The sequence below is a fragment of the Pseudomonas sp. B6001 genome (assembly GCF_013386015.1).
Classification (GTDB): domain Bacteria; phylum Pseudomonadota; class Gammaproteobacteria; order Pseudomonadales; family Pseudomonadaceae; genus Aquipseudomonas.
This window is the reverse complement of the sequence record NZ_JACAOX010000002.1, coordinates 462,921-519,558: the sequence shown is the minus strand read 5'-3', so window position 1 is coordinate 519,558 and position 56,638 is coordinate 462,921. Positions and strand designations below refer to the sequence as shown.

Genomic DNA, 56,638 nt, shown 5'->3' with positions numbered 1-56,638 from the left:
GTTCGCCGGGTCTTTGCAGACCTGGGAAATCAGCTCGGTGCCGGCGTTGGTGGTCAGCAGGATCAAGGTGTTCTTGAAGTCGATCACCCGGCCTTCGCCGTCTTCCATCACGCCTTTGTCGAACACCTGGAAGAAGATTTCATGCACGTCCGGGTGGGCTTTTTCCACCTCGTCCAGCAGCACCACGCTGTAGGGTTTGCGCCGCACGGCTTCGGTCAGTACGCCGCCCTCGCCGTAGCCGATGTAGCCCGGTGGCGCCCCCTTGAGGGTGGACACGGTGTGGGCTTCCTGGAACTCGCTCATGTTGATGGTAATGACGTTCTGCTCGCCGCCGTACATGGCTTCGGCCAGGGCCAGGGCGGTTTCGGTCTTGCCCACACCGGAGGTGCCGGCGAGCATGAACACGCCAATCGGCTTGCTCGGGTTGTCGAGGCCGGCGCGGGAGGTCTGGATGCGCTTGGCGATCATCTGCAAGGCGTGGTCCTGGCCGATGATGCGTTTCTTCAGGTGCTGGTCGAGGTTGAGCACCGTCTCCAGTTCGTTGCGGGCCATGCGGCCCACCGGGATGCCGGTCCAGTCGGCGACCACCGAGGCCACCGCTTGGTAGTCCACGGTCGGCAGGATCAGCGGGGTTTCGCCTTGCAGGGTGCTGAGGCGTTGTTGCAGGTCTACCAATTGGGCCCGCAATTGATCATCGCCGCTGTCCACGACACCGGATTTTTCGCGCAACGTCGCACGGGTGGCGAGCAACTCATCCACCAGGGTTTTCTCTTCGGCCCAACGGCTTTCCAGGGTGGCCAGGCGCTCGCGTTCGGCGCTCAGCAGCGCTTCGCTGTTGGTCTGGCGCGCACCGATGGCGATGCCGATCGCGTGCTCGCGGGCGATGATTTGCAGCTCGGTTTCCAGTGCCTCGATACGGCGGCGGCTGTCGTCGACTTCTGCCGGCACCGCGTGCAGGCTGATGGCGACGCGGGCGCAGGCGGTGTCCAGCAGGCTCACGGATTTGTCCGGCAATTGACGCGCCGGAATGTAGCGGTGGGACAGCTTCACTGACGCTTCCAGCGCTTCGTCGAGGATCTGCACCTGATGGTGTTTTTCCATGGTCGAAGCCACGCCGCGCATCATCAGCAACGCCTTGTCTTCCGACGGCTCGGCCACTTGCACCACCTGGAAGCGACGGGTCAGGGCCGGGTCTTTTTCGATGTGCTTCTTGTACTCGGCCCAGGTGGTGGCGGCCACGGTACGCAAGGTGCCGCGGGCCAGGGCAGGCTTGAGCAGGTTGGCCGCGTCACCGGTCCCGGCGGCGCCACCGGCACCTACCAGGGTGTGGGCTTCGTCGATAAACAGGATGATTGGTTTCGGCGAGGCCTGGACGTCTTCGATGACCTGGCGCAGGCGCTGTTCGAACTCGCCTTTCATACTGGCGCCGGCTTGCAGCAGGCCGACATCGAGGCTGCGCAGTTCCACATCTTTCAGCGCGGGTGGTACGTCGCCGGCGACGATGCGCAGGGCGAAGCCTTCGACCACGGCGGTCTTGCCGACGCCGGCTTCACCGGTAAGGATCGGGTTGTTCTGGCGGCGACGCATGAGGATGTCCACCAGTTGGCGGATCTCTTCGTCACGCCCGACGATCGGGTCGAGCTTGCCGCTGCGGGCCTGTTCGGTCAGGTCGACGGTGAAGCGCTTGAGGGCTTCCTGCTTGCCCATCGCGCTCGGGGCCATGGCGCCGCTGGCCTCGCCCGGTACAGCACCGGCGTTGAAACCGTCGCTGGCACTCAGTGCATTTTCGGGCGAGTCGCCGACGTATTCATCAAAGCGTTCGCTCAGGGTTTCGGCCTTGATCTTGTCGAACTCACCGGACAAGCCCAACAGCGCATGGCGCAGGCTCGGCGTCTTGAGAATTCCCAGCACCAGGTAACCGGTGCGCACCTGGCTTTCGCCAAACATCAGGCTGCCGTAGACCCAGCCACGCTCGACCGCTTCTTCCACATGGGACGACAAGTCAGTGATCGACGTCGAGCCACGGGGCAGGCGGTCCAGGGCTTCGGTCAGGTCGCGGGCCAGACGCGCCGGCTCGACATTGAACTGTCGAATGATGCGGTGCAGGTCAGAGTCCTGCAGTTGCAGCAACTGGTGAAACCAGTGGGCCAGTTCCACGTACGGGTTGCCCCGCAGCTTGCAGAACACGGTGGCGGCTTCGATGGCCTTGTAGGCCACGCTGTTGAGTTTGCCGAACAGTGCGGCGCGACTGATTTCACCCATGCTCTGGATTCCTTGAGGTGTTGGCGTGTTCGGCGTAATGCCGGGCCAGGATTAGGTCGTTGGCGTCATGCTCGGGTTGGCCGAGCCAGGTGTTGAAGCCCAGGCGGAACTGGCCGTTGAGTTGCAGGGCCGGCACTTCCGGTTGGTGCAGAACCAGGTTCAGGTCCCAGTCCAGTTCGTGGCCCAGGTACTCGGCGACCCACGCCACCAGCTCGTTGAACGGCTGGCTGCCGGGCAGCATGCCCATGTAGTCATCGAGCTTCAGCGGGCCCAGGCGAATGCGGAATTTATGCTGGCGGTCCCATACGTGGCTGCCGAGGCAAAAGTCCACGCCCAGCTGGTTGGCGCTGACACTCACGCGGCTGCGTTCGGGCAGCTCCAGCCATTGGCCGACGTATTCTTCGATCTCCACCGGCAGGCCGAAGTACTCGCCGAGAATCGCTTTCAGGCCATCCGGGTAGCGGGTTTGCGCCGACAGGTGGCCGCTGTAATGCAGCTTCGCCGTGTCGGGGATCAGGCCCTGGTTGAGCAGGCTCGGGGTGCCGCGACCGCTCAATGCGGCGAGGCGCGCCGACCAGTAGTCATCGTCCGGGCGGTCATGGCTGACGGTCGGCCGTGCCTCGGCCCAGGCGCGATAAAACAGGGTCAGCAGGCGGTGGTGGAACACATCCAGGAAGCGCTTGCTGGTGCTGTCAGCGTTGTTGCGCTGGCGCTCACGCACGTACTCGGTGATGTGCAGCGGCAGCGGGCCGTTGGGGCCGCCGAGGCCGAAGAAGAACTGCTCCAGCCGTGCCGGCTGGCCTTCAGCCCCAGGTTCGACCGAGGCCAATGTGGCCGGCGCAAAGGTGCAATCGGCCTGCTGCCCGAGACGCAGCGGGTCATCCGCCAGGCGCAGGGAGTGCCCCAGGCGTGGCAGGTCCGGCGATTCGCACTCGATGCGCCGCAGCGCCTGGAAGAAGTCATATTCCCAGGGCTCCTGATGCATCGCATCCAGGGTACTCACAGGGTCGGACGGCGTCCGGGCTTGGCTTTCCATCGCATGATCTCGCCGCGTTCGGTGGTACGGATCACCGTCTCGGTAAAACTGTTGATCGACACGTAGCGTGCCAGGAACCGTTCAAACACCGCACCGAGCAGGAACACGCCGGTGCCGCGGAACGCGTTTTCATCAAATTCCAGAGTGATCTCAAGGCCGCGGCCAAACACGATCGGGCCGGGCATCGGCAGGCGCCGGGTCACCGCCTTGCTGCTGACTTCCCGCAGGCCTTCGATCTGCAATTGCAGGGCGGCGTCGTTGCTGTCGCCATACAGGCGCAGCAGTTCACGCAGCGCGGCGGCGCCCTGGCCTTGCTCGCTCAGCGACAGGTAGTTCAACGACAACTGGCTGATCAGACGCCAGGCCTTGGCGTCATGGGCATGGCTGGCGCGCGGGCGGCTTGGCCCGGCGACGCAGCGCACGGCCAAGACCGGCGCACTGTCGGCCAGGGTGAAGTCGGTCTTGCCGTTGCCCACGCTCATGAACAGCGGCAAGTCGCGGTTAGTGCACAGTGCGGTCACGCCCAGTTGGCGCAGGTCATGGCGGTACGGGGCTTGCTGGGTGTCCACCAGGCTGACGAAGGTTTCGCTGCCCACATAGGTGGAGCGCGGCCCGTTGCGGCGCTGGTCGCTGGACAACACGCGGGGTTCGCGACGCACTGTGTAGTAAGCCTGGTCACGGCCATAGCGCGATGGATCGCGTACTGCGTAGAACGGCAAAAACGGTTGCTCCGGTCCGGTGCCGTGGCCCGTGATGCCGCTCAAGGAGTGAATCTCGAAATCCATCGGTCGCGTGCGGTCGGCGATCACATGGTGTTCGTTGACCCGCTCGGACAAGTGAATCCGGTCCACACGCTTGGGAAACAGGTTGATTGCCGGGGTGCAGAACGGCACGAATTGCGCCTTGCCGACGCTGCCTTCCAGGCTCGGATCGTGGCGGTCGAACAGCACGATCAGTTCCAGCTCCTGGCCGTCACAGCGCTTGACGGCGCGGCTCAGCTCAGCGAATTCAACGAATAGAAAACGGTGGGGCAGGGCGAAGTATTCCTGGAGCAAGCGATAGCCCTGGAATGCCCGAGGCACCACCGGCATCGCCGCATCGGCGTCATCGAAACCCCGGGAGCGCAAGGCATCCGGCGGCAGGCGCTCAACCCAGTCACCGCCGGGCTTGCGCGCGAACACCGCGCAGGCATTGCCCAGCAGTTGTTCGTAGAGGCGGAACGGTTGTTCGTCGGCACCGCTGAGGTACAGCGGCAAATTATCCAGCGCGAGGCTGTTGAACGGCAGCTCGGCGCCGGTACGCAAGGTCAGGCGCAGGCCGGCCTTGGCCTTGGGTTCGCTGGCAGCCAAACGCCCGAGCACGGCGGACGGGTTGCCGAAGTACTCGGCCTGGGCGACCTGCAACGGCCACAGCGTCACCGGGTGCGCGGTGCGGTACTCGCAGCAGGTCTGGGTTTCGCGGCCCAAGGCGGCGCGCAGGACGGTGTCGCGGGGCAGTGGAAAACCACTGGCCAGGGAGCCTTCATCGGGATCGGCCTGCAACTGCACCACGGTCATCGACGGGGTCGGCGCCAGGTAGTGCGGGTAGGCGATCTCCAGCAGGTTGTTGGTGAAGGTCGGGTACTCGGCGTCGAGCTTGAGCTGGACCCGGGCCGTGAGATACGCAAAGCCTTCGAGCAAGCGTTCGACGTACGGGTCGGCGCAGTCCATGCCGGACAGGGTCAGCCGACTGGCGATCTTCGGGTATTCCTTGGCGAACTCGGCGGCGCTTTCGCGCACGTGGTGCAGTTCCTGGTTGTACAGCTCCAGCAGGCGCGGGTTCATGGGCGTCTCCGCTGGTCGGCATTGACCACACGCACATGGCCGGACTCCAGGTCCAGGTCGGTTTGCAGCAACAGGCGCAACGGCACCGGCTGCGCCCACAGGTCGCCTTCGATCTCGAAACTCAGGGCGTTGTGGTTCATCTCACCGTGGCCGACGCGTGCCTTGACCCGCAAGGTGTGGCGCAGGATGCGCGGCTCGAAGGTGGCGATGGCTTGTCGAATCAAGGCTTCCAGGGCGCTGATGTCGACACTGGAGACACTGTTGCCCGCCAGCGCCGGCAGCCCGTAATTGACCACCGACGTACCGGCCGGCGTGTGCAGCGTGGCATCGGCGTTGAGCAGTGAAGTGGTGTTGAGCAGCCACGTCAGGTCACGCAGCACCGAGGCTTTCAATTGGCTCAGGGACAGCACGCGTTTGTCGGCGCTTTCCTTGGGATTGGTCGGGTCATCGTCGGTCAACCGGTCCAGCAGGGACGGTTGCAGGCGATCGCGGGAAGCAATTTCAGTTACCACCAAAGCAGCTCCACGGACGGGTTGCGAGAGGAACAGGGGGCTTGCAGCCGCCACTTGGGGTGGCGGCTACAGGGGCAATCAGCGTTTGGTGTTGGAGCGAATGTTCCAGCCAAACTTGATCGCGCCGCCGTCTTTGGTGCCGTCGGCTTTCTGTGGCTGGTAGTCCACCATCACCTGGGCAAAGTTCAGGGTCACGTTTTCGGTCAGGCGGTCATCGCTGCCCGAACCGCCGGTGCTCAGGGAGGTGACCAGCACTTCTTCCAGGTTGATGATCATGTACTCGACCTGGCTTTCACCGCCGGCCTTGCGCACGGTCAGCGTGACCTTGTCGATGTGCTTGCCGCTCGCGCAGTGCATCATCAGGTTGGGCGAGGCCTTGTCGACGTACTTGGTCAGCGACAGGTCCTGGATGTTCACCTTGCCCGCACCGCCGCCACCGCCCACGTGCATGTTGCCGGACTGGGCCATGCCCCAGCTCCAGTTCAACACGTCGATTTCGTCCTTGTGGGCCTTGTCCATGGACTCGCCCTTGATGTCGCCGATCTTGATGAAAATATCAACAGCCATGTTTTCTCCCTGTGTGGTCTCAGCCACAGAATTTGTTAACGCTGATCGTTCCCACGCTCTGCGTGGTAACGCATCTTGTGACGCTCTGCGTCACTGGGACGCGGAGCGTCCCGGGCGGCATTCCCACGCGGAGCGTGGGAACGAGCGACGGTGTTACGCGCCTTTCGCCGAAGGCAGTTTCGATACCAGGCGCAGCGACACGGTCAGCCCTTCGAGCTGGTAGTGCGGGCGCAGGTAGAACCTGGAGTTGTAGTACCCCGGGTTGCCTTCGACGTCTTCCACGATCACTTCGGCGGCAGCCAATGGATGCTGGGCCTTGGTGGTTTCGGTGGAGTGCGCCGGGTCACCGTCGACGTAGTTGAGGATCCAGTCCTGCAACCAGCGCTGCATCTCGTCCTTCTCTTTGAAGGAACCGATCTTGTCGCGCACGATGCACTTCAAGTAGTGAGCGAAACGGCAGGTGGCGAACAGGTACGGCAGGCGCGCGGCCAGGTTGGCGTTGGCGGTGGCGTCCGGGTCATCGTATTCGGCCGGTTTCTGCAACGACTGGGCGCCGATGAAGGCGGCAAAGTCGGTGTTTTTCTTGTGCAGCAGCGGCATGAAACCGTTCTTCGCCAGTTCCGCTTCGCGGCGGTCGCTGATAGCGATTTCGGTCGGGCACTTCATGTCCACGCCACCGTCATCCGTCGGGAAGGTGTGGGCCGGCAGGTTCTCGACTTCACCGCCCGACTCCACGCCACGGATGCGCGAGCACCAGCCGAAGTGTTTGAACGAACGGTTGATGTTCACCGCCATCGCGTAAGCGGCGTTGGCCCAGGTGTACTTGGAGCTGTCGGCACCGTCGGTGTTTTCTTCGAAGGCGAAGGCTTCCACCGGATCGGTCTTGGCACCGTACGGCAGGCGCGCCAGGAAGCGCGGCATGGTCAGGCCGATGTAGCGCGAGTCTTCCGATTCACGCAGCGAGCGCCAGCCGGCGTATTCCGGGGTGGTGAAGATCTTGGTCAGGTCGCGCGGGTTCGACAGTTCCTGCCACGAGCCCATGCCCATCACGGTTGGCGAAGCGGCGGCAATGAACGGTGCGTGCATGGCGGCGCAGACTTTCGACAGCTCGCCCAGCAGCTCCACGTCGGGAGGCGACTGGTCGAAGTAGTAGTCGCCCACCAGGCAACCGTAGGGTTCGCCGCCGAACTGGCCGTATTCTTCTTCGTACATCTTCTTGAAGATCGGGCTCTGGTCCCACGCGGTGCCCTTGAATTTCTTCAGGGTCTTGTGCAGGTCCGGCTTGGAGATGTTGAGCACGCGAATCTTCAGCTGCTCATCGCTCTCGGTGTTGTTCACCAGGTAGTGCAGGCCACGCCAGGCGCTTTCCAGCTGCTGGAAATCCTGGTGATGGATGATCTGGTTGACCTGGGCGGTGAGCTTGGCGTCGATGGCGGCGATGATCGATTCGATCGACTTGATCGCGTCGTTGGACACCAGGTCGGTCTGGGCCAGAGCCTGCTCGGCCAGGGTGCGCACAGCGGTTTCCACGGCTTCGCGGGCACGCTCGGTCTTGGGTTTGAATTCTTGCAGCAGCAGGTTCGCGAACTCGCTGGCTTCTTCGGTGGTACCCAGGATCTGGGTGCCTTCGCGGGCGGTATTGTCAGTCATGATTACTGCTCCCCTGCAGGCTTGGGCGCGCTGGCAAGTGCCTGAAGCAGTGCCGGGTCCTTGATCGCCTTCATGATGATTTCTTCAGCGCCGGTCTTGCCGTCCATGTAGGTCAGCAGGTTGGCCAGCTGGGTGCGGGCTTCGAGCAGTTGCTTGAGCGAATCGACCTTGCGCGCCACAGCGGCGGGGCTGAAGTCGTCCATGCTTTCGAAGGTGATGTCCAGGCTCAGGTTGCCTTCGCCGGTCAGCTCGTTGGGCACGTGGAACGCGACGCGTGGCTGCATGGCCTTGAGGCGCGAGTCGAAGTTGTCGACGTCCACTTCAAGGAACTTGCGGTCGGCCACAGGCGCCAGAGGTTCGGCGGGCTTGCCGGCGAGATCGGCCATCACGCCCATGACGAAGGGCAGCTGGACCTTTTTCTCGGCGCCGTAGAGCTCGACGTCGTACTCGATCTGCACCCGAGGCGCACGGTTGCGCGCGATGAATTTCTGAGAACTTTGCTTCGCCACGTTGCTGCTCCTGGTCGCTTGAGCGACGGTGTTGTAACTGCGCGATCCGTACGCTTATTCGCTGTCCGGCCCGCGCAGATTTTCAAATTGGGACATGCCGTCGGGAATCAGGTTGCGCACGATGGCCGCAAAGTCGGCGTGCACCAGATTCTTCGCCCGGTTCAACAGCACCGGCAGCGGGCTCGAAGGCTCGTGCCGGGTGTAGTACGCAAGGATCTTGTCGAGGCTGCGCAGCACTTCATCGCGGCTTGCGATGTCGCCGGTCGGGCGTGCTGCAACGGGCGCGGCGGCGTATTCAACCGAGGGGGCATTGTCGTCACTGACAACCTCGGGCTCGCTGGCGGCGCCGCTGTGCGGGGCGTATTGGTTAAGTATCTGCACGGCCTGCTTGAGCAGTTGCTTCAAGGGGCCGAGGTCCACGCCCTGGGCGGAACCTACCTGGTCGCTGACGTATTGTTCGATGGCCTCACAGGCGTCGCGGGCGGCGTTCAGCGCGTCGCGGGTGGCTTGCAATTGCTCGGCATCGCTGTCGAGGAATGCGCCGTTAAGCTGTTCGGCACCGAGGTTTTCGCCGGGGAAACTCTGCAGCCCGCTGGCATTCAGCGCGGCGCGCAGGCTGACGGGCCCGAAGGTGCGCGAACGGGTGAGAATGGCCTCACGCAGCAGGCGGATGTTCGCGTCGCTGGCCACGCCGCTGAGGGCGTTGATGCGCACGGTGGGGTCGTTGTCGTCATCGGCATCCAGGCGCGGATGCAGGTCGGCCCAGTATTCGCGCAGCAGCGCGTTGATCAGTGCGAGTGCGTCGGCAAGCCCTGCAATGCCCTGGAGGGCGAGGGCGGCTTGCAACAGGAAATGGGTGATGCGCAGGTCTTTGCTGCGTTGCAGGAGGTCGAGACTTTGCTGCTGGATGCTGCGCCATTCCGGAGGTTCGGCAGGCAGGATCGAGTCGCCCATGCTGCGCTCGGGTTGACCCTGTGCGGCACGCTCAAGATGCAAGTAATCGGCGTCATATTCCAAGTCTTCGCCACAGGGCGAAGTCGCGGAAACGGCGGCGAGCAGCAGAGGCACATCCACTAAATTCGATCTCCCTATCAGCCCGTTAGATGACGGGCAACTCATGCATTAGTTGCGCGAGGAACTTTGCATGTTTTCTTGGTCTTATTTAGCGCTTTGACATCATGCTGATTTCAAAGTGCCATCATTGGTGTTCAAGAAGTTGTGCATTTTTGGTGTAGTACTTATGCCTTGTCAAGGTAAGCTATTCGCCCTCTATGACAGATGTGCGGTGCTTAACATCTTGTGCGACTGATCAGTCGAAGCAGGTGCCGAGGCAGGATTTTTGTCATACAGGCCGGTTAAGATCAGCAATTACGCGGGTTGAAGCAGGCTTTCAAGGTTTTGAAAGGATCTGTCGTGGATCTCTCGGAGCATTTCTCCCAGGGAACGGCCGCGCGCGAAGTATCAGCAAGGAGGCAAGATGTCGCTGTGCTTGACTATCACTAGTTATCACAAGATTACCCCTGGCCAGTGTTCTGAAAAGTCCCTGGATCAGGGAGTGATGGCTATTGGCCGCGGTTCCGAAAATGACTGGGTACTGCCTGATCCAGAACGTCTTGTTTCCACGCAACATTGCGTTATTCAGTACAAAGATGGTCGTTACTACTTAACTGATAACAGCACTAATGGAGTTGAGTTAGTGCATGCCGGTATTCGTTTGCGGCGGGGAAGCAGCGAGCCATTGCAGGACGGCGAACTGATCCGCATCGGCGATTACGAGATCCAGGCGCGTATCGATTTCAACCTGAAAGTGACAGATACCCCGTCTTTCACCGGTGACGCGTCCAACAGTTTCGAAGCCCTGATGGGCGCCGCCGTGAAGGCCCCGACGCCACCTCCGGTGATCGCGCCGCAGTTCCAGGGCGCCTCGTCGATGGACACCCTGCCGGACCTGTTCGACTTCCTCGCGCCCACCAGCGTACCGCCGGCCACCGTGCACGATCACGTGCCGGCCGAGCAGCACGACTTCCGCCCGCCGACACCGCTGCCCGTGGCTGAGCCGCCTGCGCCGGTGGTCTCGGGCTCAGTAATCCCCGAAGACTGGGATCTGTTCGGCGATGCCCCGGCACCCAGGCCTGTTGCACCGCCGCCGCCAACACCGCCACAGCCGCCGGTCATCGAGCCGCCCAAGGTCGAGCGCCCGCTCCCGGTGGCTGATGCCAGCCAGCCCGACCTGTTGCAAGCCTTCCTGCGTGGTGCGGGCCTCGATCAGTTGCGCCTGGACAAGGCCCAGGCCGAAGCCCAGATGGAAAGCATCGGCCGCAGTTACCGGCTGATGGTCGAAGGCCTGATCGACGTGTTGCGTGCCCGCAGCAGCCTCAAGGGCGAGTTCCGCATGCAGCAGACGGTAATTCAACCGGTGGAAAACAATCCGTTGAAATTCGCCCCGAATGCCGATGAAGCGCTACTGCTGCTCCTACGCCACAGCAATCAGGCGTTTATGGCGCCGGACTTGGCCGTGCGCGACAGTTTCGACGATCTGCGCGCCCACCAACTGGCCGTCATGGCCGGGGTCGAAGCCGCCATCAAGCACCTGCTGACGCGCTTTGAACCGGCGCAGCTCGAAGAGCGCATGGGCAAGCCCGGCGGGCTATCGAGCATTTTCAACGGCTCGCGCCAGGCCCAGTACTGGCAGCAGTTCACCGAGCTCTACAGCAATATTTCCCGCGAGGCCCAGGAAGATTTCCAGGACCTGTTCGGGCGTGAATTCAGCCGTGCCTACGAAGCGCACAGCAGCCGACAGCGTCACTAACAACGCAGTACATGGAACAACGGATAGCTAAGTACGTCATTGAGGACGCAGGATGATTCCCAGGTTTTTACTCGCAGTCGCCACCGCGCTTCTGCTGACGGCGTGTGCCAAGGATGCGGCCAAGCCCGAGGCCGCCGAAGCTGAGGCAGACACCGCCGCCGTCGAGCTGCATTTCCATGCCATCGCCGGGCTCAACCCCGGCGCCAATGGCCAGGCAGCCCCGGTACGGGTGCGGATTTTCGAACTGAAAAACGCCGCCACCTTCAGCCGTTCCGACTACTTCGCCCTGGCCGATCGCGCACAGTCGACCCTCGGCCTCGACCTGCTCGACCAGGACGAAGTGGTGATCCTGCCCGGCCAGCAATTGAGCATCCAGCGCGACCTCGACCCGTCCACCCGCCAGATCGGCCTGCTGGTGGGCTATCGCGAACTGGACCGCGCCGAGTGGCGCACGGTGCTCAACGTGCCGGCACGCCAATACACCGAATACCAGATCAGCCTCGATGTGCATGCCGTGCGTGCCGACGTCGTGGTTCCCCCATCCAGCCCTGCCCAATAAGAATCGGAGCCCCCATGTCCTGGAACAATCGCGTGGTCTGGTCGGAAGGCATGTTCATCGGAACGCAGCACTTCCAGCAGCATGACCGTTACCTGGAAAACCTGATCGATGCGCGCAGCCGCCCGTTGTCGGCGGGGGCCTGGGGCTTTTCCGAACTGTTGATCGACCAGGGCCTGCTGGCCCAGGGCAAGCTGGCGATCGTCTCGGCACGCGGCCTGTTACCGGATGGCACACCGTTCAATATCCCCCAGGACGACCTGGCGCCGAGCCCGCTGAATATCGACGACAACTTGCGCGATGGCCTGGTGTACCTGGCGTTGCCCCTCAAGCGTGCCGGCGCCCGCGACACCGTCGACGAAGGCGAGGCCCTGGAAGCCGCGCGCTATGTCAGCCAGGTGCGTGAAGTGCGCGACGACAACGCGCCCTTCGAAAACCGTGCGCCGGTGGCGGTCGGCTCCCGCGCCTTGCGCCTGTTGACCGCCCAGGATGGCATCAGCGATTACGCGGCTATCGGCCTGGTGCGCATCAAGGAAAAACGCGCCGACCGCGCCCTGGTGCTGGACGAGAGCTACATCCCGCCGGTCCTCGACGTGACGGCCAGCAAACCGCTGACCGCGTTTCGCAGCGAACTGCTGGGCCTGCTGCACCAGCGCGGCGAAGCGTTGGCCGGGCGCGTGGTGGCTTCGGGCGCCGGTGGTGCTTCGGAGATTGCCGACTTCATGCTGCTGCAACTGGTCAACCGCGCCCAGCCGCTGATCCAGCACCTGAGTCAGTTGAGCCCGCTGCACCCGGAGCGTTTCTTCAGTGAGCTGGTGAGCCTGGCCGGCGAGTTCTCGACCTTCTCCACCACGGGCCGCCGCCCCCACGAATACCCGCAATACCAGCATGACGACCTGGCCTTGAGCTTCACCCCGGTGATGCTGGCCCTGCGCGAGGCGCTGTCGATGCTGATCGACAGCAAGGCCACGCCGATCCCGATTGTCGAGAAAGCCTACGGCGTGCACGTGGCGATGCTGGCCGACAAAACCCTGATCGACAGTGCCAGTTTCATCCTGGTGGTGCGCGCCGATGTGCCGGGCGAAACCCTGCGCGCGCGCTTCGGCCAGCAAAGCAAAGTCGGCTCGGTGGAACACATCCGCGACCTGGTCAACCTGCAACTGCCGGGCATCGGCCTGCTGCCGCTGCCGGTGGCGCCACGGCAGATTCCGTACCACGCAGGCTCCACCTACTACGAGCTGGACCGGGGCAGCGAGCACTGGCAGCAACTGGGTAATTCCGGTGGCTTTGCGTTCCACATCGCCGGCCAGTTCCCGGGGTTGAACCTGGCTTTCTGGGCCATCCGAGGGTAATCCGCGATGCATCCGAATGACGATGACCGCACCCAGTTCATGCCGCGTCCCGGTGGCCGCGCGTCGGAGCCTGTTCGCGCAGAGCCGGCGCCGCTGTCGATGCCCGCTGCGCCGATCCTGACCGGCAAGGCCCAGGGCCTGAACCCGCTGGAAAGCGCTGCCGGCCCGTTGTTGTCGCTGCTGACGCGCCTGCGCAACACGATCTCGCACCCTGCGCCAGCGAGCCTGCGTGCGCAGTTGCTGGCTTACCTGCGCCAGTTCGAAGAACGTGCCGAGGCGGCCGGCGTGGCCCGCAACGATGTGCTGCTGGCGCGTTACGCGCTGTGCACCGCCCTCGATGAAGCCGTGCTGAGTACGCCGTGGGGCAGCGCCAGTGACTGGGGCAAGCAGAGCCTGCTGATCACCGTGCACAACGAGGCCTGGGGCGGCGAAAAGGTCTTCCAGCTGTTGGATCACTGCCTGCAAAGCCCGCGGGAACGCCTGTACCTGCTGGAGCTGTTGTACCTGTGCCTGTGCCTGGGTTTCGAAGGTCGCTACCGCGTGATGAACGATGGCCGCAGCCAGCTGGAAGCCTTGCGCGAGCGTACCGCTGCGGCGATTCGCAGTGCCCGTGGCGAGCATGAGCGCGAGCTGTCACCCCATTGGCGCGGCGTGACCGTGGCCCGTGATCGCCTGGCGCAGTTCATGCCGCCATGGATCGCCGTGGCCATCGGCCTGGCACTGCTGTTGGCATTGCTGTTCGGGTTGCGGATGAAACTGGCGTCGGATGCCGAGCCGGTGTTCAAGAATATTCATGCCCTGGGGGAGATCCCGGTGCAGGCCATCGACCGTCCGGTGGCCCAGCCGAAAATCATTGAGCGACCGCGTCTGGCAGGCTTCCTGGTGGAAGACATCAAGGCCGGTCGCGTAGCCGTGGAAGATGCCGTCGACCGCTCCGTGGTGACCATCCGTGGTGATGAACTGTTCGCCTCGGCCAGCTCCAGCATCGTCGATGACTTCCAGCCGCTGATGCTGCGTATTGCCGACGCCATCCGCAAGGTCAAGGGCCAGGTGCGGGTCACCGGCCACAGCGATAACCGTCCGATTGCGACCCTGCGCTTTCCGTCCAACTGGGCGCTGTCCGAGGCGCGGGCCAAGTCGGTGCTGGAGATTCTCGCGGCCAAGACCGGCCAGCCGGAACGCTTCAGCGCCGAAGGCCGCAGCGACACCGAGCCGGTGGCGACCAACGCCACAGCCGAAGGCCGTGCGCGCAATCGCCGGGTAGAAATCACCGTATTGGCGGAGGGCGTCGAGTGAAGGCGTTTTTCAGTTTTGTGATTCGCTGGGTGATCCCGCTGCTGGGCCTGATCGCCTTGAGCCTGATCATCTGGTTTGTGGGCCCGTTGCTCGATGTGCTGGTGCCGGAAGGGCGCCGCTGGGCGCTGATCATCCTGGTGTTCGCGGTGTGGATTGCCTACCGCGTATTCCGGATTATCCAGGCCCGGCGCCAGGCCGCCGAAGTGATGCGCAGCCTCGCGGCGGAAACCCCGCCAGACCCTGCCAGCGTCGCCACCGCCGAAGAGCTGGCGACCCTGCGCCAGCGCATGGACGAAGCCCTGGCCCTGTTGAAAAAGGCCAAGCTGGGCGGTGACGAGCGCCGCAACCTGTATGAGCTGCCGTGGTACGTGATCATCGGCCCGCCGGGCTCGGGCAAGACCACCGCGCTGGTCAATTCCGGGCTGCACTTTCCCTTGGCGGCGCAGTTGGGTGCCGGTGCGGTACGGGGCGTGGGCGGTACGCGCAATTGCGATTGGTGGTTTACCGACCAGGCCGTATTGCTCGACACCGCTGGCCGCTACACCACCCAGGACAGCAACTCCACGGTGGATAAAGCCGCCTGGCTGGGCTTTCTCGACCTACTGAAAAAGCAGCGTTCCCGGCGCCCGATTGATGGTGCGTTTATCGCCATCAGCCTCTCGGACCTGCTGCTGGGCAGCGACGCCGAGCGTGCCGCCCATGCCGCCGCGATCCGCCTGCGCATCCAGGAGCTGTACACCCAACTGGGCGTGCGCTTCCCGATCTACCTGATGCTCACCAAGCTCGACCTGGTGCCGGGCTTCATGGAGTTCTTCGACAACCTGAGCAAGGAAGAGCGCGCCCAGGTGTGGGGCATGACCTTCGCCCTGGACGACGGCAAGAACAGCGACAGCCCGCTGGCCCATCTGCAAGGCGAGTTCGCCGGCCTGGAACAGCGCCTCAACGAGCGCCTGGTGGAGCGCCTGCAACAGGAACGCGACCCGGCGCGGCGCGACCTGATCTACGGTTTCCCGCAGCAGTTCGGCGCGTTGAAGGATTGCCTGCAAGGCTTCCTCGAAGGCGTGTTCAAACCCAACGCCTTTGAAGAGCGCGTCTTGCTGCGCGGTGTGTACTTCACCAGCGGCACCCAGGAAGGCAGCCCGATTGACCGCTTGATCGGCGCCATGGCCCAGAGCATGAACCTGGACCGCCAGCACCTGGCGCGCCAGACCGGCACCGGGCGCAGTTACTTCATCGAAAAACTGTTCACCGCCGTGGCGTTTGCCGAGCGTGGCCTGGTGGGCGTCAACCCGAAGGTCGAGCGCCGTCGCAAGTGGATTGCCCGGGGTGTGCTGGCCGCAACCGTGGCGCTGGTACTGGTCGTCAGCACGTTGTGGTGGGTGAGTTATCGCGCCAACCAGGCCTACATCGCCCAGGTTGACCAGAAGGTCGCGCCGTTGGGCCAGACCGTGCAGAACCTCAGCCCGGCACAGCGCGAAGTACTCGCGGTGCTGCCCCTGCTTAACGCCGTGAAGAACCTCGCGGGCGACTCGCCGAGCTGGTCCGAAGGCTTGGGCCTGTATCAGGGCGACATGCTCGAAGCCGAATCCGCCAGCGTCTACCGCAAGCTGTTGATCGCCGTGTTCGCGCCCCGTTTGGTGACGCGCATCGAAGAGCAACTGCACGGCGGCGGCAATTCCGACTTCCTCTACGAAGGTTTGAAGGCCTACCTGATGCTCGCCGACAGCGAGCATTACGACCCGGACTTCATCAAGGCCTGGATCGCCCTCGACTGGGACCGCAACTTGCCGCGCGACCTGCCGGCGGACCAACGCCAGGCATTGATCGGGCACTTGCAGGCCCTGTTCGAGCGGCATCCGCCCAGCGCCCGTCTCGACCCGCGCTTGATCGACGACCTGCGTCGGCAACTGCAGCAACTGCCGGTGGCCCAGCGCGTCTACGACCGCATCAAGCGCCAGAAACTGCCGGAAGGCGTGCCGGACTTTCGCATCAACGAAGCGGCGGGCCGCGATGCCGCGCTGGTGTTCAGTCGCAAAAGTGGCAAGCCGTTGGGTGAGCCGTTGAGCGGCTTCTTCACCGCCAAGGGTTATCGCCAGGGCTTCCTGCTGGCCAGCCTGAACCAGACTGGCACCCTCGCTGAAGAGCAATGGGTGCTGGGCCGCGAGCAGGCCGATCAACAAAACGTCGTCAGCCTCGCCGCCGATGTGCGCCGCCTGTACTTCCAGGACTATCAACGCCAGTGGGATGCGTTGCTGGCGGATATCGACTTTGTGCCGATCACCAGCGTGGCCCAGGCGGCCGACGTTTTGCGGGTGATTTCCGGGCCGACCTCGCCGCTGAAGAAGCTGCTGGTGGCAGTCTCCAAGGAGACCGATCTGCAGGCGGAAGAACGCTTGCTGGCCGCCAAGGGCGCGCCGGTGGAAGGTGGCGTGGACAAGCTCAAGGAACGCCTCGGCAGCCTGCTTGGCCAGGACCAGCCGACCGCGGATGCACCGGCGGCCAGTGAAGACCCGGTGACGACGCACTTCGCCGAACTCAACAGCATCGTCAGCAAGAACGAAGGCGAACCGGCAGCCATCGATGGCCTGCTGGCGGACATGAACGCGCTGTATGTGCAGGTCAGCGCCATGGTCGGTGCCAGTGGCGATGCGTTGCTCGGCGAAGCGAAAAACCAGGCGGCGGCTGCGGCCACGCGGGTCAGCCTGAATGCCGAACGCCAGCCGCCGCTGGTGCAGGGCATGGTCAAGTCAGTGGTCAACTCCACCACCAACAGCATGATGGGCGGGGTGCGCAACCAGCTGAATGCGGCGTGGGTCAGCGAAGTGGTGAACGTGTATCGCCAGTCCCTGGCCGGGCGTTATCCGATGTCGCCCGGCAGTGCGCGGGACGCGACCCTGGATGACTTCGGCCAGTTCTTCGGGGTGGGCGGGGTGATGGACAATTACTTCCGCAAGTACCTGCAACCTTACGTCGACACCTCCACGCAAACCTGGCGCTGGCAGCCGGGCGCGGCGCAGAAGCTCGGCATCGCGCCGGGCGTGCTGCAAACCTTCCAGCGTGCGGCGACCATTCGGGATGCGTTTTTCCGTGCCGGTGGCACCCAGCCGATCGTGCGCTTTGAACTCAAACCGGTGGCGATGGACGCGACCATCACCCAGTTCCTGCTGGACCTGGACGGCCAGCAACTGAGCTACGACCACGGCCCGAGCCGCCCGGTCGCGATGCAGTGGCCGAATCCCGGCAGCATTGGCGTGGTGCGCATTTCCATCATGCCGCCGTCAGCCAGCGGGCGCTCCGGTGTAACGCTGGACGGCCCGTGGGCCTGGTTTCGCCTGCTGGAGCAATCGGACCTGACCGCCGGCAATTCGCCGGACCGCTTCAACCTGCGTCTGCGGGTCGACGGCGCGAGCATCTCCTACGAGTTGCGGGCCAACAGTGCCTTCAACCCGTTCAAGAGCCGCGTGCTTAACGGCTTCAGCCTGCCGGAGCGGCTATGACCACGCTGGGTTTCTACGGCAAGTTGGCGTGCCGCGGCGACTTTGTCAGCCGCGCGCTGCCCCAGAGTTTTATCGGCCCTTGGGACAGTTGGCTGGCGTCCGGATTGCTCGCCAGCCAGACCCGCCTCGGGGCTGACTGGCTGAATGCTTACCTGGTCAGCCCATTGTGGCGCTTCGTGTTGGCGCCGGGTGTGTGCGGGCCGGACGCGGCGGTGGGCGTGGTGATGCCGAGCATCGACCGGGTGGGGCGCTATTTCCCGCTGACGGTGGCTGCGCTGTTGGATCATGACACCGACCCGGCCTCCATCATCGGCGGGCCGGATGCCTGGTTTGAGCAGGTGGAAGAGCTGCTGTTGAGCACGCTGGACGCCGGCGCCAGCTTCGAAGGTTTCAGCGGCGGGATCGAATCCCTCGGCGCTCCAGCCTGCCAACCTCGCACCTTGGGTAGTCGCTTTGCGGGCTTGCAGCGTGTCAACGCCACAGACCCTCAAGCGCGGATGACTGCGCTTGCCGAACAGGCCTGCGAAGGCGCGAGCCTGTGGTGGGGCCGTGGTTCGCAACAGATTTCTCCCGGTTTAATGCGGTGTCAGGGCTTGCCTGCTGCCGACGATTTTGCGCAATTTTTGCTCGGCCAAGAAGGTGTTGTGTAGATGCGGTCCACGTTCAAATCCGCCAGCAAAAGCCACGTCGGCATGGTTCGCCAAGTCAATGAAGACGCTTGCCTCGACCTGCCGGAAAACGGCCTGTGGGTGGTGGCCGACGGCATGGGCGGGCACGCGGCGGGGGATTACGTCAGCAGCCTGATTGTCGACAGCCTGCGCAGCATTCCCGTGGGCCGTTCTCTTGAGGAATACACGGCGGCGTTGCGCAGCGACCTGCTGCGAGTCAACGGCGCGGTGCGCGAAGAAACCGCCCACCGTGGCGTAACCATGATGGGCAGCACCGTGGTGTTGCTCGCCACCCGAGGCTTGCGCGGCGTGTGCCTGTGGGCCGGCGACAGCCGCCTGTATCGCCTGCGCGACGGCCTGCTGGAAAGCATTTCCCGCGACCACAGCTACGTGCAGGACTTGCAGGACAGCGGCCTGCTCAGCGAAGCCGATGCGCGGGTGCATCCACGGGCGAATATCGTCACCCGCGCGATTGGCGTGGAAGCACAGTTGGCGTTGTCGTCGGTCGACCTGTTGATCGCCCCCGGCGACAGTTACCTGCTGTGCAGCGACGGCCTGAACAAGACCGTCGAAGACCACGAGATCCGCGAAGTACTGAGCCATGCCGAGCCGGACGAAATCGTCCGCAGCCTGGTGCACCTGGGGCTCAATCGCGGCGCGCCGGACAACATCACCGCCATCGTTGTGAAGGTGTCGACATGAACATCATCATTCCCGGCTACGACATCGAAGGCGAAATCGGCGTTGGCGCCATGGCCAGCGTGTACCTGGCGACCCAGCGTTCCCTGGAGCGCAAGGTGGCGCTGAAGATCATGGCGGCGGCGCTGGCGGCCGACCCGAGCTTCTGCGAGCGCTTCCTGCGCGAAGGCAAGACCCTGGCGCGCCTGTCCCACCCGCACACCGTGACCATCCATGACATCGGCAATGTCGGTGAGCTGTACTACATGGCCATGGAATACCTGCCCAATGGCACGCTCAAGGAGCGCATCGCCGCGGGCCTGACGCCGGAGCAAGGGCTGACGTATATCCGCCAGATCGCGTCGGCGCTGGGCTACGCCCACGCTCAGGGTCTGGTGCATCGCGATGTGAAGCCGGCGAACATTCTGTTCCGCGCGGATGGCACGGCGGTGTTGTCGGACTTTGGTATCGCCAAGTCCCTGGATGACCGCACGCAGTTCACCCAGGCCGGATTTGCCGTCGGCACGCCGAGCTACATGAGCCCGGAGCAGGCCCGGGGCCAGGAAATTGACGGGCGCGCCGACCTGTATGCGCTGGGCGTGGTGCTCTATGAAATCCTCGTGGGCAAGTTGCCTTACAACGGCACCGATGCGCTTTCCACAGCACTGGCACACCTGACTGAACCGCTGCCGGAATTGCCGGTGCACCACGGGCGCTATCAGGAGGTGCTGCGCAAGCTGCTGGCCAAGGACCCGGCGGAGCGCTTCCCGGATGCGGCGGCGTTGCTGCTGGCGCTGGATCAGTTGCCGAAGGAGGAGCAGGTAGAGGCGACGTTGATTCGGCCCCTGCCGATTCCGGTTGCGGTCTCCAATGACCTGGCCGGACTCACGCCGGTTTCCATCGAAATCCCGACCGAAAAGCCGCAGCCACAACCCGTGCGGCAACCGGTGGTGACGCCGACGCAACACTCGGCCGTGTCCGGACAAAACCGTGGGCCGGTGCTGGCGTTGGCGGCAGTTGCCGTGGCAGTCGCGCTGGCGATTGCGGGCGCAAGTTACTGGTGGTTGAAAGATGACGCGCCAGCCGCCGCGCCGCCGGTTGCCGAGGCGGCCAAGACCATCGCGCCGCCTGCCGCGCAACCGGTAGCGGCGCAGGTTGACGGCGGTCAACGCCCTTTGCTGATGGCCGGCAAGAAAACCCTGTTCCAGCGGGTACTGAGCAAGCCCGGCGCCAAGCTTTCCCACGAAGCGGGCGGGGCGCCTGGCGAAGGTTTGCCGGCGTTTTCCGTGCTCTATGTCTACCAACGCAAGGACGTCGACGGCAGCCCCTGGCTGCGGGTTGGCGCCGCCACCGACGGGCGCAGCGACGGTTGGCTGCCGGCGGCGCAAGCCAGCGACTGGAAGCAGAGCCTGGTGCTCAAGTTCACCGAGCGTTCGGGCCGGGCGCCGGTGATGTTCCTGCGTCAGTCCGCTGAAGTGGAGAGGCTTTTAGCCGATCCCGCAGCGGCGAAAAACCTGCTGCTCAAGGTGCAGAAAAACACCGAGGACAACCAGCAGGTGCTGGCCCTGGAGCCGACCGCAAGCGCCGTCCCGCAGAACCAGTTCTATTTGCTGCCGATCTTCGACTCCAAGGAGAGCTTCGACGAAAACGGCCAGCCGGTGCAGCTGCTCAACGTCGCCTCCATCGACCCTGGCAGCACACCTGATGTCATCGCCAAGGCTGTCGCTCGAACGCCGGTGACCGACGCCAGCGCCGATGCCTTCCGCACTGCGGTGGTGCTGGTGGTCGACACCACGGTGTCGATGCAGCCCTACATCGACCAGGTTCGCGACGTGGTCCACGAGCTGCAAACCCGCATCGCCGAGCGTGGCGAACTGGACAGCGTGAGCTTTGGCCTGGTGGGTTTTCGCAACAGCATCAAGAAAACCCCCGGCCTGGAGTATGTGGCCAAGACCCTGATCACCCTCGACCAAGGGCGCGACCCGCAGCGCTTCCTCGACATGGCGCGGCAGGTCAAAGCGTCGACGGTGTCCAGCCACTCGTTCAATGAAGACGCGTTCGCCGGTGTCATGCAGGCGGTGGAAGGCATGGACTGGTCCGGCTACGGCGGGCGCCTGATCCTGCTGGTGACCGACGCCGGTGCGTTGCGCAAGAACGACCCGTTCGCCACCACCCAGATGAACGAAGCCGAAGTGCGCCAGGCGGCGCTGGGCAAGCAGATCAAGATCTACGCCTTGCACCTGCGCACCGAAGCCGGGAAGAAAACCCACAGCGGCGCCGAAACCCAGTACCGGACCCTGACCGCCGATGCCAACCCGCAGATCGGCGACCTGTACACGCCGGTGCCCGGTGGCGATGTACGCAAGTTTGGCGAGCGGGTCGACGAGATCGGCACGGTGTTCGCCAACCTGGTGCATCAGGTGCGCAGCAACACGCCGCAGCCGGTGCCGCTGCTCAGTGCCGCGCCGACCCTGGCGGACAAATCCGCCGCCGTCGGTTACGCGATGCACATGGATTTCCTCGGCCGCAAAACCGCGAGCCACGCGCCGCAACTGGTGAGTGCCTGGACCGCCGACCGCGACCTGACCAACACCGCGCTGCCGGCCTTCCAGGTGTGCGTGATGTTGACCAAATTGCAGCTCAACGATTTGCAGCAATCCTTGAAACTGATCGTCGACGCGGCGCGCAAAACCCAGACCTCACCGAAGGATTTCTTCCAGGAAATCGCCAGCGCCTCGGCCTATATGAGCCGTGATCCACAGGCCTTGAAAAAGGGCGGCAACCTGGCGGACGGCGGCATCCTTGGCGAATACCTGGAAGGCCTGCCGTACCGCAGCAAGTCGCTGAACATGACCCAGGATTTGTGGCTGTCGTTGAGCGTGGCCGAGCAGGAAGACTTTATCGACGAGCTGGATTCGAAGATCCGCCTCTACGAAACCTTCCATAACGATGTGGCCAACTGGGTCCGTTTCGGCGATGCCGAGCCGGGTGATGCGTTGTACCGCGTGCCGCTGTCGACGCTGCCGTAATGCTGAACTTGAGCGCAGTGCACAAGAGCCGGGGCGTTGGTGCCCAGCGCTACAGCCTGGTGATACCGGGCTTGCAACTGCGTGCGGGTGAACAGTTGGCGGTGGTCGGGCCGAGTGGCTGTGGCAAGAGCACCTTGCTGGATTTGCTCGCGCTGGTGTTGGCGCCAGATCAGGTCGGGCAGTTCGATTTCAACCGCGTCGACATTGCCGGGCTTTGGCGTGGTAACCAGCAAAGCGCGCTGGCGGAGCTACGCAGTCGGCACCTGGGTTACGTGCTGCAAACCGGCGGCCTGCTGGGCTTTCTCGATGTGCGCGGCAACATTGCGTTGTCGCGGCAACTCCTGGGTTTGAAAGACGACGGCAGCGTGGCGCGGTTGGCCGAGCAGTTGGAAATCACTGATCAGTTGGACAAGAAGCCGGCGGCGTTGTCCGTCGGCCAGCGTCAGCGGGTCAGTTGCGCAAGAGCCCTGGCCCACGGTCCGCAGCTGTTGCTGGCGGATGAGCCCACCGCTGCGCTCGACCCGTTGAACGCCGAGCGGGTGATGCAGGCGCTGTTGGCCCAGGCCCGGAATAACGGCGCGTGCTGCGTGATCGCCACCCATGATGAACCCCTGGCCCGGGCCAGCGGCTTGCAGGTGCGGCGCATCAGTTGCCGTCGCGACGCCGACGGCGGCGTCACCGCCACCCTTGGGGAGGCGTGCTGATGCGTATCGCCCTGGTGGCTTCCCTGGCCTGGCAGGATTACCGCAACGATGCGTGGCTGTCGGTGTGTTCGGTGCTGGCGCTGGTGGCGGTGATCGCGCCGTTGCTGGTGTTGTTCGGCCTGAAATTTGGACTGGTTAGCAGTTTGACCGAACGTTTGGAGAACGACCCGGCCACTCGGGAAATTATTCCGTTGGGCGGTGGTCGATTCAGCAGTGAATTTGTCGAGCAGCTCCGCCAGCGCAGCGACGTGGCGTTCGCTTTGCCGCGCACCCGGCAGATTGCGGCGACGGCGCAGTTGGGGACGGTGACGTTGGAGATGCTGCCGACCGCCGCCAACGACCCATTGCTGGCCGGCCTGCTGATGCCCAAGGGCCTGGATCAGATCGTGCTGAGCCACACCGCTGCCGAAAAGCTCGGGGCAAAGGCCGGGGATTGGCTGGAGGCGAGTTTTGGGCGCCAGGTGGCGGGGCGCGTCGAGTCGCAACGCCTGCGGGTTCAAGTGCTGCAGGTAGCGCCGCTGGAAGCCTTCGCCCGGGATGGATTGTTTGCGCCCTTGGGCTTGCTGGAAGCGGCGGAAGATTATCGCGATGGCCGCGCGGTGCCGGCGTTTGGCTGGGACGGCGATGCGGTGGGCGTCAGCGAGCAACGGGTATACCCGGCGTTCCGTTTGTATGCGCGGCGCCTGGTGGATGTGGAGCCGCTGCGGGTGTATTTCGCCGGGCAGAATCTGTTGGTGTCGACTCAGGCCCAGACCATCACCCAGGTGCAGTCGTTGAGCCGCAACCTGTCGATCGTGTTCTGGATCATCGCCGGGCTGGCGTTGGCGGGCGCGTTTGCCGCGATCTTTGCCGGGGTGCTGGCGTCGGTTGCACGCAAGCGTCGGGAGCTGTCGGTATTGCGGCTGTTGGGGTTTTCCACCGCCGGGTTGTTGCTGTTTGTGGTGTTGCAGGCGCTCTACAGCGCGGGGTTTGCCGCTGTATTGAGTGGGCTTTTATATGGCTTGGCAGAGTCCGGCCTGAACCAATTATTCGTGCAGGTGCCGGGCGAATACGCCAGTCACCTGCTGGCGCGTCACTACGGCCTGGCCCTGGCAGCTGTCCTCGGCGTCAGCGCCGTGGCGGCGGCGTGTGGCGGTTGGCGTGTGGCGCGTATCCAGGCTTCTGAAGGAATCAGAGATGTATAAGTTACTGGGCGCCGCCATGGCGCTGACCCTGTCCTGCGTGGCCTGGGCCGATGAGGCGAGCGACAAGCTGGACAACCCCAAGCCGTTGCCGGATGACGTCAGCCTGCCGCTGCCCTGCGAAGGCAACATGGTGTTCCGCTATGCCTACGTGCTGGCCCAGGGCACCCTGGATGACCGCGAGATCAGCCTCGGCTACCCGTTCAGCGAAGGTGAAGCGGGCTACCAGCAGTCGTTCATTTCCGGTTATCGCCGCGACTTTATCAACGGCCAGTTCACCCTTAAGGACCTGCCCAAGGACTGGAACAAGGTCATTGCGCCGCTGATGCCGAAGACCGACGCCAAGACCCCGCTCAAGCCGATGCTGTACTTCATCGGCAAGTACGAAGTCACTGCGCGGCAATATGCGCAGGTCATGTCCCAGGCGCAATCCCTGGCCAGCGGCGAACCCGCCCCAGCGTGTGATGTGCCTACCGGGATGGCGGCGCGCTTGCCCAAGGTCAAGCTGTCGCGCTTTGAAGCCGAACGCTTCTCGGCGGTGTACAGCGCCTGGTTGATGAAATATCACCGCGAGCTGTTGCCGGTGAGTGGTCGCGGTGCTTCGGCAGATGACGGCGGGCTGGGCTTTGTGCGCCTGCCTACCGAAGTGGAGTGGGAGTTTGCCGCGCGCGGTGGCCAGGCGGTCAGCCGTCAGGACCTTGAAGGCCGACTGTTTCCACGGCGAACCGAGGGCAGCGAAAGCGATGGTCCCCTTGCCGATTACGCGGTGTTCAATCAGGTCGCGGGTGGCACCGGCCAGGCCGCACGGCTGATGCCCATTGGCACCAAGCTGCCCAACCCGATCGGCATGTTCGATGTGATCGGCAACGCAGCGGAAATGGTCCAGGAATCCTTCCAACTGGTGCACGCCGGGCGTCGCCAGGGCACCTACGGCGGGTTTGTGGTCAAGGGCGGCAACTACCTGGAAGGCGAGGGCACGCTGTTCACCGGCATGCGCCGCGAGTACCCGTTGTTCGCCGCCGATGGCACCGAACAAAGCAACGAGACCACCGGCTTTCGCGTAGCGATTGGCGCTTTGTCGGCACCGCGTTCGCGCTACAAGGAACTGTTTGCCCAGTGGCAGAAAGAAGGTCGCCTGGCCTCGCTGACCGATGCCATCGATGACGCCCAGGACCCGACCAAGCGCCTGGACAGCATCATCGCCGCCAGCGTCGACCCGCGCCTGCAAGCCGAGCTTGGGCTGGTCAACGAAGAGCTCAAGCGCAACGTCTCGCTGATCGCCCAGCAGCGCGAAGAAGCGGCCGGCAACCTGATTCAGTCTGCGGCCCTGGTGGCCGAGACCATCAACAACTACAACATCCGCCTGATCAATTTGCAGAAGAGTCGCCAGCAGGCCATCGACGCCAAGGACGAGGCCAGCGCGCAGCTGTTCGCCACGGCGATCACCAATGGGCGCAGTGCGCTGGACGGCGCGGTGGCGATCTACATCGACAACCTGGCCACCGGTACGCGCTACACCGATGCGGTGATCCAGGCGCAGTTTCAACGGATCAAGGAAGAGTTGGATCGCAAGCCGGTACTGGGCAAGAGCCTGGTGACGCGTGCGACGTTATTCGTTCGCCATGTGGGCAACTACCGCAAGCAACAGCGGGCCGACCCGGCGACGATTTTGAAGGAATTGCTCGCAGCGAGCGGTCAGCGGTCTTGACCGCTGGTTGTACGGCGAGCTTGGAAGGGACTCAGGCGGCGGTGGGCCGTGCTGGGCAAGTCAAACTTAAAAGAGAACACAACGATGATTTTTTCCCGTAAGGCAGTTTCCAAGCGTCATCTGCTGCTGATTGCCGCAGGCTTCAGCACGGTGCTGACCGGTTGCGCAACGTCGCCGACCAACAAGGTCGCCTCGACCACCAAGGTCGAGTACTACCCGAACTGCTACGAGCCGGTGCAGCACCTGCGTGCTACCGATTCGGACCTGACCAAGTCGGTGGTCACCGGTGCCGCCCTCGGTGCGGCCGGTGGTGCATTGCTGGGCGCCCTGACCGGCGACTCCGACAAGCGCGGCCGCAACGCTGCCATCGGTGCAGCGGGCGGCGCCCTGGCCGGTGGTGCTGCGGGTTACTACACCGAGCGCCAGAAGCAGATCACCGATGACAACCAGCGCATCGCCTCCTACGCCACCGACGTCAACAAGCGCGCTTCGGACATCGACCGCAGCACCGCGTACGCCAAGGCGTCCCAGCAGTGCTACCAGAGCGCGTTCACCAAGCTGGTGGCCGACCGCAAGGCCAAGACCGTCAACGACGTTGAAGGCCGCAAGCGCCTGGCAGAAATCGTCTCGGGCCTGAAAGAGTCCAACGACCTGATCGTCGCGGTGAACGGCAAGGCCAGCGAAGACCTGAACAACTACACCCAGGCGTACGAGCAGGATCTGCAACAAGTGGGCGTACAACGTGCTGACGTGGTCACTGTTGCGACTGCCGATACCACGCCGGTGGTGACGCCAGCCAAAGGCAAGAAGCCGGTAAAAGTCGCGAAAAAGCCGGTACTGCCAACCGTGCCGAAAGAAGCCGTAGCCACCGAGAAAACCATCCAGACCGCCCAGACCAAACAAGCTGAAAGCAAGCAGGTTGCCAGCGCCGGTAAAGCGCAGATCGAAGGTACTTGCCGTGATCCGAACCTGGCGGATTGGGCACCGGTTCCTTGCCCTAACGTCTGAGGAAAGTTGTTGCTATAAGCGTTAAACGCCAGCCGATCTCCTGCTAAAACGGGAGATCGGTAGCGTTATTTGCACAAATCGTTAAACTGCTGCGGCCACCCAATAATTACACTGAGGCCGTGTGCATGAAATTTCGTTTTCTTCTCTGGATGCTTGGCCTGTTGATGGGGAAAGCCAGCCGCACCAACCCTGCGTTCCAGCAGCAGTTGGGTGACAAGGACCTGGCGTTCCAGTTGCAGACCCTCGACGGCAAGGTTGCCCGTCACTTCATCGTCAAAGACCAGCGCATTACCAGCCGCTCGGGTGTTCATCCCGCGCCTGCGTTTGCCATCGCCTTCAAAGACGCCGCCTACGGCTTCGCCACGATGCAGGCGAAGAACAAGCAACTGGCGTTCATGACGGGGATTCAGGACAAGTCGATCCAGATCAAGGGCAACCCGGCGCTGGTGATCTGGTTCCAGGGGTTGACCAAGTATTTGAAGCCGAAGAAAAAGCCCAAAGGCTAGGGGCTTCTTCAGCAATACCGAGTCGCCTGCATTCGCGAGCAAGCCCGCTCCCACATTCGACCGAGTTCCAACTTTGGAATGGGATTGAATGTGGGAGCGGGCTTGCTCGCGAATACGGTGTAACAGGCGCCCGATTTATCCCTGGCTGAACTGCGACGCCAACTCGCGCAACAACGTTTCCGCGTCCAGCACCTTGCTCACCACATCCTCTGCCTTGTCCCGGGTCAGCCCCAGGCGCTCAAGCAGTTCGTCCGGGATGGATTCATCCGGCCCGGAGCCGATGCCGCGGCTGCGCAACAAGCGCACGGCCAGGCACACCAGGTTCGGGTATTCCGCATATTGGCCGTCGTAGGTCGGGTCGTGCTGGAAGCGCAGGGCGGTGGACAGTTCGTCCGGCATGTCCCAGTAGCGCATCAACCACGCACCAATCTGCTCGCGGCTGATGCCCAGCAGATGCTGCTCGATGTAGCTGTGGCACAGGTGCGGGTTGACCTCCAGGTGCCGGCAGATCAGTGAGAAGTGCGGCGGGAAGACGTGGGCCAGCAACAGGTAGCCGAAATTGTGCAGCAGGCCGGCGAGGTACGTCAGGCCGGCTTCCGGGCGCTGGGCGCGGGGCATGGCGCGCGTTAGGCCTTCGATGACGGCGGCGGTGTAGATCGACTGGTGCCAGTACGGCGTGGCCTGTTGCGGGTGGTCCTTGGGCAGGCTCAAGGTCTTGCCCAGGGCCAGGCCGAGTGCGAGGTTGATCACCAGGTCAAAGCCCAGCACGCGCACGATGGCGTCTTCCACCGAGCGGATCTTGCCCGGCGAGGCGTAGTAGGGCGACGCGGCCCAACTCACCACCTGGGCGGCCAGGGCCGGGTCGGTTTCGACCACGCCGGTGATGTCGTCGATGGTGGCGTTGGGGTCGACCCGCAGCTTGATGATCTTTTGCGCGGTATCGGCCAGCGGTGGAATTTCGATGGTCGCTTCCAGGCGTTGCTGGATACGGCGGGCGGTGAACGCCTGCATCGCCTGGGTGATTTCCTCGCGGTCGTCATTGGGGCGATCCAGGTTTGGCCGGATGTTGCTCAGCGGCTCGCCGAAATGCGCGGCGCTGGCCTTGGTCAGCATGCTCTTGAACGCGTCGCTGGAAATCTCCAGCAGCAGCCCGGCTTCGCCCGAGTGCACCAGCACGGTCGGCTCACGCAACAGGCTTTCTTCGTAGAGGCAGGGAGAGCTGGTCAGCGGCGGCAGGCCGGGCAGCAGGCTCAGGCTGTGCTTGCCGAGCATGCGCTCCAGGCGCTCCGGCGACACGGCCGTGAGGCGCCGACCGGTGAGCTCGGCGAGGCGATTAAGGTCCAGCAACTGGTTCTGTGGAAACAGCACCATGAGTGCACCCACGGCATCATCGAGCAGTACGGCTTGAACCTTCTGCGCCGGGTTCAGGCCGGGGCGTTCGGTAACTTCCGTGTAGCTGATGGCGAGCTTTGCAAGCAGCGTCCGAATCACCGAGGGTGCAGTCGGTGGGGCTGTGGCGAGGGCAACTTCTGACATGGCCTGAATCCAATTTCCTACAGTCATTGGAGTATAACCAGCTTGATACAAGTGAGGGTTGTCTAAGTGAGTCAGCCGTCACACTTGGCCGTATTGCTGCCCATGTCTCAGCCAGCGATCCAGCAGCGGGCTGACGTGTTCCGGCCAACGCTCCAGTAACGCCTGGGCCGCGTCGCGCACGGCGGGCAGCAAGTCGGCATCGCGCATCAGGTCGGCGACCTTGAATTGCAGCAGGCCGGTCTGGCGGGTGCCGAGCATCTCGCCGGGGCCGCGCAGTTCGAGGTCTTTTTCGGCGATCACGAAGCCGTCGTTGGTTTCGCGCATGATCCCCAGGCGCTGGCGACCGATCTGCGACAGCGGCGGGTGGTACAGCAGCACACAGTGGCTGGCGGCGCTGCCCCGGCCGACGCGGCCGCGCAATTGGTGCAGTTGCGCCAGGCCCAGGCGCTCGGGGTTCTCGATGATCATCAGGCTGGCGTTGGGGACGTCGACGCCGACTTCGATCACCGTGGTCGCCACCAGCAATTGCAGGTTGCCGGCCTTGAACTCGGCCATTACCGCGGCCTTTTCCACCGGCTTCATGCGACCGTGAATCAGCCCGACCTTGAGTTCACCCAAGGCGCTGGTGAGGTCTTCATAGGTGGTTTCGGCGGCCTGGCAGGTCAGCTCTTCGGATTCTTCGATCAGCGTGCACACCCAATACGCCTGACGGCCTTCGGCGCAGGCGCCGCGTACCCGTTCGATGACTTCGACGCGGCGGGTGTCGGTGACCAGCACGGTGTTGACCGGCGTTCGGCCCGGCGGCAGTTCGTCGAGGATCGAAGTGTCGAGGTCGGCGTAGGCGCTCATGGCCAGGGTGCGCGGGATCGGTGTGGCGGTCATGATCAACTGGTGCGGGCTCATGCGGCCGCCCACGCCTTTCTGGCGCAGGGCCAGGCGCTGCTGCACACCGAAGCGGTGCTGTTCGTCGATGATCACCAGCGCCAGATTCTTGAACTTCACTTCGTCCTGGAACAACGCGTGGGTGCCCACCACCATCGGGGCGCCGGCGGCGATCTGCTCCAGGGCGGCTACGCGGTTCTTGCCCTTGAGCTTGCCGGCCAGCCACGCGACTTCCAGGCCCAGCGGTTCGAGCCAGCGCTTGAAGGTGATGAAGTGCTGCTCGGCGAGAATCTCGGTGGGCGCCATCAGCGCCACCTGATAGCCGGCTTCGAGGGCCTGCAACGCGGCGAGGGCGGCGACCACGGTTTTACCCGCGCCCACGTCGCCCTGGATCAGCCGCAGCATCGGTTCTTTCTGGCTCAGGTCGTAGGCGATTTCATTGCCGACCCGTTGCTGGGCGCCCGTCGGTGCAAACCCCAGGTTGGCCAGGTATTGCGCAGGCAGGCGCTTGGCCTTGGGCATGGCCGGCGCGCGCAGCGAACGCATGCTCTCGCGCAGGCGCTGCTGGGACAGTTGATGGGTCAGCAGTTCTTCGAACGCCAGGCGATGCTGGGCCCAGTGATGACCGAGAGCCAACTCGTCGACGTCGGCGTCGGCGGGTGGGTGATGCAGGTAGCGGATCGCATCATCCAGCGGCGCCAGTTGATAGTCGCGCGCCAGTTCCTGGGGCAGCCAGTCGGGCAGGCTTTTTGGCCCGAGCATCGTCAGAGTCTGCATGCACAGTTGGCGCAAGCGCTGCTGGGTCAGGCCCTCGGTGAGCGGGTAAATTGGCGTGAGGGTGGTGTCTACCGGCGGCGGTTCGTCGCCGGTAATCGCGCGGTATTCCGGGTGATAGATTTCCAGCCCCGAAGCACCGGGCCGGGCTTCGCCGTAGCAGCGCACGCGGGTACCACGCTTGAGGCCTTCCTTCTGGGCGTTGCTGAAGTGGTAGAAGCGCAGGCTCAGGCCGCCGGTGCCGTCTTGCAGGCGCACGACCAAACTGCGGCGCTTGCCCATCACCACGTCGGCGCCGCTGACGGTGCCTTCAACCACGGCGTCCTGCCCAGGGCGCAAGTGGGCGATGGGCACCACGCGGGTGCGGTCCTGGTAACGCAGGGGCAGGTGGAACAGCACGTCCTGGAGATTTTCCAGCCCGACCTTGGCCAACTTCTCGGCCATGGCCTCCCCGACACCCTTGAGTGCCGTCACCGATACCTGCGACAGCTCAGTCATACCGTTACTTAGCTCGCAGCAGGCGGCTTGGCCACCGAACACAGGCGGATCGAGTCGGCGAGGATTTCAATCGCTTTCGGACGCGGGAAGCTCGCACGCCAGGCAATCGCCACGGTGCGGAACGGTACCGGCGGCGTCAGTGGGCGCACGGCGATCACGCCGGGGGCGTAGTGATGGCTGTCGACCGCCGACAGCGGCAGGATAGAGATACCCAGGCCGGAGGCAACCATGTGGCGAATGGTTTCCAGGGAGCTGGATTCCACGGTGGTGTGCTTGGCGCCGTCGTTGCCCTTGGTCAGGGTCGGGCAGGCTTCCAGCACCTGGTCGCGGAAGCAATGGCCTTCGCCCAGCAACAGCAGGCTCTTGTCGTTGAGCAGGCCCGCGTCGATGGTGTCTTTCTGCGTCCATGGGTGGGACGCCGGCATCAGCACGTAGAACGGCTCATCGTAGAGCGGCAGCGTCAGCACATCCGCCTCGTTGAACGGCAGGGCGATGATGATCGCGTCCAGCTCGCCGTTGCGCAGTTTGTCGCGCAGCACGTGGGTGAAGTTTTCTTCGATATACAGCGGCATCTGCGGCGCGACGCGGTGCAGTTGCGGAATCAAGTGCGGGAACAGGTACGGGCCGACGGTGTAGATGGCGCCGACTTTCAGCGGGGCGGTCAGTTGGTTCTTGCCGGCCTGGGCCAGCTCGCGAATGCTTTGGGCCTGTTCCAGAACCTTCTGGGCCTGGGCGACGATGCCTTCGCCGACGGGCGTCAGGCGCACGGCGCTTTTGCTGCGCTCGAAAATCAGCACACCGAGTTCGTCTTCAAGCTTCTTCACACCCACCGACAGCGTCGGCTGGCTGACGTGGCAACGCTCGGCCGCGTGGCCGAAGTGCTGCTCTTGGGCGAGGGTAACGATGTAGCGTAATTCTGTAAGAGTCATAGCGGGCGTCCATGAGGTTGCGGGCCAAGCATACCGGCTGCAATCGATAGACGCACGTTATCAGACAGCGTAGGGGCCGCAACACCGGTTAATCGGGTATCGCCGCCCCGTATTTCACTTTTGCGGGTACTTGAAGGTGAAGGTTTCGGTGAAGGGAGCCCACCATTCAGGCACGCCGGTTTCCTTGTCTACATGGTGGAAGAAGCCCTTGATCTGTGGGCTTTCATAGCGCAACACCACGGTGTAGGTGCCGGGGCCGTCCATTTTCACGTTGTTGGCGTAGTGGGCGCCGTCTTTGGCCACCATCGGCAACAGCGTGCCGATTTCCTTGTAGTCGGGCGAGCCCTCCTTGACCAGTGAGTAGCTGATGGTCAGGTAGGGCACCCACTCACCGTTGGACAGGCCGTATTTGTTGTCGGCGGTGGCGTGCACATCGGTTTCAAGGTGTACCGAGTCCTTGCTCATCACCATGCCTGGCGGCATGGGCGCCATTTCGATGCCCACCAAGTACGAGGAGGCGATCTCCATGTCATTGATCTGCACCGGTCCGCCAATCGGGTATTCGCGGGCTTGGGCGAGGGAGGAAGCGGCCACGGCGCTGACGAGCAGCAGTGCGGCGGCGAAGGGGTTGCGCAGGTGTTTCATGGTGGGGCTCCTGGGGCGGTTAATGTGATTGTGTCGGGCGTGAATGCAGTAAACGGTTACCCAGCACCAGGAGCGAGAGGGTGACGAGCCACGCCACCAATTGAACGCCCAGAGGTCGGTCGGTGTAGCCCACCAGCGCGGTCAATGCGCGGCCGGTGAGGCTGCCATCGGAGACCAGCCAGGAGGTGTCCCAGAGCTGGTAGCCCCAGGCGGGAATCAGGTCGATACCGGCGAGGATCGCGGCGGCCCGGCCAGCCATGCCGGCGGCAAGCAAGGCGATCATCCAGCCGGTAATCGAGAACAGGCGCTTGAGGCTGATGGCGACCAGGCCGCGGTACATCAGCCAGGACAGCGCGGCGCCGGCGACGATGCCGAGCACGCCGCCGGCCAGCATTGACAGTGGGTCTGTCTGGCTGGAGGCGGCGATGCCATAGAGGAACAGCACGATTTCCGAGCCTTCGCGCAGCACGGCCACGGTGATGACCACGGCCAGGGCCCAGAGTGATTTTTCACCCTTGAGTACTGAATTGCCGGCGCTGCGCAGTTGGGTCGCCAGCTCGCGACCATGACTGGCCATCCACAGGTTGTGCCAGCCCAGCATGACCACGGCGACCACCAGGATGGCCGCGTTGAAAATTTCCTGGCCGAAGCCTTGCAGCGCCTGGGTGATTGCGCCGGTAAACAGCGCCAAGATGCCGGCACCGAGCACGCCGGCTGCGATTCCGCCGCCAATGAACAGCCCACGTCTTGCCAGGCCCTGAGTGGCGGCCATCACGATGCCCACCACAATCCCGGCTTCCAGCACTTCTCGAAACACGATCAACAGACAGGCCAGCATGGCTTACTCCTTGGCCGCGACGGCGGTGACCGTGCCTTTGGCCTGGTCGGGGTGGTAGTCATCGAAGAAGGTGTAGGTGCCGGGATGCAGCGGGCCGGCAAACACCGTGATGGTGTTGCCGGGGACAATGATTTTTTCGAATTTCATGTCGTAGCTTTCGAACTCGTCGACGCTTTCATCATGGCTGGTGAGTTGAATGCGAAAGCGCTCACCGGCCGGCACCTCGAACGTCGAGGGGCTGAAGGTGTGGTTCTGAATGACCAGGGTGACCAGCTGATCCGCCTGTGCAGCGACGGGTAAAGCCAGTAGGAGGAGAGCCAGCCGGGCAAGGTTGGGCATGCCGAATGTCCGCTAATGAGAACTATTCGCGGATAATTAGCGTTGTCTTTAATTGTTACAAGTGAAGATCGAGTTAGGTGTCGATTCGTTCAAGCCTGGTTCAGGTTGCGGTGATGCGGGGGGAGGGAGCAACAGCCGTGGGCACCCGAGAGTGCCCACGGTGGGGGTTAGCGGCGACGTTTTTCGATGTTGTAAACGAATGGTGCAACGATCTCGATGCTCCCGCCTTTCAACATGTCGGCCGGTGGCTTGGGCAGCGGCTGGGCACGACGGATCATGTCGAGGGTGGCGCGGTCCAGGTCGGCGTTGCCGGAGCGGCCCACCAGTTCGTAGGACAGCACGTTGCCATCGGCATCCACCACGAAACGCAGGCGGTTCAGGCCTTCCTTGCCACGCGCCTGGGCGCCCGGCGGGTACTTCTTGTACTTCTGCAGGTGGCCCAGCAGGGTACTTTCCCAGGTGGCCTTGGCCGCGATCTGCTGCGGTGAAGGGCCCGGTTGTGGCTGGGCGGATTTTTCCGTAGGCGCGTTGTTCTGCGGAGTTTCGCTCGGCGGCTCTTCGGAAGGTTTTTCCTTGGGCGGATCGGGCTTTTTCTCCACAGGCTTGGGCGGCTGTGGTTTTGGCTTGGGCTTGACCGGCTTTGGCACCTGGATCGTCGGCTTAGGTGCCTCGGCCAGTTTCGGCAATGGCAGCTCTTCGACTGGCGCAGGCGGCTGTGGCGGCGTGATCACCTTCGGCGGGGCCGGAGGTGGCGGCGCCGGCATCGGTGCCAGGTCGATGACCATGGCGGCCGGAGGCAGCTGGACCATATGTGGCGCCGACCACTGGAGCGCGATGATGATCGCGACGGCGTGGACGCCCAGCACGACGGCAAGGCTGGTGCCATAACGCGTCAGTTTGTGGCGCGTCGTGATCATTTCTTGGCTGCCGTCTCAAGTCCGACCAGGCCTACCTTGAGGTAGCCGGCCGCCCGCAGGGCATCCATCACGCTCATCAGGTCGCCGTAGTCCACGCCCTTGTCGGCCTGGAAGAAGATGGTCGTGTCTTTCTTGCCCTGGGTCTTGGCGTCGAGCACCGCGCCCAGGGTGTCGGATTTGACTTCTTCTTCGCCCAGGAACAGACGCTGGTCCGCCTTCACGCTGAGGAATATCGGTTTCTCCGGCCGCGGCGCAGGTTTCGCGCTGGAAGCGGGAAGGTCGACCTTGATATCCACGGTGGCCAACGGTGCTGCCACCATGAAGATGATCAGCAGCACCAGCATCACGTCGATAAACGGCGTGACGTTGATTTCGTGGTTCTCGACGAGCTCGTCGTCGCCTTGATTCAAATGCAGGCCCATGGCCGATTACCCCACTTTCACCATATGCGGTTGCGAGCTGCGCTCGGAAGGCAGGTGATCGAGGTCACGGCTGACCAGCAACAGGACTTCTGCCGAAGCGTCCGACACCTGCGCCTTGTAGCCGGCGATCGAACGGGCGAAGACGTTGTAGATCACCACCGCAGGAATCGCGGCAACCAGGCCCAGTGCGGTTGCCAGCAGGGCTTCGGCGATGCCGGGCGCCACGACGGCGAGGTTGGTGGTCTGGGTTTTGGCGATGCCGATGAAGCTGTTCATGATGCCCCACACGGTACCGAACAGGCCGACGAAGGGCGCGGTGGAACCGATGGTGGCCAGCACGCCGGTGCCGTTGCTCATGTTGCGACCGCAGGCGGCAACCAGGCGCTCAAGACGGAAACTGACGCGTTCCTTGATGCCTTCCTTTTCACGGGTGTTGGCAGACAGGCGCATCTCTTCGAGTGCGTCGTGAACCAGCAGGTGCGCCAGGGTGCCCTTCTTCGCCGCGCTTTCGCTGGCTTCTTTCAGGGTGGTGGCTTTTTTCAGGTGGACGATTTCAGTGCGCAGGCGACGCTTGGCGCCCAGCAGTTCGAAGCCCTTGGCGATCCAGATGGTCCAGGTGATGATCGAAGCGATGGCCAGGCCGATCATCACGATCTTCACGATGATGTCAGCGTTCTGGTACATGCCCCAGGGCGACAGGTCGTGGGCCATGCCCAGGCTGTTGTCTTCTTCCAGCACGACGCCGGAATCGTCAGCCGGAGCACCTTCGGCGGCCAGGGCCGGGTCGGTCGCGGCCGGTGCGGCGGCTGGCGCAGGAGCGTTTTGCTCTGTAGCTGGCGCGCTCGCTGCAGGCGGTGCGGCCGGCGCGGTGTTGTCGGCGAACGCGGCGGTCGGTGCCAGCAGGACGCTGAACAGCACTGCAGCAATCGCACGCCAGGCGCGGGATGGGCTGTGAGGCTTGGTTGGCGAAGCGGGGGATGTATTGCGTGTCATGCTGGCCGGACCTGAGAGAAAAAATGAGTGAGCGTCCTTCCAGACCGTAACGGGTCGAGGACAAATGGGCGGTTATTATTGCAAGTAATTCTTGTTAACAGAAGTAATACAGTTACTTTATTTGTCGTTTTGCTGGCCGCTGGTCATCTGCGGGGGCTAACCTTGACCTTTAAGAACGGAGTTTTGTGATGTCTGCGCCTTCTGTGGTGATTGCCGGTTGCGGCGATGTCGGTAGCCGTCTGGCCACCCAATTGCTGGCCCAGGGCTGGGAGGTTCATGGCCTGCGGCGGGATATTTCGCGCCTTCCCAAGGGCGTTATCGGGATTGCCGGCGACCTGTTCAATGAAGACTGCCCCGATACCTGGCCGGTGGGCGGGGTGGATTACCTGGTGTATTGCGCGGCCGCCACCGATCACGACGAGGCGGGTTATCGTGCGGCATACGTGCAAGGGTTGCGGCATGTGCTGGAGTGGCTGAACGACTACGGCCAGGAGCCCAGGCACCTGCTGTTTGTGTCCAGCAGCAGTGTGTATGGGCAGCAGAACGGTGAGTGGGTCGACGAAAGCTCCGAGACCAAGGCAGGCGGTTATTCCGGCCAAGTCATGCTGGAAGCCGAGCAAGTGGCGTTGAATAGCGGCATTCCCGCGAGCGTGGTGCGCCTCACCGGTATCTATGGCCCGGGCCGGGAATGGCTGCTGAGCCAAGTGCGCCAGGGCTATCGCGTGGCGATTGATCCGCCTTTATATGGCAACCGGATTCACGCGGATGACGCGGCGGGTTTGCTGGCGTTTTTGCTGCAGCACGTGGAGCAGGGCGGTGTGCTGGATAAGTGCTACATCGGCGTCGACGACGCTCCGGCCCCGCTGGCCGAGGTGGTTGCCTGGTTGCGCGAGTACCTTGGCGTGACCGAATGGGCCGAGAACGCCAGCGTGCGACGCGCCGGTAGCAAGCAGTGCAGCAACGCCCGGGCCAAGGCGTTGGGCTGGGTGCCGCGTTATCCGAGTTATCGCGAAGGGTATGCGGCGATCCTGGAGGGTTGATCGCGGCGTGAAGAAAAAGGAGCCTGAGGGCTCCTTTTTTGCGTCACTGTTTTTCCAGCAACCACTGTCGTGGCCCGGGGGTAAACGAGGGTACCTCGTCGGCCTGGGCGGTGTTGATCGCCTGGAAGATCTCCAGTTGCTTGCCCTTGCGCGCAAAGATCCACGGGTTGCCCTGGCCGTTCAACTGTAGCCAGATACTGTCGTAGCCGCCGCTCATGGAGGCGCAATCGCCCGCCAGGCACAGCGAGTACTGATCGGCGCCGGGCAAGCCGGTCACCTGGCCATTGGCCTGGAACTGTACGGTGGCGCCTTCGCCAGTGCCGCTGCTGATTTTCCAGGTGCCGCCCATGTAGGCGGCGTACAGGGTGCGTTCGAAGTTGGCACCCAGTGGCGCGCCTTCGGGGGCTGGATCCTTGGCACGGGCGAACAGTTGCTCGGGCTCGTTATCATTGGCCCCTTGCAGCAGCAGCTTGCCTTTACGCTTGAGTTCAGTGGCGGAGCTGCCGTAGAAATCGACACTCCAGGCGCCGGATTTTTCACCCAGCAATTTGCCTTCAGCTACTTCAAAACCGTTGTAGTAGCGGGCCTGGGACGCTTTGGTGTTCACCTCCCATTCGAGGTTCGGACCATAGCTCTGCAGGGCTTCACGCAAAGGGCCGCCCTTGGCTGCCGCGTCGATGGCGGCCTGGTTGATCCAGGTGCCGCTCACATCCAGGTCGGCGGGATTGCTGGCGCAGCCGCCGAGCAACAGGGCGAGCAACGAAGAGGCAACGAGCGCTTTGCGCATTACGAAATCCTTCCAAGAACCAATTCGGCGCAGCCTTCCCGTGGAAGCGCTGCGCCGGATGTTTTACTCGATGACCAGAATGGCGTCCATCTCAACCTGCGCGCCCTTTGGCAGGGCGGCAACGCCGATGGCGGCGCGGGCTGGGTACGGCTGTTCGAAGTACTTGCCCATGATCTCGTTGACCTTGGCGAAGTGGCTCAGGTCGGTGAGGAAGATGTTCAGTTTGACGATGTCCTTGAACGAACCGCCCGCAGCTTCGGCAACCGACTTCAGGTTTTCGAAGACCTGGATGGTCTGGGCTTCAAAGCCTTCAACCAGCTCCATGGTTTTTGGGTCCAGTGGAATCTGGCCGGACATGTAGACGGTATTGCCCGCCTTGATCGCCTGGGAATAAGTACCGATTGCTGCTGGTGCCTTGTCGCTGGTGATAACAGTCTTGGTCATGAATGACTCCTTGTAATGGATGGGCTAGGCGCGCATGCGGGTGATGCGGATGACCCCGGTCAGGGCGCGCAGTTTCTTGATCACGCGGGCCAGGTGCACGCGATCGTGCACGCTGACCACCAGTTGGACCACGCTGATGCGGCCATCGCGTTCGTCCATGCTGATTTTCTCGATATTGCCGTCGGCCGCGTTCACGCTGCTGGCCAGCAGGGCGATCAGGCCGCGCTGGTGTTCCAGCTCGACCCGCAGCTCGACGTTGAATTCGCCAGTGACATCCTTGGCCCACGAAAGCTGGATGCATTTCTCGGGGTTGTGGCGGATTTCACTGATGTTGCGGCAGTTGTCCAGGTGCACCACCATGCCTTTGCCCGCAGACAGGTGGCCGACAATCGGGTCGCCCGGTATCGGCGTGCAGCACTTGGCGTAGCTGAGCACCAGGCCTTCGGTGCCGCGAATCGCCAGCGGGCCTTCGGGGCTTGGCAACTGTTCGCCTTCGCCCAGCAAGCGGCGCGCGACCACATAGGCCATGCGGTTGCCCAGGCCGATGTCTTCCAGCAAGTCTTCGATCAGTTCCTGGCGGTACTCGTGCAACATCGCCTGCACGCGTTCGGCCGGGATCTTGTCCAGTGAGCTGTCGAAGCCGTTGAGCACCTTGTTCAGCAGGCGTTCGCCCAGGCTGATGGACTCGGAACGGCGTTGCAGTTTCAGGGCATGACGGATGTGGGTGCGAGCCTTGCCGGTGACCACAAAGTTGAGCCAGGCCGGGTTCGGGCGCGCGCCCGGTGCGCTGACGATCTCCACCGTGGAACCGCTTTGCAGCGGTTCCGACAGCGGGGCCAGCCGACGATTGATCCGACAGGCTATGCAGCTGTTACCCACGTCGGTGTGCACCGCGTAGGCAAAGTCGACCGCCGTGGAGCCTTTGGGCAGCTCCATGATCCGGCCTTTGGGCGTGAACACGTAGACCTCGTCCGGGAACAGGTCGATCTTCACGCTTTCGATAAATTCCAGGGAGTTGCCGGCACGTTGCTGCATTTCCAGCACGCCCTTGACCCACTGACGGGCGCGGGCATGGGTGCCTTTTGGCTGCTCGTCGCCGGTGGATTTGTACAGCCAATGGGCGGCGATGCCGTTGTTGGCCATCTCTTCCATTTCGCGGGTGCGGATCTGGATCTCGATCGGCACCCCGTGCATACCGAACAGCGTGGTATGCAGCGACTGGTAGCCGTTGGCCTTGGGAATCGCGATGTAATCCTTGAAGCGTCCCGGCAGGGGCTTGTACAAATTATGTACAGCACCCAGCACGCGGTAGCAGGTATCGACCTTGTCGACGATGATCCGGAACGCGTACACGTCCATGATCTCGTTGAAGGCCCGGCGCTTGCCGCGCATCTTCTTGTAGATGCCGTAGATGTGTTTCTGCCGGCCGCTGACTTCGCCCTCGATCTCATCGATCGCCAGGCAATGGCTCAGGGATTCTTCGATCTTGTTGACGATTTCCTTGCGATTGCCCCGGGCGCGTTTCACTGCCTGGTAGATGCGCGCGGAACGCATCGGGTGCATGGCCTTGAAGCCGAGGTCTTCGAACTCGATACGAATGGCGTGCATGCCCAGCCGGTTGGCGATGGGCGCGTAGATTTCCAGGGTTTCCTTGGCGATGCGCCGGCGTTTTTCACCGGACAGCACTTCCAGCGTGCGCATGTTGTGCAGCCGGTCGGCCAGCTTGACCAGGATCACCCGGATGTCCCGGGCCATGGCCATGGCCATCTTCTGGAAGTTTTCCGCCTGGGCTTCGGCCTTGGTCTCGAAGTTCATTTGGGTCAGTTTGCTGACCCCGTCGACCAGTTCGGCCACGGTTTCGCCAAATTGCGCACTGAGCGCTTCCTTGGCAATGCCGGTGTCTTCGATCACGTCATGCAGCATCGCGGCCATCAGGCTCTGATGGTCCATGTGCATGTCGGCAAGAATATTGGCCACGGCAAGAGGATGCGTGACATACGCCTCGCCACTGCGGCGGCGTTGGCCGTCGTGGGCTTGTTCGGCGTAGAAATACGCTCGGCGGACCAGGTTGACCTGGTCTGGGCCGAGGTAGGTCGATAAGCGATCGGCGAGGGCGTCTATGCTCGGCAAAGTATTAACTCCTGCCGTTGGCTGTGACCCCGCGCCGTGCTACGTCGACCAGGCATAGGCTTAGACGGCCTCGTTGGACTCGTCCTCGAACGCTGCGAACAGCGGTTCGTCTTCAACGATTTCGGCGTTGGCGATGAACTCGTAGCTCATCAGGCCTTCAGCGATTTCACGCAGGGCTACAACGGTAGGCTTGTCGTTTTCCCACTGGACCAGGGGCTCTTTGCCGCCAGTCGCCAGTTGACGGGCACGCTTGGTAGAGAGCATGACCAGCTCAAAGCGGTTATCCACGTGTTCTAGGCAGTCTTCAACGGTTACGCGGGCCATGGTATTCCTCGGAGCGAATGCAATATGCGCGCTGCCCGGTTGGGCGAGCGGACTGAACAGTTTAAAAAATCACCAGCGTTTAGGGAAGCGCTGATTTTTCGCAGGCCATCGCAAACGCGCTACAAGTGCCAATGTAAAGCCCCTGCAGCGGTTTTGGGAAGAGCCAATCAGCCGAGCAGTTCGGCCAATAATTTGCCGAAACGCTGCTGCTGACGCTTTTGCTGGAGCTGATTGGCGCGGAAAATCGCTTTCAGATCGTCCAGCGCGTGAGCGAAATCGTCGTTGATGATCAGGTAGTCGTAGTCGACGTAGTGGCTCATTTCACTGACGGCTTCACGCATGCGACCTTCGATGATCTCGTCGCTGTCCTGGCCACGATTGGTCAGGCGCTGGTGCAACGCTTCCAGCGAAGGCGGCAGGATGAAGATCGAGCGAGCTTTGGGCATCAGCTGGCGCACTTGCTCGGCGCCCTGCCAGTCGATTTCCAGGATCAGGTCGTGGCCTTCGTCCAGGGTCTGCTGCAGGTGGCTTTGCGAGGTGCCGTAGAGGTTGCCGAAGACCTCGGCGCGCTCCAGGAAATCACCGTGCTCGATCATCTTGACGAACTCGGTGCGCTCGACGAAGTGGTAGTGCACGCCGTTCACTTCACCCGGGCGCATGGCGCGGGTGGTGTGGGATACCGAGATGCGGATCTGCTCGTCAGCGTCGGTCAGGGCCTTGACCAGGCTGCTTTTGCCCGCGCCCGATGGGGCGGAAATGATGTACAGGGTGCCGGTGCTGTGGGTCATGTCAGGGTGCCTTACTCGATATTCTGTACTTGTTCGCGCATTTGCTCGATCAACACTTTGAGGTTGACCGCCGCCTGGGTACTGCGCGGATCAAAGGCTTTGGAGCCCAGTGTATTGGCTTCGCGGTTGAGTTCCTGCATCAGGAAGTCCAGGCGCCGACCGGCGGCACCGGCAGACTTGAGCACGCGGCGCACTTCCAGGATGTGGGTGCTCAGGCGGTCGAGTTCTTCGGCCACGTCGCTTTTTTGCGCCAGCAGGACCATCTCTTGCTCCAGGCGCACCGGATCCAGTTCGGCCTGCATGTCGGCGAAGCGGTCCAGGACCTTCTGGCGCTGGGTGGCAAGCATCTGCGGCACCAGTTCGCGCAGGGTCACCACGTCTTCTTCAATGGAGGTCAGGCGGTCGCTGATCAGGCGGGCCAGTTCGGCCCCTTCACGCTCGCGGCCGGCCTTGAGTTCTTTCAAGCCTTGGTTGAACAGGGTCAGCGCCTCGGCGTTCAACGCCTGTGGGTCAGTGGCGTCGGCCACCAGCACGCCGGGCCAGGCCAGGACTTCCAGCGGGTTGATGGCGGCAGGCTGCTTGATCAGGCCGGCGATGGTTTCGGCGGCGGCGACCAATTGGGCGGCGCGCTCGCGATCCACCTGCAACGGCTTGCCGGTGGTTTCCTCGGTAAAGCGCAGGGTGCATTCCAGCTTGCCGCGGGAGATGCCCTGGCGCAGTGCCTCACGAACCGCGCCTTCGAGGTCGCGAAACGATTCCGGCAGGCGCAGGTGCGGCTCCAGGTAGCGGCTGTTGACCGAGCGCAATTCCCAGCTCAGGGTGCCTTGGACGCCGGCTTTTTCGACGCGGGCGAAGGCGGTCATGCTGTGCACCATGGAGGTACCTCGCGATGCAGTCCCGCAAACAGGCGGGCTGATGGGTAGATTGAAGCCGACAGGCTGCGAAGGCGCAGGATTGTAGCTCAAGGGGACGGGTGGCCCCAAACAGTGGCTTCGGTGCCCGGGTTTGTAACAGGATTTTTTAGCCGTGCCGATCAGGGCTGGCGGCTCTATAATGCTCGGCAGTTTTTCGTCCTCCGTACAGGTATCCCCTATGAAACGTCCAAGTGGTCGCGCTGCCGATCAGCTCCGCTCGATCCGCATCACCCGCAACTACACCAAACACGCCGAGGGATCTGTACTGGTCGAGTTTGGCGATACCAAGGTTATCTGCACCGTCAGCGTCGAAAACGGCGTGCCGCGTTTCCTCAAGGGCCAGGGCCAGGGTTGGTTGACCGCCGAATACGGCATGCTGCCGCGCGCCACCGGCGAGCGTAACCAGCGTGAAGCCAGCCGTGGCAAGCAAGGCGGCCGCACCCTGGAAATCCAGCGCCTGATCGGTCGCTCCCTGCGTGCAGCCCTGGACATGTCCAAGCTGGGCGACGTGACCCTGTACGTCGACTGCGACGTGATCCAGGCCGACGGTGGTACCCGTACCGCCTCCATCACCGGCGCCATGGTTGCCCTGGTCGACGCGCTCAAAGTCATCAAGAAACGTGGCGGCCTGAAAGGCGGCGATCCGCTCAAGCAGATGATCGCGGCTGTATCGGTCGGCATGTATCAGGGCGAGCCGGTGCTGGATCTGGACTATCTTGAAGATTCGGCTGCCGAGACCGACCTGAACGTGGTGATGACCAGCACCGGTGGTTTCATCGAAGTGCAGGGCACCGCCGAAGGCGCGCCATTCCAGCCGGCGGACCTGAATGCCATGCTGGCCCTGGCCCAGAAGGGCATGACCGAAATCTTCGAACTGCAGAACGCCGCATTGGCCGACTGATTCAATCCCAAGGAGCGACGCCATGAGTGACAGCCAACTTCCACTGCCGACACCGTCCAAGGAAGTTCGCCAGTGGGCGATGCTCTGTCATTTTGCGGCGTTCTTCGGGCTGATATTCCCGTTCGGCAGCCTGCTGGGGCCCTTGATTCTCTGGCAGGTGAAGAAGGATGCAGACCCGTTCATTGATGACCAGGGCAAGGAAGCGCTGAATTTCCAGATCACCGTGGGCATTGCCTGGGCGGTCTGCTTCCTGCTGGGTTTTATCGTGATCGGCTTCGTGTTGATGACCGTGCTGGTGATCGGCGCGGTGGTGATGACGATCATTGCGGGCATCAAGGCCAACAAGGGCGTGGCTTATCGTTATCCGTGGACATTGCGGTTGATCAAATAACCACCGCCCACAAAAAAACCGACAGCGATGTCGGTTTTTTTGTGCCTGGAAAAAGACCTTAGATGGTCAAGGTCCAGTCGTAGTCCACGATCAGCGGCGCGTGCTGCGAGAAGCGCGGCTGGCGTGGCAGACGTGCGCTGCGCACGAAGCGACGCAAGCCTGGCGTCAGCAGCTGGTAGTCAAAACGCCAGCCGAGGTTGAGCATCTCGGCCTGTTCGTTATCCGGCCACCAGCTGTACTGGTCGCCTTCGCGGCTGACTTCCCGCAGGGCATCGACATAGCCCATGTTGCCGACAATCTCGTCCATCCAGGCCCGTTCCGGCGCCAGGAAGCCCGGGGATTGCTGGCTGTCGCGCCAGTTCTTGATATCCAGCTTCTGTTGCGCCACGTACAGCGAGCCACAGTAAATGTACTCGCGACGTTTGCGCCGCTGTTTATCCAGATAACGGGCGAAGTCGTCCATTAGCTTGAACTTCTGGTTCAAGTCTTCATCGCCATTCTGCCCTGATGGAAGCAGCAAGGTCGCAATGCTGACCTTATCGAAATCGGCTTGCAGGTAGCGCCCGTAGCGGTCGGCTGTCTCGAAGCCGAGGCCGCTGATGACCGCCTTGGGTTGCAACCGCGAATACAAAGCCACGCCGCCTTGGGCGGGAACTTCGGCATCACAGGCATAAAGGAAGTAGCCATCCAGTTGGAAGGCTGGGTCGTCCAGTTCAAAGGCGGAGGCGCGGGTGTCCTGCAGGCAGATGACGTCGGCATTCTGGGCTTGCAGCCAACTGAGCAAACCACGCTCGACTGCAGCCTGAATACCATTGACGTTCACACTGATGATCCGCATAAATGGCCCCAAAAATCGCGTGCGTGTATGATACACGCCGTCTACCTAATTAGCTAAATCCGTGGTATCTGAGGCTTTTTTCATGCAGGCGTATCAACGCGATTTTATTCGTTTTGCCATCGATCGCGGCGTATTGCGCTTCGGTGAGTTCACTTTGAAGTCCGGGCGCACCAGCCCTTACTTCTTCAATGCCGGCCTTTTCAACTCGGGTTCTGCCCTGGCGCAGCTGGGTCGTTTCTATGCGGCCGCCATCGTTGAAAGCGGCATTTCCTTCGACGTGCTGTTCGGCCCTGCCTACAAAGGCATCCCCCTGGCGGCCGCGACCGCCGTGGCGTTGGCTGAACATCACGAGCTGGATCTGCCTTGGTGCTTCAACCGCAAGGAAGCCAAGGCCCACGGCGAAGGCGGCAGCCTGGTGGGTGCGCCGCTCAAGGGCGACGTGCTGATCATCGACGACGTGATCACTGCCGGTACGGCGATTCGCGAAGTGATGCAGATCATCGCTTCCCAGGACGGCGCCAAGGCGGCCGGCGTGTTGATCGCGCTGAACCGCCAGGAGCGCGGCAACGGTGAATTGTCGGCGATCCAGGAAGTGGAACGTGATTTCGCGATTCCGGTGGTGAGCATCGTGTCCCTGAACCAGGTGTTGCAGTTCCTGGAAGATGACCCGCAGCTCAAGCAGCATTTGCCGGCGGTCAAGGCTTATCGCGAGCAGTTCGGCGTTTAGAAGATCCATGTGGGAGCGGGCTTGCTCGCGAATACGGCTTGTCAGTTGATATATGTGTCGACTGACCCGCCGCTTTCGCGAGCAAGCCCGCTCCCACATTTTTAGACCGAGTACATAGAAAAGGCCCCGTTCAATCGAATTGAACGGGGCCTTTTTGTTTACCAGCGCTTAGGGGCGCTTGCGGTTGCTGATCAGGGTACCCACACCGGTATCGGTGAAGATTTCCAGCAGGATCGCATTCGGCACCCGGCCATCCAGGATCAACGAGCTGCCAACGCCGCCTTGCACCGCTTCCAGCGCGCAGCGGATCTTCGGCAGCATGCCGCCGTAGATGGTGCCGTCGGCGATCAGGTCGTCCACTTGCTGGGTCGTCAGGCCGGTCAAGACCTTGCCTTCCTTGTCCATCAAGCCGGCGATGTTGGTGAGCAGCATCAGCTTCTCGGCCTTCAGCGCCTCGGCCACCTTGCCGGCCACGAGGTCGGCGTTGATGTTGTAGGACTCACCGTTGGCACCGACACCGATCGGCGCGATCACCGGAATGAAATCGCCTTTCACCAGCAGGTTCAGCAGGTCGGTGTTGATGCCGATCACTTCGCCCACCTGGCCGATGTCGATGATTTCCGGCTGGGTCATCTCCGGGGTCTTGCGGGTCACGGTGAGCTTCTTCGCCCGGATCAGTTCGGCGTCCTTGCCGGTCAGGCCGATGGCGCTGCCGCCATGGCGGTTGATCAGGTTGACGATGTCTTTGTTCACCTGGCCGCCCAGGACCATCTCCACCACGTCCATGGTCTGGGCGTCGGTTACACGCATGCCGTCGATGAAGTGACTCTCGATGGACAGGCGCTTGAGCAGGTCACCGATTTGCGGGCCGCCACCGTGTACCACCACCGGGTTGATCCCGACGGCTTTCATCAACACGATGTCGCGGGCAAAGCCGGTTTTCAGCTCGTCGCTTTCCATGGCATTGCCGCCGTACTTGATCACCAGCGTCTTGCCGACGTAGCGTCGAATGTAAGGCAACGCTTCGGAAAGGACCTTGGCGGTATTGGCGGCGGCTTCGCGTTCGAGGGTCATTCAGGGCTCCGGTAAAAAATCAGAACGGTAATTGGAGATCAGGGGCAACACGTTTCAACTGGGCGTGGAACACGTCCTTGATGCGCTGCAACTCAGCCTCGGTATCCGCCTCGAAACGCAGCACCAGCACCGGTGTGGTGTTGGATGCGCGAACCAGGCCCCAGCCTTTGGCGTAATCGACTCGCACACCATCAATGCTGGTCAGGTCGGCGCCTTCGCCCCATTGCGCATCGTGCAGTGCGTCAATGATGCTGAATTTGCTCTCCTCGGTCACATGGATATTGATCTCTGGCGTAGAAATATCATTCGGGAAGGTCTGGAACAGCTCCTGCGCGGTCGATTTTTCCTTGCTGAGGATCTCCAGCAGACGAGCGGCGCTGTAAATGCCGTCGTCAAAGCCGAACCAGCGCTCCTTGAAGAACACATGGCCGCTCATTTCGCCGGCCAATAGCGCGCCGGTTTCTTTCATTTTCTTTTTGATCAACGAGTGGCCAGTCTTCCACATTAGCGGGCGACCGCCATATTCCTTGATCAGCGGTGTGAGGCGGCGGGTGCACTTCACGTCGAAGATAATTTCGGCACCTGGGTTGCGCGCAACCACGTCGCGGGCAAACAGCATCAGCAGGCGGTCCGCAAACACGTTTTCGCCGGTGTCCGTCACCACGCCAACGCGGTCGCCGTCACCGTCGAAGGCCAGGCCGACGTCAGCCCCTGTCTCCTTGACCTTGGCGATCAGGTCCACCAGGTTCTCGGGCTTGCCTGGATCCGGGTGATGGTTCGGGAAGTTGCCGTCTACGTCACAGAACAGCGGGATCACTTCGCAGTTCAGGGCTTCGAGCAGTTGCGGGGCGATCACGCCGGCCGCGCCATTGCCGCAGTCCACCACCACTTTGAGGCGGCGCGCGAGTTTGACGTCGCCGGTGATTTGGTCAGAGTAGCGCTGCAGGATGTCGACTTTGGTGACGCTGCCGTCGCCGCTGGTCAGGTCGTTGGTCTTCAGGCGGGTGTGCAGGGCCTGGATCTGTTCGTTGGCGAGGGTATCGCCAGCGATGACGATCTTGAAGCCGTTGTAGTCCGACGGGTTATGGCTGCCGGTGAGCATCACGCCCGACTTGCCGGCCAGTACGTTGGCTGCGTAGTACAGCGCAGGCGTCGGCACCAGGCCCACGTCGCTGACGTGGCAGCCGCTGTCGGCCAGGCCCTGGATCAGTTGCTCGACGAGTTCGGGGCCGGACAGGCGGCCATCACGGCCTACGGAAACGTTGGGCTCGCCCTGTGCCAGGCTCTGGGAGCCAATGGCGCGGCCGATCCAGTAGGCGGTCTCGGCGGTCAGGGTCTTGGGGACCACGCCACGAATGTCATAGGCGCGGAAAATGCTGTCGGGAAATGTCGGGGCGACTCGGGCTGGGTTGCTCATTGCGGGGGGGAACTCCATCGATAAGGGGCTGGGCTGGCCTCAAGGGTGCTGACCGGCAGGCTCAAACTGAAGGGTAAGACGGCGTTTTTGGCATAGAGTTCGTGGTGCAAAAGTGCCATCGGCGCCGAAGCTCCGCCCTTTTGCCCGCTTAATGCCCTGATTTCACTGGGGAAACCTTGCTGGTAAGTTCCGCGCATTCTTCATCCTGAAAGGCCATGCGTTGGCATCAGGCCGGGTGAGGCACCCGGCTTGTTCGGCTAAGTCAATTCAGCTTAGTCAGTGGCTGCCGGAATGCCCGAAGCCACCTGCGCCGCGTTGTGTTTCGTCGAACTCTTCGACCAGCTCGAAGTGCGCCTGCACCACCGGTACCAGCACGAGTTGGGCAATGCGCTCGCCGACGGCGATATTGAACGCGGTCTGGCCACGGTTCCAGCAGGACACCATCAACTCGCCCTGGTAGTCCGAGTCGATCAGCCCCACCAGGTTGCCGAGGACGATGCCGTGTTTGTGGCCCAGGCCGGAGCGCGGCAGGATCAGCGCCGCCAGGCCCGGGTCGCCCACGTAGATCGACAGGCCGGTCGGAATCAGAATGGTCTGGCCTGGTTCAAGCACGGTGTCCTGCTTGAGCATGGCACGCAGGTCGAGGCCGGCGGAGCCTGGTGTGGCGTAGGCCGGCAGCGGGAATTCGTTGCCGATGCGGGGGTCGAGGATCTTGGCTTGCAAAGCGTGCATGGAAATTAAACCTGGTTCAGCCGTTGGGCGATAAAAGAGATCAGTTGGCGGGCAATCTTGCCCTTGCTGGTCTGGGCGAAAACGGTAGCGTGCAACTCGCGGTCGATCACGCTGATGGCATTTTCCTCGCTGTTGAAGCCGATGCTCGGGTTGGCGACATCGTTGGCGACAATCAGGTCGAGGTTTTTGTCTTTCAATTTGCGTGCGGCATAGTCCAGCAAATGCTCGGTTTCGGCAGCAAAACCGACGCTGAACGGGCGGTCCTCACGGGTGGCGATGGTCGCCAGGATGTCCGGGTTACGGACCATTTGCAGGAGCAGGCCGTCGCCGCTTGTAGGGTCTTTCTTGAGTTTCTGCGGCGCAACCACCTCGGGGCGGTAGTCCGCTACCGCAGCCGAAGCGATGAACAGGTCGCAGGGAATCGCCGCTTCACAGGCCGCCAGCATGTCGCGGGCGCTGACTACGTCGATTCGGGTGACGCGATCCGGGGTCGGCAGATGCACCGGGCCGGTGATCAACGTCACACGGGCGCCTGCCTCGACCGCCGCTTCCGCCAGGGCAAAGCCCATTTTTCCTGAGCTATGGTTGGTGATGTAGCGCACCGGGTCGATGTTTTCCTGGGTCGGGCCGGCGGTGATCAGCACGTGCTTGCCGGTCAGGGCCAGGTGCTGGAAGCAGTCGGCGGCGCAGTGGGCCAGGTCGGTGGCTTCGAGCATGCGGCCCATGCCCACGTCGCCGCAGGCCTGGCTGCCGGAGGCCGGGCCGAAAACCTTGAGGCCGCGGCTTTGCAGGAGTTGGGTGTTGGCCTGGGTGGCCGGGTCGCGCCACATGGCCTGGTTCATGGCCGGGGCGATCGCGACGGTGGCGTCGGTGGCCAGTACCAGGGTGGTCAGCAGGTCGTCGGCAATGCCTTGGGCCAGGCGGGCGATCAGGTCGGCGGTGGCCGGGGCGATCAGCACCAGGTCGGCCCACTTGGCCAGCTCGATGTGGCCCATGGCGGCTTCGGCCGCAGGGTCCAGCAGGTCGAGGTGAACCGGGTGGCCGGACAAGGCCTGCATGGTCAACGGGGTGATGAATTCACTGCCGCCACGGGTCATGACCACGCGCACTTCGGCGCCTTGGTCGAGAAGCCTGCGAACCAGCTCTGCGCTCTTGTAGGCGGCAATGCCGCCGCCGACGCCGAGAACGATGCGTTTCCGATACAGACGCTGCATTGGCTTGCCTTTCCAGTTCAGTGATGGCGTTGCGATGCCCCCTCCCCAGGTGAAATCGCACGCAAAAAGATGGCCTAAGATACCACAGCGTCCGCCATGCAACAGCGGCGCACATGCACACGGAGGTGCCATGAGTATTCGCGATTGGCCTGCGGCAGAGCGTCCGCGGGAGAAGCTGTTGGAGCTGGGAGCGGAGAACCTTTCCGACGCGGAATTGCTGGCGATTTTCCTGCGCACCGGGGTGTCAGGCAAAAGTGCCGTGGACCTGGCGCGCCATCTGCTGGCGCAATTTGGCAGCCTTCGGGCGCTGATGGAGGCGAGGCAGCCGGTGTTCAGCCAGCATTTGGGGTTGGGGCCGGCGAAGTTCGCCCAGCTTCAAGCCGTACTGGAGATGGCGCGCCGTCATTTGGCTGAACGCCTGCGCAACGATTCGGTGCTGGAAAGCCCGGAGGCCGTGCGCGACTACCTCAAGGCACTGCTGCGCCACGAGCCTCACGAGATATTCGGCTGCCTGTTTCTCGACGCCAAGCATCGAGTGCTGGGTTTCGAAAAGCTGTTTCAAGGCACCATCGACAACGCCATCGTCTACCCGCGGCAAGTGGTGAAGCGCGCGCTGGACTACAACGCCGCGGCGCTGATCCTGTGCCACAACCATCCTTCCGGCAGCCCCGAGCCCAGCATCGCTGATCGAAAATTGACCAAGGTGCTGCAAAAGGCGCTGGAGATGGTGGACGTGCGTGTGCTGGACCACATCATTGTGGGGGAGGGTGACCCGCTGTCGATGGCGGAATTTGGGTGGATGTAGGGGCTGGCATGCCAGCCCCTGGCGGGGGTCAGGGCTTGACGCTGACCTTGGAGTAATCCTGGCGCCCGAACGGGCTCACCTGATACCCCTCGACATTCTTGCGGGTCAGCGCAAACGCGGTCGGGTGCGCCAGTGGCAGCCAGAGCGCCTGTTGCTGGATCTGCGCCTGGGCCTGCTGGTACAGCTTGCTGCGCACGCCTTGTTCGCTGGTGGTCTTGCCGGCGCTGATCAGCTTGTCCAGCGCCGGGTCGCAGTAGCGGGCGAAGTTGGTGCCGGACTTCACGGCCGCGCAGGAGAACTGCGGCGTCAGGAAGTTATCCGGGTCGCCGTTGTCACCGGCCCAGCCCATGAACAGCAAGTCGTGCTCGCCGGCCTTGGCGCGGCGGATCAGTTCGCCCCACTCGATCACACGGATTTCAGCCTGGATGCCGACCTTGGCCAGGTCCGCCTGCAGCAGTTGTGCGCCCAGGCTGGGGTTGGGGTTCAGCAGGCTGCCCGACGGCCGGGTCCAGATCGTGGTCTTGAAGCCATCCTTGAGCCCGGCGCGATCCAGCAGTTGCTTGGCCTTGGCAACGTCCTGCGGATAGCCCGGCAGGTCCTTGGCATAGCTCCAGGTATTGGGCGGGTAAGGGCCGTTGGCGGCTTCGGCAGTGCCTTCGAATACGGCCTTCAGATAGCTGGCCTTGTCGAAGGCCAGGTTGATTGCCTGGCGAACTTCCGGTTTGTCCAGCGGCGGATGCTGGCTGTTGATGGCGACAAACGCGGTCATGAAGGCCGCGGTTTTCTCGACCTTCAGGTCGGCGTCTTTCTGGGCGGCATCAATATCCAGGGGCTTGGGCGACAAGGCGATCTGGCACTCGTCGCGACGCAGTCTCTGCAGGCGCACGTTGGCGTCCGGGGTGATCGCAAAGATCAGGTTATCCACCGCAGGCTTGCCGGCGAAGTAATCCGGGTTGGCCTTGTAGCGAATCGTCGCGTCCTTCTGGAAGCGCCCGAAAATGAACGGCCCGGTGCCGATAGGCTGGCTGTTGAGTTTCTCCGGGGTGCCGGCCTTGAGCAGTTTGTCGGCATATTCCGCCGGGTAGATCGAGGCAAAGCCCATGCTCAAGGCGGCGAGGAAGGTCGAATCGGCGTGGTCCAGGGTGAAGCGCACGGTCAGCGGGTCGAGGGCGTCGATCTTCTTGATCAGCGTGGGCAACTGCAGCGACTGGGCGTGGGGGAAGCCGCTCTGGGCGATCTTGTGCCAGGGGTTGGCCGGGTCGAGCATGCGCTCGAAGCTGAAGCGCACGTCTTCGGCGGTCAGGCTGCGGCTTGGCGTGAAGTAGTCAGTGCGGTGGAATTTAACGTCCGGGTGCAGCTTGAAGGTGTAGGTGAGGCCGTCCGGCGACACTTCCCAGCTGTCCGCGAGGCTCGGGACCAGCTTGCCGCTGGTGGCGTCGAAGTCCACCAGGCGGTTCATCAATACGTCTGCCGAAGCGTTGGTGGTAGTCAGCGAGTTGTATTGCACCACGTCGAAGCCTTCGGGGCTGGCTTCGGTGCAGACGCTCAGGGTAGTGGCCGCCTGGGCGTGTGCAGCAATAAAAAGAGGGGCTAGCAATAGCGGTAGGGCAGCGAGGCGCATATTCGGTTTCCTTTGCAGATCGAAGGCCCATCTGCGAGTGCAGTCTGGAAAAGTCCTACCGTAGTGGGCTGATTGACAAATGACTAGCCCATTTTTGCCTGTGCTTTTGCCGCAAATACTGTTTTGATGGCGCCTCAGGTCGTTTTGCCGAGCACTTTGCAGTGCGCGCGGGCGCTGTAAATCATTCTGTGCGACGAGCGGTTAGCTTCTATAGCGGCCCACCCTGGCAACGGTTCAGGCGTCCATGGCCTGGATTTACGCGTATAAAAGTACACGGCCTGTTGTTGCACTGGGGTCTTTCTGGTATAAAGCAGCGCTCTTTTCTAGGGGCCCGGTTCCTTCGCTAGTAGGTGTAGCCGGTAAGACCCTAAAGAAACGCGGCGCCTGGCGCCAAATGACTGAGAGATTAAGCGGCCAACCCATGCCGGGTTGGGCATGTGGTTTTAGAGGGCTGAGGCATGTCGAGAGTCTGTCAAGTTACCGGTAAGGGTCCGGTGACTGGGAATAACATTTCCCACGCAAACAACAAAACCCGTCGTCGTTTCCTGCCAAACCTGCAGCATCACCGCTTTTGGGTTGAAGAAGAGAAACGTTTTGTTCGTCTGCGCGTATCTGCCAAAGGCATGCGTGTTATCGACAAGCGCGGCATCACTGTCGTGCTGGCCGAACTGCGCCGCGACGGCAAAATCTAAGGAGCTAAATCATGCGTGAATTGATTCGAATGATCTCTAGCGCCGGTACTGGTCACTTCTACACTACCGACAAGAACAAGCGTACTACCCCGGACAAGCTCGAAAAGAAAATGTTCGACCCGCGCGTTCGCAAGCACGTGATCTACAAAGAAGGCAAAATCAAGTAATTGGTTTTCTTTCTTGTGAAAAAAAGCCCGTATCTCACGATGCGGGCTTTTTTTTGTACCTGATAAATGATCAGGCCTTTTCTTCGAACACCACGTAGATCTTGCGGCAGGGTTCCAGCACTTCCCAGGTGCCGCTGAAGCCGGCCGGAATGACGAAGCGATCACCGGCCCGCAAGGTCTTGGCGTTGCCGTCGGCATCGCGCAACACCGAAACACCCTGCACGATCTCGCAATACTCATGCTCGGTGTAGTTGACCTTCCACTGTCCGACTTCACCTTCCCAGACCCCGGCGCTCATCTGGCCGCACGGACTGTTGTAGTGGTTGTAGACGGTTTGCTCCGGGTCGCCCTTGAGGATTTTCTCCGCAGCCGGACGGTAGCGATCAGGCTCGGTCCTGGCCTGGCTGAAGTCGACGATATTCTGGATGTTCATGGGCGTGTCCCGTCTGGCCTGCGGTTGGAGAGCTCAAAGTCTATGTTTATTAAAATGAACATCGCAAGGGCGTTTGCTGCCGTTATGTCAAATATATTGAAACATCCATCGCCGCTGGTTTAGGGTGGCAGCTGCCTTGAGCCGAACAGCTGGCTGGCCGGGCAAGAATTCTTCGAAGGTGCCTGGGTACATCGCCCGGCCCTTGTATTCAATAAGAGGAGGACACTCGCATGACCACCCTGACCCGTGCCGACTGGGAACAACGCGCCAAGGATCTGAAGATCGAAGGCCGCGCCTACATCAATGGCGAATACACCGCCGCCGTTTCCGGCGACACGTTCGAATGCCTGAGCCCAGTCGATGGCCGCCTGCTGGCAACCGTTGCCAGCTGTGACGTCGCCGACGCCCAGCGTGCCGTAGAAAACGCCCGTGCCACGTTCAATTCCGGTGCCTGGTCGCGCCTGGCGCCAGCCAAGCGCAAAGCCACCATGATCCGTTTCGCCGGCCTGCTCAAGGCCAACGCCGAAGAGCTGGCACTGCTTGAAACCCTGGACATGGGCAAGCCGATCAGCGACTCCCTGAACATCGACGTCCCAGGCGCGGCGCAAGCGCTGAGCTGGAGCGGCGAGGCCATCGACAAGATCTACGATGAAGTCGCAGCCACCCCTCACGACCAGCTGGGCCTGGTGACCCGTGAGCCCGTCGGCGTTGTCGCGGCCATCGTGCCGTGGAACTTCCCGCTGATGATGGCCTGCTGGAAACTCGGGCCGGCGTTGTCCACCGGTAACTCGGTGATCCTCAAGCCATCTGAAAAATCACCGCTGACTGCCATCCGCATCGCTGCCCTCGCGGTTGAAGCCGGCATCCCGAAAGGCGTGTTCAACGTGCTGCCGGGTTATGGCCACACCGTGGGCAACGCCCTGGCGCTGCACATGGACGTCGACACCCTGGTGTTCACCGGTTCCACCAAGATCGCCAAGCAACTGCTGATTCGCTCCGGCGAGTCGAACATGAAGCGCGTCTGGCTGGAAGCTGGCGGCAAGAGCCCGAACATCGTGTTTGCCGATGCCCCGGACCTGCAAGCCGCCGCCGAATCCGCGGCTGGCGCCATCGCCTTCAACCAGGGCGAAGTGTGCACCGCCGGTTCGCGCCTGCTGGTGGAGCGTTCGATCAAGGATAAATTCCTGCCGCTGGTGATCGAGGCCCTCAAGGCCTGGAAGCCGGGCAACCCGCTCGACCCGGCCACCACGGTCGGTGCGCTGGTGGATACCCAGCAGATGAACACCGTGCTGTCGTACATCGAAGCCGGGCATGCCGATGGCGCCAAGCTGGTGGCCGGCGGCAAGCGCACGCTGCAGGAAAGCGGTGGCACCTATGTCGAGCCGACGATTTTCGACGGCGTGACCAACGCCATGAAGATCGCCCAGGAAGAAATCTTCGGCCCGGTGCTGTCGGTGATTGCCTTCGACAGCGTGGAAGAAGCCATTGCGATCGCCAACGACACCCAATACGGCCTGGCCGCTGCGGTGTGGACGTCGAACATCTCCAAGGCGCACCTGACCGCCAAGGCACTGCGTGCCGGCAGCGTGTGGGTCAACCAGTACGATGGCGGCGACATGACCGCACCGTTCGGTGGTTTCAAGCAGTCGGGTAACGGCCGCGACAAGTCGCTGCACGCATTCGACAAGTACACCGAGCTGAAGGCGACCTGGATCAAGTTGTAAGCCTCCAGGAACACCGCTGTAAAAAATGTGGGAGCGGGCTTGCTCGCGAATGAGGTATCACAGTCGCTGATGTATTGACTGGTACACCGCATTCGCGAGCAAGCCCGCTCCCACACTGTTTTGTATGATCTCCAAGTAATCCACAGGAGCGTGGAAATGCGTTGGGCGACCTATTTCGCCGTGTTGGCGTCGGTCTTGAGCGTGGGCCTGGCCTTGGGCGTGAGCATGCCGCTGGTGTCCCTGCGCCTGGAAAGCTGGGGCTATGGCAGCTTCGCCATCGGAGTCATGGCGGCGATGCCGGCCTTCGGTGTGCTACTGGGTGCCAAGGTCTCCAGCGGCCTGGCCTCGCGCCTGGGCACGGCGAACCTGATGCGCCTGTGCCTGTGGGCGGGGGCGATTTCCATCGGCTTGCTGGCGATATTGCCCAGCTACCCGGTATGGCTGGTGTTGCGGCTGATGATCGGGGTGATCCTGACCATCGTGTTTATCCTCGGCGAAAGCTGGATCAACCAACTGGTGATCGAACGCTGGCGCGGCCGTCTGGTGGCGCTGTATGGCTGCAGCTATGCCTTGAGCCAGCTGTCGGGCCCGTTGCTGCTGGGCGCGCTGGGTACGGACAACGACATTGGCTTCTGGGTGGGTGTCGGTCTGCTGACGTGCTCGCCGATCCTGCTGCTGGGCCGTTCCGGTGCGCCGACTGCCGAGTCTTTCAGCGTGACCTTTGGCGACCTGCTGCGCTTCTGCCAGGGCTTGCCGGCGATTGCCTGGGCGGTGGCGTTGTTCGCCGCATTCGAGGCGATGATTCTTACGTTGTTGCCGGTGTATTGCCTGCAACAGGGTTTCACCGCCGAGATTGCTCTGGCGATGGTCAGCACGGTGGTGGTCGGTGATGCGTTGCTGCAACTGCCGATTGGCGCGCTGGCGGACTACCTGCCTCGGCGCACGCTGTTTCTCGGCTGCGCGCTGATGCTGCTGGTGACGAGCCTGGCGATTCCGCTGTTGCTCGATACGCTGATGATCTGGCCGGTGTGGGTGCTGTTCGGGGCCAGCGCCGGCGGGTTGTTCACCCTGTCGCTGATCCTGATTGGCGAGCGCTACCGCGACGACGCGCTGGTGCGCGCCAATGCGCATATCGCGCAGCTGTGGGGCATTGGCTGCCTGATCGGCCCGCTGGTGGCCGGTGCCGGCAGCCAGTGGATCAGCGGGCATGCGTTGCCGTTGTTGATGGCGGCGGGGGCGTTGGGGTTGGTGATCCTGTTGCTGCGCCAAGGTGCGTTCGGCGCCGCACAACCCGCCTGAACTTGAAATGCGATCACCTGTGGGAGCCGGGCTTGCCCGCGATGGCGGAGTG

The 56,638-nt window shown here is 62.7% G+C and carries 51 protein-coding genes and 1 pseudogene (1 of these 52 running past the window's edge); 22 read left to right on the top strand and 30 right to left on the bottom strand.

Features of this window, described 5'->3' with window-relative positions; genetic code table 11:
- The 8 genes from tssH to tssA all read right to left on the bottom strand — a co-directional run.
- Positions 1-2,262, bottom strand: the 5' portion of a protein-coding gene (tssH, locus tag HX821_RS04750; protein ID WP_177035350.1) for a type VI secretion system ATPase TssH. The gene continues 396 nt to the left of window position 1, outside the view; 2,262 of the gene's 2,658 nt are visible here — the first part of the coding sequence; its start codon is at positions 2,260-2,262; the stop codon falls past the left edge of the window.
- A complete protein-coding gene (gene tssG, locus HX821_RS04745) occupies positions 2,255-3,298 on the bottom strand; it encodes a type VI secretion system baseplate subunit TssG (RefSeq protein WP_134327536.1) in 1,044 nt (347 codons plus the stop codon). Before tssG ends, tssH begins: the two co-directional genes overlap by 8 nt.
- Positions 3,262-5,121 (bottom strand): type VI secretion system baseplate subunit TssF, encoded by a 1,860-nt coding sequence (tssF, locus tag HX821_RS04740; RefSeq protein WP_063033828.1) that lies wholly within the window; start codon positions 5,119-5,121, stop codon positions 3,262-3,264. The genes tssG and tssF overlap by 37 nt, the downstream gene beginning before the upstream one ends.
- A complete protein-coding gene (tssE, locus tag HX821_RS04735; protein WP_003213348.1) occupies positions 5,118-5,633 on the bottom strand; it encodes a type VI secretion system baseplate subunit TssE in 516 nt (171 codons plus the stop codon). Before tssE ends, tssF begins: the two co-directional genes overlap by 4 nt.
- 78 nt (positions 5,634-5,711) lie before the next feature.
- Positions 5,712-6,200 carry a type VI secretion system tube protein Hcp gene (locus HX821_RS04730; protein ID WP_003213345.1) on the bottom strand — a complete coding sequence of 163 codons (489 nt, stop codon included), beginning with the start codon at positions 6,198-6,200 and terminating at the stop codon, positions 5,712-5,714.
- Positions 6,201-6,353: 153 nt separating this feature from the next.
- Complete coding sequence (gene tssC, locus HX821_RS04725) at positions 6,354-7,850, bottom strand: type VI secretion system contractile sheath large subunit (protein ID WP_003213343.1); 1,497 nt, start codon at positions 7,848-7,850, stop codon at positions 6,354-6,356.
- A gap of 2 nt (positions 7,851-7,852) precedes the next feature.
- A complete protein-coding gene (gene tssB, locus HX821_RS04720; protein ID WP_003213340.1) occupies positions 7,853-8,359 on the bottom strand; it encodes a type VI secretion system contractile sheath small subunit in 507 nt (168 codons plus the stop codon).
- Between the two features lie 54 nt (positions 8,360-8,413).
- On the bottom strand, positions 8,414-9,433 hold the full coding sequence (gene tssA / locus HX821_RS04715; RefSeq protein ID WP_087693721.1) for a type VI secretion system protein TssA: 1,020 nt from the start codon (positions 9,431-9,433) through the stop codon (positions 8,414-8,416).
- A gap of 403 nt (positions 9,434-9,836) precedes the next feature.
- Here tssA and tagH point away from each other — a divergent pair, with 403 nt between their 5' ends.
- The 13 genes from tagH to HX821_RS04650 all read left to right on the top strand — a co-directional run bounded on the left by tagH (position 9,837) and on the right by HX821_RS04650 (position 27,351).
- The gene (gene tagH, locus HX821_RS04710) at positions 9,837-11,168 is read left to right on the top strand and encodes a type VI secretion system-associated FHA domain protein TagH (protein ID WP_023659289.1); all 1,332 of its coding nucleotides are present in this window, start codon (positions 9,837-9,839) and stop codon (positions 11,166-11,168) included.
- A 52-nt stretch (positions 11,169-11,220) separates the two neighbouring features.
- Positions 11,221-11,727, top strand: coding sequence for a type VI secretion system lipoprotein TssJ (gene tssJ, locus HX821_RS04705; protein ID WP_003213332.1), 507 nt, complete (start codon positions 11,221-11,223; stop codon positions 11,725-11,727).
- Positions 11,728-11,741: 14 nt separating this feature from the next.
- A complete protein-coding gene (gene tssK / locus HX821_RS04700; RefSeq protein WP_177035349.1) occupies positions 11,742-13,076 on the top strand; it encodes a type VI secretion system baseplate subunit TssK in 1,335 nt (444 codons plus the stop codon).
- 6 nt (positions 13,077-13,082) lie between these two features.
- A complete protein-coding gene (locus HX821_RS04695) occupies positions 13,083-14,372 on the top strand; it encodes a DotU family type VI secretion system protein (RefSeq protein WP_177035348.1) in 1,290 nt (429 codons plus the stop codon).
- A complete protein-coding gene (gene tssM, locus HX821_RS04690) occupies positions 14,369-17,869 on the top strand; it encodes a type VI secretion system membrane subunit TssM (protein WP_177035347.1) in 3,501 nt (1,166 codons plus the stop codon). Before HX821_RS04695 ends, tssM begins: the two co-directional genes overlap by 4 nt.
- Complete coding sequence (gene tagF, locus HX821_RS04685) at positions 17,866-18,519, top strand: type VI secretion system-associated protein TagF (protein WP_003213323.1); 654 nt, start codon at positions 17,866-17,868, stop codon at positions 18,517-18,519. The genes tssM and tagF overlap by 4 nt, the downstream gene beginning before the upstream one ends.
- Positions 18,520-19,239: a PP2C family serine/threonine-protein phosphatase gene (locus tag HX821_RS04680; RefSeq protein WP_003213320.1), complete on the top strand. Its 720-nt coding sequence runs from the start codon at positions 18,520-18,522 to the stop codon at positions 19,237-19,239.
- A complete protein-coding gene (locus HX821_RS04675) occupies positions 19,236-22,244 on the top strand; it encodes a serine/threonine-protein kinase (protein WP_177035346.1) in 3,009 nt (1,002 codons plus the stop codon). The genes HX821_RS04680 and HX821_RS04675 overlap by 4 nt, the downstream gene beginning before the upstream one ends.
- Complete coding sequence (locus HX821_RS04670; protein WP_177035345.1) at positions 22,244-22,948, top strand: ABC transporter ATP-binding protein; 705 nt, start codon at positions 22,244-22,246, stop codon at positions 22,946-22,948. Before HX821_RS04675 ends, HX821_RS04670 begins: the two co-directional genes overlap by 1 nt.
- Positions 22,948-24,132 (top strand): ABC transporter permease, encoded by a 1,185-nt coding sequence (locus HX821_RS04665; protein ID WP_177035344.1) that lies wholly within the window; start codon positions 22,948-22,950, stop codon positions 24,130-24,132. Before HX821_RS04670 ends, HX821_RS04665 begins: the two co-directional genes overlap by 1 nt.
- Entirely contained in the window at positions 24,125-25,837 is a 1,713-nt protein-coding gene (locus HX821_RS04660) for an SUMF1/EgtB/PvdO family nonheme iron enzyme (protein ID WP_003213313.1), read from the top strand. Before HX821_RS04665 ends, HX821_RS04660 begins: the two co-directional genes overlap by 8 nt.
- Positions 25,838-25,921: 84 nt before the next feature.
- Positions 25,922-26,845, top strand: a complete 924-nt coding sequence (gene tagQ / locus HX821_RS04655; RefSeq protein WP_003213311.1) for a type VI secretion system-associated lipoprotein TagQ — start codon at positions 25,922-25,924, stop codon at positions 26,843-26,845.
- Positions 26,846-26,970: 125 nt separating this feature from the next.
- Positions 26,971-27,351, top strand: coding sequence for a hypothetical protein (locus HX821_RS04650; RefSeq protein WP_008439448.1), 381 nt, complete (start codon positions 26,971-26,973; stop codon positions 27,349-27,351).
- A gap of 135 nt (positions 27,352-27,486) precedes the next feature.
- On the opposite strand, the gene HX821_RS04645 is transcribed toward HX821_RS04650, so the two are convergent.
- The 9 genes from HX821_RS04645 to exbB form a co-directional block, all read right to left on the bottom strand.
- Positions 27,487-28,887 (bottom strand): aminoacyl-tRNA deacylase and HDOD domain-containing protein, encoded by a 1,401-nt coding sequence (locus tag HX821_RS04645; RefSeq protein ID WP_008439447.1) that lies wholly within the window; start codon positions 28,885-28,887, stop codon positions 27,487-27,489.
- A 78-nt stretch (positions 28,888-28,965) separates the two neighbouring features.
- A complete protein-coding gene (gene recG / locus HX821_RS04640; protein ID WP_177035343.1) occupies positions 28,966-31,041 on the bottom strand; it encodes an ATP-dependent DNA helicase RecG in 2,076 nt (691 codons plus the stop codon).
- Positions 31,042-31,049: 8 nt separating this feature from the next.
- A complete protein-coding gene (locus HX821_RS04635; protein WP_003213305.1) occupies positions 31,050-31,970 on the bottom strand; it encodes a hydrogen peroxide-inducible genes activator in 921 nt (306 codons plus the stop codon).
- 114 nt (positions 31,971-32,084) lie between these two features.
- Positions 32,085-32,615 (bottom strand): iron transporter, encoded by a 531-nt coding sequence (locus HX821_RS04630; protein ID WP_087693714.1) that lies wholly within the window; start codon positions 32,613-32,615, stop codon positions 32,085-32,087.
- A gap of 19 nt (positions 32,616-32,634) precedes the next feature.
- Entirely contained in the window at positions 32,635-33,453 is an 819-nt protein-coding gene (locus HX821_RS04625) for an FTR1 family protein (protein WP_008439439.1), read from the bottom strand.
- Positions 33,454-33,456: 3 nt separating this feature from the next.
- Positions 33,457-33,792 (bottom strand): cupredoxin domain-containing protein, encoded by a 336-nt coding sequence (locus tag HX821_RS04620; RefSeq protein ID WP_003213299.1) that lies wholly within the window; start codon positions 33,790-33,792, stop codon positions 33,457-33,459.
- A gap of 167 nt (positions 33,793-33,959) precedes the next feature.
- On the bottom strand, positions 33,960-34,709 hold the full coding sequence (locus tag HX821_RS04615; RefSeq protein ID WP_003213297.1) for an energy transducer TonB: 750 nt from the start codon (positions 34,707-34,709) through the stop codon (positions 33,960-33,962).
- On the bottom strand, positions 34,706-35,131 hold the full coding sequence (gene exbD / locus HX821_RS04610) for a TonB system transport protein ExbD (protein WP_003213296.1): 426 nt from the start codon (positions 35,129-35,131) through the stop codon (positions 34,706-34,708). Before exbD ends, HX821_RS04615 begins: the two co-directional genes overlap by 4 nt.
- A gap of 6 nt (positions 35,132-35,137) precedes the next feature.
- Positions 35,138-36,124 carry a tonB-system energizer ExbB gene (exbB, locus tag HX821_RS04605; RefSeq protein WP_177009055.1) on the bottom strand — a complete coding sequence of 329 codons (987 nt, stop codon included), beginning with the start codon at positions 36,122-36,124 and terminating at the stop codon, positions 35,138-35,140.
- 188 nt (positions 36,125-36,312) lie between these two features.
- Between exbB and HX821_RS04600 the strand changes: the two genes are divergently transcribed.
- Positions 36,313-37,164 (top strand): SDR family oxidoreductase, encoded by an 852-nt coding sequence (locus tag HX821_RS04600; RefSeq protein WP_102604062.1) that lies wholly within the window; start codon positions 36,313-36,315, stop codon positions 37,162-37,164.
- Positions 37,165-37,207: 43 nt separating this feature from the next.
- Here HX821_RS04600 and HX821_RS04595 read toward each other — a convergent pair whose 3' ends face one another.
- From HX821_RS04595 to HX821_RS04570, 6 genes are all read right to left on the bottom strand, one after another.
- Positions 37,208-37,951, bottom strand: coding sequence for a hypothetical protein (locus HX821_RS04595; RefSeq protein WP_003213290.1), 744 nt, complete (start codon positions 37,949-37,951; stop codon positions 37,208-37,210).
- A gap of 63 nt (positions 37,952-38,014) precedes the next feature.
- Positions 38,015-38,395, bottom strand: coding sequence for a RidA family protein (locus HX821_RS04590; RefSeq protein ID WP_003213288.1), 381 nt, complete (start codon positions 38,393-38,395; stop codon positions 38,015-38,017).
- Between the two features lie 24 nt (positions 38,396-38,419).
- Positions 38,420-40,525 carry a bifunctional GTP diphosphokinase/guanosine-3',5'-bis pyrophosphate 3'-pyrophosphohydrolase gene (gene spoT / locus HX821_RS04585; RefSeq protein WP_008439435.1) on the bottom strand — a complete coding sequence of 702 codons (2,106 nt, stop codon included), beginning with the start codon at positions 40,523-40,525 and terminating at the stop codon, positions 38,420-38,422.
- A gap of 60 nt (positions 40,526-40,585) precedes the next feature.
- A complete protein-coding gene (gene rpoZ, locus HX821_RS04580; protein WP_003176920.1) occupies positions 40,586-40,849 on the bottom strand; it encodes a DNA-directed RNA polymerase subunit omega in 264 nt (87 codons plus the stop codon).
- Between the two features lie 167 nt (positions 40,850-41,016).
- Positions 41,017-41,637, bottom strand: a complete 621-nt coding sequence (gene gmk, locus HX821_RS04575; protein WP_003213284.1) for a guanylate kinase — start codon at positions 41,635-41,637, stop codon at positions 41,017-41,019.
- An 11-nt stretch (positions 41,638-41,648) separates the two neighbouring features.
- A complete protein-coding gene (locus HX821_RS04570) occupies positions 41,649-42,512 on the bottom strand; it encodes a YicC/YloC family endoribonuclease (RefSeq protein WP_102604063.1) in 864 nt (287 codons plus the stop codon).
- Between the two features lie 217 nt (positions 42,513-42,729).
- On the opposite strand from HX821_RS04570, the gene rph reads away from it, so the two are divergent.
- Positions 42,730-43,452, top strand: coding sequence for a ribonuclease PH (gene rph, locus HX821_RS04565; protein ID WP_003213280.1), 723 nt, complete (start codon positions 42,730-42,732; stop codon positions 43,450-43,452).
- A 22-nt stretch (positions 43,453-43,474) separates the two neighbouring features.
- Positions 43,475-43,843, top strand: a complete 369-nt coding sequence (locus HX821_RS04560) for a DUF4870 domain-containing protein (protein ID WP_177035342.1) — start codon at positions 43,475-43,477, stop codon at positions 43,841-43,843.
- Positions 43,844-43,901: 58 nt separating this feature from the next.
- On the opposite strand, the gene HX821_RS04555 is transcribed toward HX821_RS04560, so the two are convergent.
- Positions 43,902-44,681, bottom strand: coding sequence for an exodeoxyribonuclease III (locus tag HX821_RS04555; RefSeq protein ID WP_003176915.1), 780 nt, complete (start codon positions 44,679-44,681; stop codon positions 43,902-43,904).
- Positions 44,682-44,763: 82 nt separating this feature from the next.
- Here HX821_RS04555 and pyrE point away from each other — a divergent pair, with 82 nt between their 5' ends.
- Entirely contained in the window at positions 44,764-45,408 is a 645-nt protein-coding gene (pyrE, locus tag HX821_RS04550) for an orotate phosphoribosyltransferase (RefSeq protein WP_003213276.1), read from the top strand.
- A gap of 168 nt (positions 45,409-45,576) precedes the next feature.
- Here pyrE and argB read toward each other — a convergent pair whose 3' ends face one another.
- From argB to coaBC, 4 genes and pseudogenes are all read right to left on the bottom strand, one after another.
- Complete coding sequence (argB, locus tag HX821_RS04545) at positions 45,577-46,482, bottom strand: acetylglutamate kinase (protein WP_003213275.1); 906 nt, start codon at positions 46,480-46,482, stop codon at positions 45,577-45,579.
- A 19-nt stretch (positions 46,483-46,501) separates the two neighbouring features.
- Positions 46,502-47,923 (bottom strand): annotated as a pseudogene (locus HX821_RS04540) (phosphomannomutase/phosphoglucomutase); the annotation flags it as partial.
- Between the two features lie 252 nt (positions 47,924-48,175).
- Complete coding sequence (gene dut / locus HX821_RS04535) at positions 48,176-48,631, bottom strand: dUTP diphosphatase (protein WP_003213270.1); 456 nt, start codon at positions 48,629-48,631, stop codon at positions 48,176-48,178.
- Between the two features lie 5 nt (positions 48,632-48,636).
- Positions 48,637-49,845: a bifunctional phosphopantothenoylcysteine decarboxylase/phosphopantothenate--cysteine ligase CoaBC gene (coaBC, locus tag HX821_RS04530; protein ID WP_008439425.1), complete on the bottom strand. Its 1,209-nt coding sequence runs from the start codon at positions 49,843-49,845 to the stop codon at positions 48,637-48,639.
- 130 nt (positions 49,846-49,975) lie between these two features.
- Between coaBC and radC the strand changes: the two genes are divergently transcribed.
- Positions 49,976-50,650 carry a DNA repair protein RadC gene (radC, locus tag HX821_RS04525; RefSeq protein WP_087693709.1) on the top strand — a complete coding sequence of 225 codons (675 nt, stop codon included), beginning with the start codon at positions 49,976-49,978 and terminating at the stop codon, positions 50,648-50,650.
- Positions 50,651-50,678: 28 nt separating this feature from the next.
- On the opposite strand, the gene HX821_RS04520 is transcribed toward radC, so the two are convergent.
- Positions 50,679-52,271 carry an ABC transporter substrate-binding protein gene (locus HX821_RS04520; RefSeq protein ID WP_177035340.1) on the bottom strand — a complete coding sequence of 531 codons (1,593 nt, stop codon included), beginning with the start codon at positions 52,269-52,271 and terminating at the stop codon, positions 50,679-50,681.
- A 458-nt stretch (positions 52,272-52,729) separates the two neighbouring features.
- Here HX821_RS04520 and rpmB point away from each other — a divergent pair, with 458 nt between their 5' ends.
- Complete coding sequence (rpmB, locus tag HX821_RS04515; protein ID WP_003213263.1) at positions 52,730-52,963, top strand: 50S ribosomal protein L28; 234 nt, start codon at positions 52,730-52,732, stop codon at positions 52,961-52,963.
- Between the two features lie 11 nt (positions 52,964-52,974).
- Positions 52,975-53,130, top strand: coding sequence for a 50S ribosomal protein L33 (rpmG, locus tag HX821_RS04510; RefSeq protein ID WP_003176906.1), 156 nt, complete (start codon positions 52,975-52,977; stop codon positions 53,128-53,130).
- A 70-nt stretch (positions 53,131-53,200) separates the two neighbouring features.
- Here rpmG and HX821_RS04505 read toward each other — a convergent pair whose 3' ends face one another.
- Positions 53,201-53,563, bottom strand: coding sequence for a cupin domain-containing protein (locus HX821_RS04505; protein WP_003213261.1), 363 nt, complete (start codon positions 53,561-53,563; stop codon positions 53,201-53,203).
- Between the two features lie 230 nt (positions 53,564-53,793).
- On the opposite strand from HX821_RS04505, the gene HX821_RS04500 reads away from it, so the two are divergent.
- Together HX821_RS04500 and HX821_RS04495 are read left to right on the top strand one after the other, a co-directional pair.
- A complete protein-coding gene (locus HX821_RS04500; RefSeq protein WP_003213259.1) occupies positions 53,794-55,287 on the top strand; it encodes an aldehyde dehydrogenase in 1,494 nt (497 codons plus the stop codon).
- A gap of 156 nt (positions 55,288-55,443) precedes the next feature.
- Positions 55,444-56,586 (top strand): MFS transporter, encoded by a 1,143-nt coding sequence (locus HX821_RS04495; protein ID WP_177035339.1) that lies wholly within the window; start codon positions 55,444-55,446, stop codon positions 56,584-56,586.
- Positions 56,587-56,638: the final 52 nt, after the last annotated feature.

Excerpts from the sequence above, each read along its gene's own strand:
- tssG (WP_134327536.1), bottom strand. The coding sequence starts at position 3,298 with ATGGAAAGCCAAGCCCGGACGCCGTCCGACCCTGTGAGTACCCTGGAT.
- tssF (WP_063033828.1), bottom strand. The coding sequence starts at position 5,121 with ATGAACCCGCGCCTGCTGGAGCTGTACAACCAGGAACTGCACCACGTG.
- HX821_RS04730 (WP_003213345.1), bottom strand. The coding sequence starts at position 6,200 with ATGGCTGTTGATATTTTCATCAAGATCGGCGACATCAAGGGCGAGTCC.
- tssC (WP_003213343.1), bottom strand. The coding sequence starts at position 7,850 with ATGACTGACAATACCGCCCGCGAAGGCACCCAGATCCTGGGTACCACC.
- tagH (WP_023659289.1), top strand. The coding sequence starts at position 9,837 with ATGTCGCTGTGCTTGACTATCACTAGTTATCACAAGATTACCCCTGGC.
- tssJ (WP_003213332.1), top strand. The coding sequence starts at position 11,221 with ATGATTCCCAGGTTTTTACTCGCAGTCGCCACCGCGCTTCTGCTGACG.
- tssK (WP_177035349.1), top strand. The coding sequence starts at position 11,742 with ATGTCCTGGAACAATCGCGTGGTCTGGTCGGAAGGCATGTTCATCGGA.
- HX821_RS04695 (WP_177035348.1), top strand. The coding sequence starts at position 13,083 with ATGCATCCGAATGACGATGACCGCACCCAGTTCATGCCGCGTCCCGGT.
- tagF (WP_003213323.1), top strand. The coding sequence starts at position 17,866 with ATGACCACGCTGGGTTTCTACGGCAAGTTGGCGTGCCGCGGCGACTTT.
- HX821_RS04680 (WP_003213320.1), top strand. The coding sequence starts at position 18,520 with ATGCGGTCCACGTTCAAATCCGCCAGCAAAAGCCACGTCGGCATGGTT.
- HX821_RS04675 (WP_177035346.1), top strand. The coding sequence starts at position 19,236 with ATGAACATCATCATTCCCGGCTACGACATCGAAGGCGAAATCGGCGTT.
- HX821_RS04670 (WP_177035345.1), top strand. The coding sequence starts at position 22,244 with ATGCTGAACTTGAGCGCAGTGCACAAGAGCCGGGGCGTTGGTGCCCAG.
- HX821_RS04665 (WP_177035344.1), top strand. The coding sequence starts at position 22,948 with ATGCGTATCGCCCTGGTGGCTTCCCTGGCCTGGCAGGATTACCGCAAC.
- HX821_RS04660 (WP_003213313.1), top strand. The coding sequence starts at position 24,125 with ATGTATAAGTTACTGGGCGCCGCCATGGCGCTGACCCTGTCCTGCGTG.
- tagQ (WP_003213311.1), top strand. The coding sequence starts at position 25,922 with ATGATTTTTTCCCGTAAGGCAGTTTCCAAGCGTCATCTGCTGCTGATT.
- HX821_RS04650 (WP_008439448.1), top strand. The coding sequence starts at position 26,971 with ATGAAATTTCGTTTTCTTCTCTGGATGCTTGGCCTGTTGATGGGGAAA.
- HX821_RS04645 (WP_008439447.1), bottom strand. The coding sequence starts at position 28,887 with ATGTCAGAAGTTGCCCTCGCCACAGCCCCACCGACTGCACCCTCGGTG.
- recG (WP_177035343.1), bottom strand. The coding sequence starts at position 31,041 with ATGACTGAGCTGTCGCAGGTATCGGTGACGGCACTCAAGGGTGTCGGG.
- HX821_RS04635 (WP_003213305.1), bottom strand. The coding sequence starts at position 31,970 with ATGACTCTTACAGAATTACGCTACATCGTTACCCTCGCCCAAGAGCAG.
- HX821_RS04630 (WP_087693714.1), bottom strand. The coding sequence starts at position 32,615 with ATGAAACACCTGCGCAACCCCTTCGCCGCCGCACTGCTGCTCGTCAGC.
- HX821_RS04625 (WP_008439439.1), bottom strand. The coding sequence starts at position 33,453 with ATGCTGGCCTGTCTGTTGATCGTGTTTCGAGAAGTGCTGGAAGCCGGG.
- HX821_RS04620 (WP_003213299.1), bottom strand. The coding sequence starts at position 33,792 with ATGCCCAACCTTGCCCGGCTGGCTCTCCTCCTACTGGCTTTACCCGTC.
- HX821_RS04615 (WP_003213297.1), bottom strand. The coding sequence starts at position 34,709 with ATGATCACGACGCGCCACAAACTGACGCGTTATGGCACCAGCCTTGCC.
- exbD (WP_003213296.1), bottom strand. The coding sequence starts at position 35,131 with ATGGGCCTGCATTTGAATCAAGGCGACGACGAGCTCGTCGAGAACCAC.
- exbB (WP_177009055.1), bottom strand. The coding sequence starts at position 36,124 with ATGACACGCAATACATCCCCCGCTTCGCCAACCAAGCCTCACAGCCCA.
- HX821_RS04600 (WP_102604062.1), top strand. The coding sequence starts at position 36,313 with ATGTCTGCGCCTTCTGTGGTGATTGCCGGTTGCGGCGATGTCGGTAGC.
- HX821_RS04595 (WP_003213290.1), bottom strand. The coding sequence starts at position 37,951 with ATGCGCAAAGCGCTCGTTGCCTCTTCGTTGCTCGCCCTGTTGCTCGGC.
- HX821_RS04590 (WP_003213288.1), bottom strand. The coding sequence starts at position 38,395 with ATGACCAAGACTGTTATCACCAGCGACAAGGCACCAGCAGCAATCGGT.
- rpoZ (WP_003176920.1), bottom strand. The coding sequence starts at position 40,849 with ATGGCCCGCGTAACCGTTGAAGACTGCCTAGAACACGTGGATAACCGC.
- gmk (WP_003213284.1), bottom strand. The coding sequence starts at position 41,637 with ATGACCCACAGCACCGGCACCCTGTACATCATTTCCGCCCCATCGGGC.
- HX821_RS04570 (WP_102604063.1), bottom strand. The coding sequence starts at position 42,512 with ATGGTGCACAGCATGACCGCCTTCGCCCGCGTCGAAAAAGCCGGCGTC.
- rph (WP_003213280.1), top strand. The coding sequence starts at position 42,730 with ATGAAACGTCCAAGTGGTCGCGCTGCCGATCAGCTCCGCTCGATCCGC.
- HX821_RS04560 (WP_177035342.1), top strand. The coding sequence starts at position 43,475 with ATGAGTGACAGCCAACTTCCACTGCCGACACCGTCCAAGGAAGTTCGC.
- HX821_RS04555 (WP_003176915.1), bottom strand. The coding sequence starts at position 44,681 with ATGCGGATCATCAGTGTGAACGTCAATGGTATTCAGGCTGCAGTCGAG.
- pyrE (WP_003213276.1), top strand. The coding sequence starts at position 44,764 with ATGCAGGCGTATCAACGCGATTTTATTCGTTTTGCCATCGATCGCGGC.
- argB (WP_003213275.1), bottom strand. The coding sequence starts at position 46,482 with ATGACCCTCGAACGCGAAGCCGCCGCCAATACCGCCAAGGTCCTTTCC.
- dut (WP_003213270.1), bottom strand. The coding sequence starts at position 48,631 with ATGCACGCTTTGCAAGCCAAGATCCTCGACCCCCGCATCGGCAACGAA.
- coaBC (WP_008439425.1), bottom strand. The coding sequence starts at position 49,845 with ATGCAGCGTCTGTATCGGAAACGCATCGTTCTCGGCGTCGGCGGCGGC.
- radC (WP_087693709.1), top strand. The coding sequence starts at position 49,976 with ATGAGTATTCGCGATTGGCCTGCGGCAGAGCGTCCGCGGGAGAAGCTG.
- HX821_RS04520 (WP_177035340.1), bottom strand. The coding sequence starts at position 52,271 with ATGCGCCTCGCTGCCCTACCGCTATTGCTAGCCCCTCTTTTTATTGCT.
- rpmB (WP_003213263.1), top strand. The coding sequence starts at position 52,730 with ATGTCGAGAGTCTGTCAAGTTACCGGTAAGGGTCCGGTGACTGGGAAT.
- rpmG (WP_003176906.1), top strand. The coding sequence starts at position 52,975 with ATGCGTGAATTGATTCGAATGATCTCTAGCGCCGGTACTGGTCACTTC.
- HX821_RS04505 (WP_003213261.1), bottom strand. The coding sequence starts at position 53,563 with ATGAACATCCAGAATATCGTCGACTTCAGCCAGGCCAGGACCGAGCCT.
- HX821_RS04500 (WP_003213259.1), top strand. The coding sequence starts at position 53,794 with ATGACCACCCTGACCCGTGCCGACTGGGAACAACGCGCCAAGGATCTG.
- HX821_RS04495 (WP_177035339.1), top strand. The coding sequence starts at position 55,444 with ATGCGTTGGGCGACCTATTTCGCCGTGTTGGCGTCGGTCTTGAGCGTG.